General features: G+C 68.5%; 55 protein-coding genes and 1 riboswitch (1 of these 56 only partly in view). Of the genes, 21 read left to right on the top strand and 34 right to left on the bottom strand.

Features of this window, described 5'->3' with window-relative positions; genetic code table 11:
- Position 1: 1 nt before the first annotated feature.
- The gene (locus ACLHIH_RS13705; RefSeq protein ID WP_411317405.1) at positions 2-193 is read left to right on the top strand and encodes a hypothetical protein; all 192 of its coding nucleotides are present in this window, start codon (positions 2-4) and stop codon (positions 191-193) included.
- Between the two features lie 103 nt (positions 194-296).
- Positions 297-467 (top strand): CsbD family protein, encoded by a 171-nt coding sequence (locus ACLHIH_RS13700; RefSeq protein ID WP_411317404.1) that lies wholly within the window; start codon positions 297-299, stop codon positions 465-467.
- 117 nt (positions 468-584) lie between these two features.
- Here the strand turns inward: ACLHIH_RS13700 and ACLHIH_RS13695 are convergent, their stop codons facing one another.
- From ACLHIH_RS13695 to ACLHIH_RS13685, 3 genes are all read right to left on the bottom strand, one after another.
- Positions 585-761 carry a hypothetical protein gene (locus tag ACLHIH_RS13695; RefSeq protein WP_411317403.1) on the bottom strand — a complete coding sequence of 59 codons (177 nt, stop codon included), beginning with the start codon at positions 759-761 and terminating at the stop codon, positions 585-587.
- The gene (locus ACLHIH_RS13690; RefSeq protein ID WP_411317402.1) at positions 758-1,210 is read right to left on the bottom strand and encodes a pilus assembly protein CpaE; all 453 of its coding nucleotides are present in this window, start codon (positions 1,208-1,210) and stop codon (positions 758-760) included. Before ACLHIH_RS13690 ends, ACLHIH_RS13695 begins: the two co-directional genes overlap by 4 nt.
- A 95-nt stretch (positions 1,211-1,305) precedes the next feature.
- A complete protein-coding gene (locus ACLHIH_RS13685) occupies positions 1,306-2,421 on the bottom strand; it encodes a VIT1/CCC1 transporter family protein (RefSeq protein ID WP_411317401.1) in 1,116 nt (371 codons plus the stop codon).
- Between the two features lie 278 nt (positions 2,422-2,699).
- On the opposite strand from ACLHIH_RS13685, the gene galT reads away from it, so the two are divergent.
- Genes galT through ACLHIH_RS13670 form a run of 3 tightly spaced genes read left to right on the top strand, consistent with a single transcriptional unit; the run spans position 2,700 to position 5,775 of the window.
- Positions 2,700-3,803: a galactose-1-phosphate uridylyltransferase gene (galT, locus tag ACLHIH_RS13680; protein ID WP_411317400.1), complete on the top strand. Its 1,104-nt coding sequence runs from the start codon at positions 2,700-2,702 to the stop codon at positions 3,801-3,803.
- Positions 3,800-4,957 (top strand): galactokinase, encoded by a 1,158-nt coding sequence (galK, locus tag ACLHIH_RS13675; RefSeq protein ID WP_411317399.1) that lies wholly within the window; start codon positions 3,800-3,802, stop codon positions 4,955-4,957. Before galT ends, galK begins: the two co-directional genes overlap by 4 nt.
- A gap of 26 nt (positions 4,958-4,983) precedes the next feature.
- The gene (locus tag ACLHIH_RS13670) at positions 4,984-5,775 is read left to right on the top strand and encodes a hypothetical protein (RefSeq protein WP_411317398.1); all 792 of its coding nucleotides are present in this window, start codon (positions 4,984-4,986) and stop codon (positions 5,773-5,775) included.
- Between the two features lie 75 nt (positions 5,776-5,850).
- Here the strand turns inward: ACLHIH_RS13670 and ACLHIH_RS13665 are convergent, their stop codons facing one another.
- From ACLHIH_RS13665 to ACLHIH_RS13650, 4 genes are all read right to left on the bottom strand, one after another.
- A complete protein-coding gene (locus tag ACLHIH_RS13665; RefSeq protein ID WP_411317397.1) occupies positions 5,851-6,726 on the bottom strand; it encodes a bifunctional methylenetetrahydrofolate dehydrogenase/methenyltetrahydrofolate cyclohydrolase in 876 nt (291 codons plus the stop codon).
- Positions 6,720-8,006 carry a serine hydroxymethyltransferase gene (gene glyA / locus ACLHIH_RS13660; protein WP_411317396.1) on the bottom strand — a complete coding sequence of 429 codons (1,287 nt, stop codon included), beginning with the start codon at positions 8,004-8,006 and terminating at the stop codon, positions 6,720-6,722. The genes ACLHIH_RS13665 and glyA overlap by 7 nt, the downstream gene beginning before the upstream one ends.
- A 56-nt stretch (positions 8,007-8,062) precedes the next feature.
- Positions 8,063-8,146, bottom strand: a riboswitch (ZMP/ZTP riboswitch).
- A 2-nt stretch (positions 8,147-8,148) separates the two neighbouring features.
- The gene (locus tag ACLHIH_RS13655; protein ID WP_411317395.1) at positions 8,149-8,565 is read right to left on the bottom strand and encodes a hypothetical protein; all 417 of its coding nucleotides are present in this window, start codon (positions 8,563-8,565) and stop codon (positions 8,149-8,151) included.
- Position 8,566: 1 nt separating this feature from the next.
- Complete coding sequence (locus ACLHIH_RS13650; RefSeq protein ID WP_411317394.1) at positions 8,567-9,841, bottom strand: MFS transporter; 1,275 nt, start codon at positions 9,839-9,841, stop codon at positions 8,567-8,569.
- A 115-nt stretch (positions 9,842-9,956) separates the two neighbouring features.
- Between ACLHIH_RS13650 and purU the strand changes: the two genes are divergently transcribed.
- The 4 genes from purU (at position 9,957) to ACLHIH_RS13630 (ending at position 13,895) form a co-directional block, all read left to right on the top strand.
- Positions 9,957-10,811, top strand: coding sequence for a formyltetrahydrofolate deformylase (gene purU / locus ACLHIH_RS13645; protein ID WP_411317393.1), 855 nt, complete (start codon positions 9,957-9,959; stop codon positions 10,809-10,811).
- Between the two features lie 167 nt (positions 10,812-10,978).
- A complete protein-coding gene (locus tag ACLHIH_RS13640) occupies positions 10,979-11,413 on the top strand; it encodes a hypothetical protein (RefSeq protein ID WP_411317392.1) in 435 nt (144 codons plus the stop codon).
- A 47-nt stretch (positions 11,414-11,460) separates the two neighbouring features.
- Entirely contained in the window at positions 11,461-12,384 is a 924-nt protein-coding gene (locus ACLHIH_RS13635; RefSeq protein WP_411317391.1) for an FAD:protein FMN transferase, read from the top strand.
- A complete protein-coding gene (locus tag ACLHIH_RS13630) occupies positions 12,381-13,895 on the top strand; it encodes an oxidoreductase (RefSeq protein ID WP_411317390.1) in 1,515 nt (504 codons plus the stop codon). Before ACLHIH_RS13635 ends, ACLHIH_RS13630 begins: the two co-directional genes overlap by 4 nt.
- Before the next feature lie 105 nt (positions 13,896-14,000).
- Here ACLHIH_RS13630 and ACLHIH_RS13625 read toward each other — a convergent pair whose 3' ends face one another.
- The gene (locus ACLHIH_RS13625; RefSeq protein ID WP_411317389.1) at positions 14,001-15,215 is read right to left on the bottom strand and encodes an NADP-dependent isocitrate dehydrogenase; all 1,215 of its coding nucleotides are present in this window, start codon (positions 15,213-15,215) and stop codon (positions 14,001-14,003) included.
- 148 nt (positions 15,216-15,363) lie between these two features.
- Here ACLHIH_RS13625 and ACLHIH_RS13620 point away from each other — a divergent pair, with 148 nt between their 5' ends.
- From ACLHIH_RS13620 to ACLHIH_RS13610, 3 genes are all read left to right on the top strand, one after another.
- On the top strand, positions 15,364-15,819 hold the full coding sequence (locus tag ACLHIH_RS13620; protein ID WP_411317388.1) for a GNAT family N-acetyltransferase: 456 nt from the start codon (positions 15,364-15,366) through the stop codon (positions 15,817-15,819).
- Between the two features lie 9 nt (positions 15,820-15,828).
- Positions 15,829-16,140 (top strand): MGMT family protein, encoded by a 312-nt coding sequence (locus tag ACLHIH_RS13615; protein ID WP_411317387.1) that lies wholly within the window; start codon positions 15,829-15,831, stop codon positions 16,138-16,140.
- Positions 16,141-16,265: 125 nt separating this feature from the next.
- The gene (locus ACLHIH_RS13610) at positions 16,266-16,715 is read left to right on the top strand and encodes a hypothetical protein (RefSeq protein ID WP_411317386.1); all 450 of its coding nucleotides are present in this window, start codon (positions 16,266-16,268) and stop codon (positions 16,713-16,715) included.
- Between the two features lie 49 nt (positions 16,716-16,764).
- On the opposite strand, the gene ACLHIH_RS13605 is transcribed toward ACLHIH_RS13610, so the two are convergent.
- From ACLHIH_RS13605 to sucC, 8 genes are all read right to left on the bottom strand, one after another.
- On the bottom strand, positions 16,765-18,570 hold the full coding sequence (locus ACLHIH_RS13605; RefSeq protein WP_411317385.1) for an ABC transporter ATP-binding protein: 1,806 nt from the start codon (positions 18,568-18,570) through the stop codon (positions 16,765-16,767).
- Positions 18,567-20,336 carry an ABC transporter ATP-binding protein gene (locus ACLHIH_RS13600; RefSeq protein WP_411317485.1) on the bottom strand — a complete coding sequence of 590 codons (1,770 nt, stop codon included), beginning with the start codon at positions 20,334-20,336 and terminating at the stop codon, positions 18,567-18,569. Before ACLHIH_RS13600 ends, ACLHIH_RS13605 begins: the two co-directional genes overlap by 4 nt.
- Positions 20,337-20,649: 313 nt before the next feature.
- Positions 20,650-22,251 carry a bifunctional phosphoribosylaminoimidazolecarboxamide formyltransferase/IMP cyclohydrolase gene (gene purH / locus ACLHIH_RS13595; protein ID WP_411317384.1) on the bottom strand — a complete coding sequence of 534 codons (1,602 nt, stop codon included), beginning with the start codon at positions 22,249-22,251 and terminating at the stop codon, positions 20,650-20,652.
- Positions 22,248-22,841: a phosphoribosylglycinamide formyltransferase gene (purN, locus tag ACLHIH_RS13590; RefSeq protein ID WP_411317383.1), complete on the bottom strand. Its 594-nt coding sequence runs from the start codon at positions 22,839-22,841 to the stop codon at positions 22,248-22,250. The genes purH and purN overlap by 4 nt, the downstream gene beginning before the upstream one ends.
- Before the next feature lie 9 nt (positions 22,842-22,850).
- A complete protein-coding gene (locus tag ACLHIH_RS13585; RefSeq protein WP_411317382.1) occupies positions 22,851-24,317 on the bottom strand; it encodes a DUF6350 family protein in 1,467 nt (488 codons plus the stop codon).
- A gap of 97 nt (positions 24,318-24,414) precedes the next feature.
- A complete protein-coding gene (locus ACLHIH_RS13580) occupies positions 24,415-24,642 on the bottom strand; it encodes a hypothetical protein (RefSeq protein ID WP_411317381.1) in 228 nt (75 codons plus the stop codon).
- A 117-nt stretch (positions 24,643-24,759) separates the two neighbouring features.
- Complete coding sequence (gene sucD, locus ACLHIH_RS13575; RefSeq protein WP_411317380.1) at positions 24,760-25,647, bottom strand: succinate--CoA ligase subunit alpha; 888 nt, start codon at positions 25,645-25,647, stop codon at positions 24,760-24,762.
- 57 nt (positions 25,648-25,704) lie between these two features.
- Positions 25,705-26,868 (bottom strand): ADP-forming succinate--CoA ligase subunit beta, encoded by a 1,164-nt coding sequence (gene sucC / locus ACLHIH_RS13570; protein ID WP_411317379.1) that lies wholly within the window; start codon positions 26,866-26,868, stop codon positions 25,705-25,707.
- A 170-nt stretch (positions 26,869-27,038) separates the two neighbouring features.
- Between sucC and ACLHIH_RS13565 the strand changes: the two genes are divergently transcribed.
- Complete coding sequence (locus ACLHIH_RS13565; RefSeq protein WP_411317378.1) at positions 27,039-27,872, top strand: oxygenase MpaB family protein; 834 nt, start codon at positions 27,039-27,041, stop codon at positions 27,870-27,872.
- Between the two features lie 20 nt (positions 27,873-27,892).
- Here the strand turns inward: ACLHIH_RS13565 and ACLHIH_RS13560 are convergent, their stop codons facing one another.
- The 6 genes from ACLHIH_RS13560 to ACLHIH_RS13535 all read right to left on the bottom strand — a co-directional run bounded on the left by ACLHIH_RS13560 (position 27,893) and on the right by ACLHIH_RS13535 (position 35,315).
- Positions 27,893-28,297 (bottom strand): response regulator, encoded by a 405-nt coding sequence (locus ACLHIH_RS13560; protein WP_411317377.1) that lies wholly within the window; start codon positions 28,295-28,297, stop codon positions 27,893-27,895.
- Positions 28,298-28,377: 80 nt separating this feature from the next.
- Positions 28,378-30,147 carry an ATP-binding protein gene (locus ACLHIH_RS13555; RefSeq protein WP_411317376.1) on the bottom strand — a complete coding sequence of 590 codons (1,770 nt, stop codon included), beginning with the start codon at positions 30,145-30,147 and terminating at the stop codon, positions 28,378-28,380.
- An 8-nt stretch (positions 30,148-30,155) separates the two neighbouring features.
- Positions 30,156-30,569 (bottom strand): response regulator, encoded by a 414-nt coding sequence (locus ACLHIH_RS13550; RefSeq protein ID WP_411317375.1) that lies wholly within the window; start codon positions 30,567-30,569, stop codon positions 30,156-30,158.
- Positions 30,559-31,581 carry a response regulator gene (locus ACLHIH_RS13545; protein ID WP_411317374.1) on the bottom strand — a complete coding sequence of 341 codons (1,023 nt, stop codon included), beginning with the start codon at positions 31,579-31,581 and terminating at the stop codon, positions 30,559-30,561. Before ACLHIH_RS13545 ends, ACLHIH_RS13550 begins: the two co-directional genes overlap by 11 nt.
- 227 nt (positions 31,582-31,808) lie before the next feature.
- Positions 31,809-34,244, bottom strand: coding sequence for an ATP-dependent helicase (locus ACLHIH_RS13540; RefSeq protein ID WP_411317373.1), 2,436 nt, complete (start codon positions 34,242-34,244; stop codon positions 31,809-31,811).
- Between the two features lie 33 nt (positions 34,245-34,277).
- A complete protein-coding gene (locus ACLHIH_RS13535; RefSeq protein WP_411317372.1) occupies positions 34,278-35,315 on the bottom strand; it encodes a glycerophosphodiester phosphodiesterase family protein in 1,038 nt (345 codons plus the stop codon).
- A 76-nt stretch (positions 35,316-35,391) separates the two neighbouring features.
- Between ACLHIH_RS13535 and ACLHIH_RS13530 the strand changes: the two genes are divergently transcribed.
- Genes ACLHIH_RS13530 through ACLHIH_RS13520 form a run of 3 tightly spaced genes read left to right on the top strand, consistent with a single transcriptional unit; the run spans position 35,392 to position 37,193 of the window.
- Complete coding sequence (locus tag ACLHIH_RS13530) at positions 35,392-35,751, top strand: zinc ribbon domain-containing protein (RefSeq protein WP_411317371.1); 360 nt, start codon at positions 35,392-35,394, stop codon at positions 35,749-35,751.
- Between the two features lie 43 nt (positions 35,752-35,794).
- Positions 35,795-36,346, top strand: a complete 552-nt coding sequence (locus ACLHIH_RS13525; protein WP_411317370.1) for a hypothetical protein — start codon at positions 35,795-35,797, stop codon at positions 36,344-36,346.
- 49 nt (positions 36,347-36,395) lie between these two features.
- Positions 36,396-37,193 carry a Bax inhibitor-1/YccA family protein gene (locus tag ACLHIH_RS13520; protein ID WP_411317369.1) on the top strand — a complete coding sequence of 266 codons (798 nt, stop codon included), beginning with the start codon at positions 36,396-36,398 and terminating at the stop codon, positions 37,191-37,193.
- 146 nt (positions 37,194-37,339) lie between these two features.
- Here the strand turns inward: ACLHIH_RS13520 and guaA are convergent, their stop codons facing one another.
- From guaA to guaB, 6 genes are all read right to left on the bottom strand, one after another.
- Positions 37,340-38,914 (bottom strand): glutamine-hydrolyzing GMP synthase, encoded by a 1,575-nt coding sequence (guaA, locus tag ACLHIH_RS13515; protein WP_411317368.1) that lies wholly within the window; start codon positions 38,912-38,914, stop codon positions 37,340-37,342.
- The gene (locus ACLHIH_RS13510) at positions 38,907-39,350 is read right to left on the bottom strand and encodes a DUF3817 domain-containing protein (protein ID WP_411317367.1); all 444 of its coding nucleotides are present in this window, start codon (positions 39,348-39,350) and stop codon (positions 38,907-38,909) included. The genes guaA and ACLHIH_RS13510 overlap by 8 nt, the downstream gene beginning before the upstream one ends.
- Before the next feature lie 4 nt (positions 39,351-39,354).
- A complete protein-coding gene (locus ACLHIH_RS13505) occupies positions 39,355-40,146 on the bottom strand; it encodes an SURF1 family protein (protein WP_411317366.1) in 792 nt (263 codons plus the stop codon).
- A gap of 165 nt (positions 40,147-40,311) precedes the next feature.
- Positions 40,312-42,042: a glycerol-3-phosphate dehydrogenase/oxidase gene (locus tag ACLHIH_RS13500; RefSeq protein WP_411317365.1), complete on the bottom strand. Its 1,731-nt coding sequence runs from the start codon at positions 42,040-42,042 to the stop codon at positions 40,312-40,314.
- A gap of 52 nt (positions 42,043-42,094) precedes the next feature.
- Complete coding sequence (locus tag ACLHIH_RS13495; RefSeq protein WP_411317364.1) at positions 42,095-43,216, bottom strand: GuaB3 family IMP dehydrogenase-related protein; 1,122 nt, start codon at positions 43,214-43,216, stop codon at positions 42,095-42,097.
- Positions 43,217-43,275: 59 nt separating this feature from the next.
- The gene (gene guaB / locus ACLHIH_RS13490; protein WP_411317363.1) at positions 43,276-44,778 is read right to left on the bottom strand and encodes an IMP dehydrogenase; all 1,503 of its coding nucleotides are present in this window, start codon (positions 44,776-44,778) and stop codon (positions 43,276-43,278) included.
- A 273-nt stretch (positions 44,779-45,051) separates the two neighbouring features.
- On the opposite strand from guaB, the gene ACLHIH_RS13485 reads away from it, so the two are divergent.
- From ACLHIH_RS13485 to ACLHIH_RS13470, 4 genes are read left to right on the top strand one after another with little or no spacing between them, the layout of a single operon-like run.
- Positions 45,052-46,341, top strand: a complete 1,290-nt coding sequence (locus ACLHIH_RS13485) for a branched-chain amino acid ABC transporter permease (RefSeq protein ID WP_411317362.1) — start codon at positions 45,052-45,054, stop codon at positions 46,339-46,341.
- Between the two features lie 9 nt (positions 46,342-46,350).
- Positions 46,351-47,331: a branched-chain amino acid ABC transporter permease gene (locus ACLHIH_RS13480; protein WP_411317361.1), complete on the top strand. Its 981-nt coding sequence runs from the start codon at positions 46,351-46,353 to the stop codon at positions 47,329-47,331.
- Positions 47,324-48,241 (top strand): ABC transporter ATP-binding protein, encoded by a 918-nt coding sequence (locus ACLHIH_RS13475; protein ID WP_411317360.1) that lies wholly within the window; start codon positions 47,324-47,326, stop codon positions 48,239-48,241. The genes ACLHIH_RS13480 and ACLHIH_RS13475 overlap by 8 nt, the downstream gene beginning before the upstream one ends.
- Positions 48,241-49,041: an ABC transporter ATP-binding protein gene (locus ACLHIH_RS13470; protein ID WP_411317359.1), complete on the top strand. Its 801-nt coding sequence runs from the start codon at positions 48,241-48,243 to the stop codon at positions 49,039-49,041. Before ACLHIH_RS13475 ends, ACLHIH_RS13470 begins: the two co-directional genes overlap by 1 nt.
- A gap of 172 nt (positions 49,042-49,213) precedes the next feature.
- Here the strand turns inward: ACLHIH_RS13470 and ACLHIH_RS13465 are convergent, their stop codons facing one another.
- The 4 genes from ACLHIH_RS13465 to groES form a co-directional block, all read right to left on the bottom strand.
- Positions 49,214-50,512 (bottom strand): ABC transporter substrate-binding protein, encoded by a 1,299-nt coding sequence (locus tag ACLHIH_RS13465; RefSeq protein ID WP_411317358.1) that lies wholly within the window; start codon positions 50,510-50,512, stop codon positions 49,214-49,216.
- Positions 50,513-50,750: 238 nt separating this feature from the next.
- Positions 50,751-51,593: an ABC transporter substrate-binding protein gene (locus tag ACLHIH_RS13460; RefSeq protein WP_411317357.1), complete on the bottom strand. Its 843-nt coding sequence runs from the start codon at positions 51,591-51,593 to the stop codon at positions 50,751-50,753.
- Between the two features lie 53 nt (positions 51,594-51,646).
- Positions 51,647-52,615, bottom strand: a complete 969-nt coding sequence (gene rarD / locus ACLHIH_RS13455; protein WP_411317356.1) for an EamA family transporter RarD — start codon at positions 52,613-52,615, stop codon at positions 51,647-51,649.
- A 103-nt stretch (positions 52,616-52,718) separates the two neighbouring features.
- Positions 52,719-53,015, bottom strand: a complete 297-nt coding sequence (gene groES / locus ACLHIH_RS13450; protein WP_100388242.1) for a co-chaperone GroES — start codon at positions 53,013-53,015, stop codon at positions 52,719-52,721.
- A 165-nt stretch (positions 53,016-53,180) separates the two neighbouring features.
- Here groES and ACLHIH_RS13445 point away from each other — a divergent pair, with 165 nt between their 5' ends.
- Entirely contained in the window at positions 53,181-54,386 is a 1,206-nt protein-coding gene (locus ACLHIH_RS13445) for a THUMP-like domain-containing protein (protein WP_411317355.1), read from the top strand.
- Here ACLHIH_RS13445 and ACLHIH_RS13440 read toward each other — a convergent pair.
- Together ACLHIH_RS13440 and tsaD are read right to left on the bottom strand one after the other, a co-directional pair.
- Entirely contained in the window at positions 54,383-55,036 is a 654-nt protein-coding gene (locus ACLHIH_RS13440; RefSeq protein WP_411317354.1) for a hypothetical protein, read from the bottom strand. The two genes, ACLHIH_RS13445 and ACLHIH_RS13440, sit on opposite strands and share 4 nt — an antisense overlap.
- 78 nt (positions 55,037-55,114) lie before the next feature.
- Positions 55,115-55,834 carry the 3' portion of a tRNA (adenosine(37)-N6)-threonylcarbamoyltransferase complex transferase subunit TsaD gene (gene tsaD, locus ACLHIH_RS13435; RefSeq protein ID WP_411317353.1) on the bottom strand. It continues 342 nt past the right edge of the window, so only the last 720 of its 1,062 coding nucleotides appear in the window; its start codon lies beyond the right edge, outside the window; the stop codon is at positions 55,115-55,117.

Raw genomic sequence — 55,834 nt, 5'->3', positions numbered from 1 at the left:
CATGAGTCGAGAATCCGCGCGCCCGAAATACCGCGGACTCCTCCTCGGCATCCTCTTCGGGGTCGGCCTCGGCATTTCGGTCGGGCTCATCCTCGACGACGTGGCTCTCGGGATCATCGCGGGGCTCGGAACCGGTGTGATCATCGGGGCCGTCGTCGACATGGCGAAGCGCGGCGAGACCAAGCGGCACTGACTGCCCGCAGGACCGCCGATCGAGCATCGGGGAATCCTCAGACCCTCTCGGTACGATCGCCCCCGGTGATCACATCACCCGACGGAAAGAAAGAGGTGTAGCAATGGCAACTGAAGACAAAGCAGAAAACCATGGACAGAACCTTGCCGGTAAAGGCAAGGAAGCTCTCGGAAAGGTCACCGGCAACGAGTCCCTCGAAGCCGAAGGCAAGGCCGATCAGACCGGGGCGAACCTCAAGAACGCCGGCGAGAACGTGAAAGACGCGTTCAAGTAAAACGTCGAATCACGAAAGGCCCGGACCATCTTGCGATGATCCGGGCCTTTCGTCGGTTTCAGTGAGGCGGAGGCGACATCGTCGTCGCGACCCGCGTCGCGTCGGCTGGCGGTTTCGTCAGCTGCCGGCCTCGTCGTCCCCGTGGTCGACGGGGCTCACGTAGTCGCCTTTACCTTCGGTGGTGGCGGATGTCTCATCCGCCCCCTTCCCGTGGTCCACGGGATGCACGAAATCAGCCGCCTCGTCGTCGAGGCCGCCGTCGTGGTCGGTGTTGGTTCCGTCATGGTGTGTCATGGCGACCACGGTACGCCGTCGGGTTCGTCTTCGACAGTGCCGCCGTGCGACCGGTCCAGCAGATCGAGCAGCGCTCGACCGTAGGCGTCGGCCGCGTCGACCCCGACGAACGTCAGCGCCTCACCATCGATGACGACGTTGACCTCGAAGCGGCCGTTGGCCGCGGCGACGAGCGACCGGAACGTTCGAGCGAGCAGGAACCGCAACTGACCCTCGTGCGGAAGCCACAGGGTGTCGTCGAGCTCTATCGAATCGAGCGCCCACTCCGTCGTGCCGTTGAATCCCAGCACCGTTCCCGTCGGATAGTGGTGGGCCTCGACCGTCATCTCGCTCAACACGAAGACGTCACCGTCGGCTTCGGGCCTGTCGATGCGAAACGCGTCACCCGGCTCGGGGTGCCACGTCAGACCCGAATCCCGCAGGGCTCTGGCAAGCTCGGTCGCGATCATCCGCCATTATGCACACAGCACTCTGGAGGAGCATCCGGAGAGTCGGGGCATCTCGCAGAACACCCCAAGGCGCTTCCGGCGACGCGCCGGGCGAATCAGAGAACGGTCGCGCCGAAGAGCAGGCCGAGAACGTAGGTCGCTCCCGCCGCGCCGATGCCGATCGCGAGCTGACGCAGAGCTCGCGGGAGCGGAGCGGCACCCGAGAGCACTCCGACGACGGCTCCCGTGAGGAGGAGCGCGGCACCGACGAGCACCGCGGCGACGATCAGAGCCGCGATCCCCTCCACTCCGAAGAAGAAGGGGATGAGGGGGATGATCGCACCCGACGCGAAGAAGCAGAAGCTCGACGCCGCGGCGGACAATCCCGTGCCGACCTCCTCGTACGCCTGATCGCCCGAGTCGGCGTCGCGGAGGGAGTGGTCGGCGAGCATCGCGGCGGCGCGCGCCGCGGCAGCCTCAGGATTCATCCCCCTCGCGCGGTAGACGAGGGTCAGCTCGTTCGCGTCGACGTCGAGGTCGCGCACGGCCGACCCGGCTCCGGGATTCGGCACCGACGCCTCGAGGAGCTCGCGTTGCGATCGCACCGACACGTACTCCCCCGCCCCCATCGAGAGCGCACCGGCGAGAAGCCCCGAGATGCCCGTGAGCAGCACGGTCGCCGCGGGGAGTCCCGTCGCCGCGACACCTGCGACGAGGGCGAGATTGCTGACGAGTCCGTCGTTCGCCCCGAAGACTGCGGCACGGAAGGTTCCCGAGATGCGGCTCCGCCCACGAGCCGCGAGCCCGCGGACGACCTCCTCGTGGATGCGCTCGTCGGCGACCATGGCGGCCGTCGCGTCGCTGTCGTTGGCGTACGGCGAGCGCGCCTCCGCGCGCTGCGCGAGCGCGAGAACGAAGACCGACCCGAACCGCTTCGCGAAGAACCCGAGAACGCGCGTGCGCACATCACCACGGCGAGGCCTGCCGAGACGGTCGCCGAGGAGTTCGACCCAGTGCGCCTCGTGGCGCCCCTCCGCCTCGGCGAGCTCGAGCAGGATCGCGCGTTCCTCGCCCGAGCGACGACTCGCGAGATCGCGATAGACCGCGGCCTCCGCTCGCTCGTCGGCGAGGTATTTGCGCCAGCGCCTCACATCCGCTGCCTTGACGTCGGTTCGCGGCGGCTGCCCGCCGACCTCGCTCGCGCGAGGGGCGTTGCTGATCGGTTCAGACATGAAACCTCCGGCGAGAACTCGGTCGGGCGCGGATGCGGACGACTGTCCAGAATATCGAATGCGGCGAGACCGCGGCGGCTGCGACGGGCGGTCCCGGGAGGTGCCACGACATCGGGAGCGACCGCCCCGGCGCGACATCGGTGCGTCTGGCTGCTCCGATATGCTTGCGCGAGATCACCGATTGCCGCTCAGTCGAGAGCGGCAGCCGTAGCCCGTCCGGCGCTCGAGAGCCCCGAGAGAGCGCGACGGGGTCGGCCATGCGACAGAGGACAAAGGTCATGCCTCCCATCACGAAACGCGAATACCTGCTGGCGGACGGACGGGAGCTGATCTACTTCGACGACAGCGACACGACGCTCTCGCCGGACCGCAAACCCGACGAGCGCGTGCTCGACGCTCGACCGGCCACCGCCGTCATGCGCCAAGACGTGCTCACGGGCGAGTGGATCTCCATCGCCGCAGCGCGCCAGAACCGCGCCTTCCTCCCCCCGGCCCATCTCGACCCTCTCGCGCCGTCGACGCCGGCCAACCCCTCGGAGATCCCCGACACCTACGATGTCGCGGTCTTCGAGAACAAGTCCCCGTCGTTCGGGCCCGGGCTCGAGACGGATGTCGACGGCGGAGCGCCGTTCGACGCGACGTCGATCGGGTTCGAGCGCACGCATCCGTCGATCGGGCGGTGCGAGGTCGTGTGCTTCAGCCCCGAGCACGAGGGATCGTTCGGGAGCCTGAGCGAGTCGCGCGCCCGCACCGTCATCGAGGCGTGGGCCGACCGCACGGCAGCGCTCTCCGCACTCCCCGGCGTGTCGCAGGTGTTCCCGTTCGAGAACCGCGGCGAGGCGATCGGTGTGACCCTCCACCACCCGCACGGCCAGATCTACGCCTACCCCTACGTCACCCCGCGCACGCGCCGCGTGATCGAGTCGCTCGACGCCGTCGGCCCCGACCTCTTCGAGAGGATCCTCGAGACGGAGCGCGCCTCCGAGCGGGTCGTGCTGAGCGGCGAACACTGGACGGCGTTCGTGCCGTTCGCCGCACGCTGGCCCATCGAGGTGCACATGCTCCCGCACCGCCACATCCCGGACTTCGCCGCGACGAACGAGGCCGAACGCGACGAGCTCGCAACCCTCTACTTGCGCCTGCTGCGGGGTCTCGACGCGCTCTACGACACCCCGACCCCCTACATCGCCGCGTGGCACCAGGCTCCCGTCGTGGAGCGTCGCGACGACATCCGCCTCATGCTCCAGGTCACGTCTCCGCGCCGAGCCGAGAGCAAACTCAAGTTCCTCGCGGGGTCGGAAGCGGCGATGGGCGCGTGGATCGGCGACGTCGCCCCCGAACAGGCAGCAGCATTCATCAAAGAAGGGATCGCGCGCGTATGAGCGACATCCGAGACGACGTCACCGCGGGTTTCACCGAGATCTACGGCTACGAGCCCGTCGGCCTCTGGTCGGCGCCCGGCCGTGTGAACCTCATCGGCGAGCACACCGACTACAACGACGGCTTCGTGCTGCCGTTCGCGATCGATCGACGCACCATCCTCGCTCTCGGCGTGCGTGACGACCGGATCGTGCGCGTCGCGAGCGACTTCGCCGACGAGCAGGTGGAGATCGACCTCGCAGAGCTCACGACCGACAACCTGCGCGACTGGTCGGCCTACCCCCTCGGCGTCGCGTGGGCGCTCGGAGAGAACGGCGCCGATCTCGCCGCCGTCCCCGGCGTCGACATCTACATCGAGTCGGACGTTCCCGTCGGGGCGGGACTCTCGTCGTCGGCGGCGATCGAGAGCGCCGTCGCCCTCGCGCTCAACGACGTCTGGCAGCTCGGCCTCGACCGCCGCACCCTCGCGCGCGTCGGCCAGCGCGCCGAGAACGTCGCGGTCGGCGCCCCCACGGGCATCATGGACCAGTCGGCGTCGCTCCTCGGTGAGGTCGATTCCGCCGTCTTCCTCGACTGCCGCACCCTCGACGCCGAGATCGTCGACCTCGGTTTCGCCGCGGCAGGGCTCGAGCTCGTCATCATCGACACCAAGGTGAGCCACTCCCACGCGACGGGCGGATACGGCGATCGGCGGGCCTCGTGCGAACTCGGCGCGAAGACGCTCGGCGTCGACTCGCTGCGGGATGTCTCGGTCGACGACCTCGAGCGAGCCCGCACCGTGCTCGACGACGTGACCTTCCGTCGCGTACGCCACGTCGTGACCGAGAACCGCCGTGTTCTAGACACCGTGCGCACCATCCGCGAGCAGGGTCCGCGGGCGATCGGGGAGCTCCTCGACGCCTCGCACGAGTCGATGCGCGACGATTTCGAGATCTCGGTGCCCGAACTCGACCTCGCGGTCGAGACGGCCCAGATGAACGGTGCCATCGGCGCGAGGATGACGGGCGGCGGTTTCGGCGGCGCGGCGATCGCCCTCGTGCCGAGCGAAGCCGTGTCGCGCGTGCAGGTCGCGATCGATGGCGCCTTCGCCGAACACGCCTTCAGCCAGCCTGATATTTTCGTCGTGCGCGCCTCGAAGGGCGCGAGTCGGGACTGACCCGACCGAGAGAGGGGAGGGCGGACGTGACACGTCGTCGCCTCGCGCCGCGGACCGCGACGATCGGTTCCGCGCTCGTGATCTTGAGCGCAGGTCTGCTCACCGGGTGCACGCCGCCGTCTGCGACGGCCGACCCCCCGCCCTCGGCGCCCGCCGCCCCCGAGGTGACGCCGACGCCGTCACCCTCGATCGTCGAACCCGACACGACCCTCTTCACCGTCTCGGCCAAGGTGCGGGCGATCGACAACACGACCGTCGACATCAGTCTCACCGGGTTCGAGCCCGTGCCCTCGACCGACCCGCGAGCCGCCGACCTCGTGGAGATGCTCGTCGACGGATGCCGCGCCATGGACGCCGCGAGCGTCTCCGACGTCACCGCCCCCGTCTCGGCGGCGAGCCTCGCCGAGTACGGCAGCAGCCTCATGCGCCTGGACTACACGGCGACCCCCGAGGGACACACGTTCTTCGCACCCGTCGACCTCCAGGTGGGTAGCCCCTACTTCGGCCGCATCGTGTCGGGCGAGAACGTCGCCGAGGTCGTGACCAACACGACGTGCACGGGCCGCTACCAGTTGACGGGGTCGGGCGAGGCGACGGCCGTGAGCAACTATGAGAGCGGTCGATCGGTGCCCGATGACGACCAGTGGATCTACGGCCACTACGGGTTCACGGTGCCGTTCGAGTCGGGCGCGACGATCGAGGCGTGCTCGGTCGAGGTCAGCGACCTCGCCGCCGAGAGCGTCGGCGACGTTCCAGGATGGGAACCGGGGTCGGATCGCACCGCGATCTCGTGCGGCATCGGGTGGCTCGGAGACTGAGCCTCCGACACCTGGGCCTCCGACACCTGAGGCGCCGTCACCCGGGCCGCCCACCGAGGAGCGCGCGACCTCGACCTAGAGTCGTTCGGCCGCCTGCACGACGTTCTCGAGGAGCATCGCGCGGGTCATCGGTCCCACTCCCCCGGGCACGGGCGACACGAAGGCCGCGACATCCGTCACTCGCGGGTCGACGTCGCCTCGCAGCTTGGCCTTGCCGGTCTCGGGGTCGACGACGCGCGTGATGCCGACGTCGAGCACCGTGGCCCCGGGCTTGACCCACTCCGGTTGCACGAGCGAGGGAGAGCCGACCGCGGCGACGACGATGTCTGCCCGACGCACGTGCTCCGCGAGGTTCGCGGTGCGGGAGTGCGTGAGCGTCACCGTCGCGTCGAGTCCCTTGCGAGTGAGGAGGAGGCCAAGAGGCCGGCCGACCGTGAGTCCGCGCCCGATCACGACGACCTCGGCCCCGGCGATCGGCACGTCGTGGCGCTCGAGCATCTCCACGATGCCCGCGGGAGTGCACGGGAGCGGCGAATCGAGCTCGCCCGCGACACCGAGCACGAGTCGCCCGAGGTTGGTGGGGTGCAGTCCGTCGGCGTCTTTCGCCGGATCCATGAGCTCGAGCATCGCGTTCTCGTCGATGCCCGCGGGGAGCGGGAGCTGGATGATGTACCCCGTGACGGCGGGATCGGCGTTGAGACCGGCGATCGCGTCCCGCACCTCGCGCTCGGTCGCCGACGCGGGGAGGTCGACCCTGATCGACTCGATTCCCACCTCGGCGCAATCACGGTGCTTGCCCGCGACGTAGGAGAGCGAGCCGGGGTCGTCACCGACGAGCAGCGTGCCGAGACCGGGCGTGATGCCTCGCTCGCGCAGTACCGCGATGCGGCCGGCGAGGTCGTTCTTCACCGCGGTCGCCGTTGCGACGCCGTCCAAGCGAACGGCTACCACTGCTCGAGGCCGTCGTAGAGCGGGAACCGGTCGGCGAGAGCCGTCACTCGACTCGAGAGCGACTCGAGGTCGGCACCCGGGAGAAGAGTCGACGCGATGATGTCGGAGACCTCGGTGAACTCGGCGTCGCCGAAACCGCGCGTCGCGAGCGCGGGCGTGCCGATGCGGAGCCCCGACGTGACCATCGGCGGGCGAGGGTCGAAGGGCACAGAGTTGCGGTTGACCGTGATGCCGACCGTGTGGAGCGCGTCTTCCGCTTGCTTGCCGTCGAGCGGCGAATTGCGCAGATCGGCGAGCACGAGGTGCACGTCGGTGCCCCCGGTGAGCACGTCGACGCCCGCCGACGCGGTGTCGGGCGCCATGAGACGCTCGGCGAGCAACTGGGCCCCCCGGATGGTGCGCTCCTGCCGGTCGCGGAACGCGGGCTCCATCGCGAGCTTGAACGCCGTCGCCTTCGCCGCGATCACGTGCATGAGCGGCCCGCCCTGCTGGCCGGGGAAGACGTTGCTGTTGAGCTTCTTCGCGAGCGCGGTGTCGCGGCTCAGAATGATTCCCGACCGCGGTCCGCCGAGGGTCTTGTGCACCGTCGACGACACGACGTCGGCGAACGGCACGGGAGAGGGGTGGAGGCCCGCAGCGACGAGCCCGGCGAAGTGGGCCATGTCGACCCACAGCGTCGCGCCGACCTCATCCGCGATTTCCCGGAAGGCGGCGAAGTCGAGCTGGCGGGGGTAGGCCGACCAGCCCGCGATGATCACGCGCGGTTTGTGCTCGCGCGCCTTGTCGCGCACGACATCCATGTCGATGAGGAAGGTGTCGGGGTCGACGCCGTAGGCCACCGCGTTGTAGAGCTTGCCCGAGAAGTTGAGCTTCATGCCGTGGGTCAGGTGACCGCCGTGGGCGAGCTCGAGGCCGAGGATCGTGTCGCCGGGGTCGGCGATCGCCGAGAGCACCGCGGCGTTGGCGGATGCCCCGGAGTGCGGTTGCACGTTGGCGAACTCGGCACCGAAGAGCTGCTTCGCTCGCGCGATCGCGAGCGACTCGGCGACGTCGACGAACTCGCACCCGCCGTAGTACCGGCGACCGGGGTATCCCTCGGCGTACTTGTTGGTGAGCACCGAACCCTGCGCTTGCAGCACGGCGCGAGGCACGAAGTTCTCGCTCGCGATCATCTCGAGGGTGCCGCGCTGGCGGCCGAGCTCGAGCTCGAGCACTTCGGCGATCTCGGGGTCGACGACCGAGAGGGGCTCGGTGAAGGCGGAGAAATGGGATTCGGACACTGGCAGCTCCTTGTCACGGGTCGAAGGCACGCTCGGCGCACACTCGACGTCTTGTGTGGAATGGCCCAGGCGTACGGCCACCAACCGTGTCAATCGCTCCCCGATGGGTGCCCATCTGAACGCCAGTCGCGACGCTGTCAGTCTACCCCCGCGGCGGTCTGCCGCGTCTGGCAGACCGCCTGCGGCGTCGTGCGGCACGTTCTCTCCGCGCCTTCTCGCGAGCCCGGGGTGGCACGAGAAAAGGGATCGCGGGATAGAGCACGCCTGCACCCACCCCGTGCAGCATGCCGATGGAGCACACCGTCACGACTCCGAATAGCAAGACGGCGACGAAGGCGGGGATGAGCGTGCCCAGGTCGAAGAAGCCGATCTCACCGAGGAAGTTCATGAGGAGCGCCACGCCGAGCAGCATGAGCGCTGGTGGCCAGAACGAGGGGTGAACGCGAAGAAGCACCCCGAAATTCTCCGCCCGACCGTCGGAGTGTCTCCAGCTGTAGAGGGAAAGCACCGGAAAAGCCACAGCGCCGACAGCACTCAGGATGGTCACGATGGTCGTCATGCTAGGTGGGGATCGTCGGGATCTCGGATGTCTGCGGCTCCACGCGAGCCCGCCGACGCCGGCTGATGACGCGATCGCTCGCGACGATGAGCACGACACCCGCCGCGACGATCGACGCCTCGAAGAACGGAAGGGTCTCGAGACCCACGGTGTCGTAGAGCTGCCCGCCGATGAAGGCGCCGCCCCCGATGCCCACGTTGAACGAGACCGTGAACCACGCCGAGGCCTGATCGCGCACGCGAACCGACGCGGTCTGCAGCATCCGGGTCTGCAGGAGGGCTGGGCCGCCACCGAACGCGATGCCCCACACGATGAGGGCGACGACGACGATGACGCGCTGCTCGGGAACGAGGCCGATCACCGTGACGGCGATCGCGACGATCGCGAAGGCCCCCGCGAGGCTCGCCCGCGGATAGCGCGCGCCGACGATACCGACGAGGATGAGACCGACCGCGCCCGCTCCCCCGTAGACGAAGAGCAGCACGCTCACGCTCGACTCCGCGAACCCGCTGACGCCCGTGTAGAACGGCACGATGTAGGTGTAGAAGAGGTTCTGGCCGATCATGATGACGGCCACGATGGCGCACAGGAGCACGACACCCGGGATGGACTTGTCTTTGCGCGCGGGGAGGGGGATCTCGCCCGTGCGCAGCTCGACCCCGTGCTTGACGGCGGGCAGGAAGAAGACGACGAGCACCGTGAGCACGACGATCGTCACGGCCATCACGACGAAGGCCATGCGCCAGCCGAGAGCCGTGCCGAGCGCTGTGCCGACCGGCACACCGAGAACGAACGCCGTCGTCGCCCCGGCGCTCGTGATCGCCACCGCACGGGCGAGCTGCTCGCGCGGCACGAGGTAGCCCGAGTACGCCCCGACGACGGCCCAGAACAGGCCGTGGGCGAGACCACCGAGCATGCGGGCGACGACGACCACGGCGAAGTTCGGTGCGAGAGCGACGAGCACGTTGGTGAGCGCGAACGTCGTGAGCACGACGATCACGAGGGTCTTGCGGTCGAAGCGTCTCGTGAGGGTCGTGAGGATGGGCGCGCTCACGACGACCGTGCCCGCGTAGACCGTGACGAGCAATCCGACCTGCGATTCGGTCACGGCGAGACCCTCGGCCAGTTGCGGCAGGAGACCGGTCGGCAGGAATTCACTCGTGACGCACACGAAGATCGCGCCCGAGAGGATGACGAGGCCGAACCACGGGAACGGCTTCGCTGCGGATGCGGAACCGCTCGGCGAGCGCGGGGATCGGTTGTGGGGCGCGTTCATAGGAGAAGGGCTTCCCTGGGAGAGTGTGGATCGTGTCGCCGTCCGCGGGATGCCTCCCGTTCGAGGCCATCGCGGCCAGACTATCGCAGGGCCTCCAGACCCGTACGCTGTCACGGTGACCGACTCCACCCACTGGGCCCTGACCATCGTGTGCGACGACCGACCCGGCATCGTGCATGCCGTGAGCGGAGTCGTCGTCGACACGGGGGGCAACATCACCGAGTCGCAGCAGTTCTCGAGTGACGACACCGGGCGGTTCTTCATGCGCCTGCAGGTCGAGTCGCCGCGAACGCGCGAGCAGTTCGAGACCGCACTCGAGCCGATCGCCGAGAGCTACGACATGACGTGGCGACTCGACGTCGTCGGCCGCCCTCTGCGCACCCTCGTGCTCGCGAGCACGGCGGCGCACTGCCTCAACGACATCCTCTTCCGCACGCGCGCCGGGCAGCTGCCGATCGAGGTGCCCCTCGTGCTGAGCAACCACGAGTCGCTCGCCGGACTCGCCGAGTTCTACTCCGTTCCCTTCGAGTCCCTCCCCGTGACGGATGCCGAGCAGAAGGCCGCGTTCGAAGCGCGCGTGCTCGAGGCGGTCGAGGCCCACGACATCGAACTCGTCGTGCTCGCCCGCTACATGCAGATCCTGTCGAGCGAACTATGCGCGAAGCTCGAGGGGAGGGTCATCAACATCCACCACTCGTTCCTCCCCGGGTTCAAGGGCGCGAACCCCTACAAGCAAGCCCACGCCCGCGGCGTGAAGCTCATCGGCGCGACCGCGCACTTCGTGACCCCCGACCTCGACGAGGGGCCCATCATCGAGCAGAACGTCGTGAGGGTCGACCACTCGAGGACACCCGCGCAGCTCGTCGCGATCGGTCAGGACGAGGAGTCGCGCACGCTCACCCAAGCGGTCAAGTGGTACGCCGAGAACCGCGTGCTCCTCGACGGCGATCGAACCATCATCTTCAAGTAGCGCGGCTCCCGACCCGCGTCGCGGGGAGCACCGACGCGAGTCTCGAGGGGCGACCAAGCTCTGCGACGCTTCGCAGCGAATACATAGCAGTGCCCCGCAACAATGAATTCGATCAGCACCGCCGTCGGCACCGCCACCGTGACGGCACCACACTTCGAGGAGATCCCGTGACCGCCGCCCGCCGCCGCACCGCCGCCCTCGTCTTCGGAGGCATCTCCGTCGCCACGGCCCTCGCTGGGTGCTCGACACCCGACGCCTCGACCGGGTCCGACTCGACGGGCGGGTCCGCGCCGACCACGTCGGGCGACTACGTCGACGGCAGCTACTCGGCCGCGGGCGACTACCAGAGCCCGGGCGGCACCGAGTCGATCGACGTCGAGTTGACCCTCGCCGACAACATCGTGACCGAGGTCTCCGTCACCGGGAACGCGACGTCCGGCAACGCCGAGCGCTACCAGAGCGAGTTCATCGACGGCATCGACGCCGAAGTCGTCGGGGTCGACATCGACGACCTCGCCGTCGACAAGGTCGCCGGGTCGTCGCTCACGAGCGACGGTTTCATGGCGGCCGTCGCACAGATCAAAGCGGATGCCGCGAGCTGAGGCCGCGCGATGACGCCGCCTGCGGCCGCACGCCCGGTTCTCCTGTGATGACCGACCTCGTGAGCCACCGTTTCGATGCGATCGGCACCCGCTGGTCGATCGACACTTCCCTGCCCCTCGACGCGTCTCTCGTCGAGGCCGTCGCGGATCGTGTCGAGCGGTTCGACCGCGACTGGTCGCGATTCCGGCCCGACTCCCTCGTCGCGCGCATCGCGAGCACCGCCGGCCGCACGATCCTGCCCGACGACGCTCCCGGGCTCCTCGACGTCTACCGTCGCCTCTACGCCGCGACCGACGGCGCTGTGAGCCCCCTCGTCGGGCGCACCCTCTCCGACTGGGGTTACGACGAGCACTACTCCCTCGTGCCCGCACCGCGCATCTCGTCCGTCCCCTCGTGGGACGACGCGATCTCGTGGCACGGCCGCTCGATCGAGACGTTCCGACCGGTGACCCTCGACGTCGGAGCGGCCGGCAAGGGATACCTCGCAGACATCCTGAGCGCGCTGCTGAGCCGCGCGGGAGTCGACGAGCACACGGTCGACGGCAGCGGCGACATCGTGCACCGCGCACCGCGCGCCCTGCGGGTCGCTCTCGAACACCCGCGCGACGCGACGAAAGCCATCGGGATCGTCGACCTCTCGACGGGGGCGATCGGCGCCTCGGCGTCGAATCGTCGGGTGTGGCGCGGCGCGCACCACATCCTCGACGCCGTGACGGGCCGCCCCGCGAGCGCGGTCATCGCGAGCTGGGCGATCGCGGCGACGGGCATCGAGGCGGACGGCCTCGCGACCGCGCTCATCGTGGGTGACCCCTCGCGCCTCGCCGAGCACTTCGACTTCGAGTGGGTGCGGATGCTCGCCGACGGAACGATCGAGCGGTCGGCCGGCTTCACCGGGCAGATCTTCGCGCACCAGACCGTGGCCGACCGGATCTCCGCGCACCGTGCCGCCGCGCACGAGGGGGCAGCATGATCTCGGCCCTCGCGACCCTCGACCGCACGCTCGGACGCGTGACGATGTACCGCCTCGTGACGCTCGTCCTCGCCGCGCTCGCCCTCATCTCGCTCGGGCTCTCCGCCCTCGGCATGCTGCCGTACGCTCCCCTCGACATCCTCGCGAGTGGGGCCGTCGCGATCGCGAGCACGCTCGTCGCATCGCGCGTGATGGCCCTCCTGTTCCGCACGCGGCCGCACGTCGAGTCCTCGCTCATCACCGCTCTCCTCGTGTTCTTTCTGTTCTGGCCATCGAGCGAACCGCGCGACCTCGCGGTCGTCGCCCTCGCGAGCGCGCTCGCGACCGCCTCGAAATACGTCGTCGCGTGGCGTCGACGTCACATTCTCAACCCCGCCGCCGCCGGGGCGATGATCGTCGCCCTCCTCGGGTTCGATTCCGCGGTCTGGTGGGTCGCGACGGCAGCGATGCTCCCCTTCGTCGTCGTCGGCGCGGCGCTCGTGCTCCACCGGGTGCGTCGATTCGCTCTCGCGGGGGTCTTCATCGTCGCGAGCGCGAGCATCCTCGTCGGTCGACTCGCCTGGTCGGGCTCGACGCTCCTCGACGCGACCGCGACGGCCTTCGTGTCCTACCCGATCGTGTTCTTCGCCGCGTTCATGCTGAGCGAGCCGCTCACCCTCCCGCCCCGGCGCTGGCAGCAGCTCGCCCTCGCGGCGCTCGTCGGGGCGCTCTTCGGCGTCGTCGGTCTCGTCTTTCTCGGACCGGTGTCGCTCTCGTTCGAAATGGCTCTCGTCATCGGCAACATCGCGGCGTTCGCCGCGGGCCAGCGTCGACGGGTCTCGCTCCGCTACGTCGGTCGCGACGACCTCACCCCGACAGCCGCGCGCTTCACGTTCGCCCCCGCCGCTCGCGTGCCATTCCGCGCCGGGCAGTACATCGAACTCACCCTTCCGCACGACCGCGCCGACGCACGCGGGTCGAGACGCGTGTTCACGCTCTCCTCCGCTCCCGGCGACGACACGGTGAGCGTGAGCCTGCGGATGAACGACCCCTCAAGCTCGTTCAAGCGCACCCTCGCCGCGCTGCGCCCCGGGGCGAGCGTATCGGCGACGCAGGTCGCCGGCGACTTCGTGCTCCCGAGAGACGAAGGGGTCCCCGTGCTGCTCGTCGCTCGCGGCATCGGGGTGACACCCTTCGTGAGCCAGCTCGCGGACGACCGCGGACGCGGTCGAGCCAGGGACTCGGTGCTCGTCTACGAGGTCGCCTCTCTGCGGGAGTTGGCCTTCTCCGACGAGCTCGCAGAGCACTCCGTCGTGCTCGTCTCGCCGAGTGAGCCGCAGAACCTCCCCGCGACGTGGCGCTGGGCGGGCGCGGGGCCCATCGACATCGACCTGTTGCGGCGCGAGGTGCCGGATGCGGCGTCCAGGCGGGCATTCGTCTCGGGAGCACCCGCGATGGTCACGGCGACGGCCGCGGCGCTTCGTCGCCTCGGCGCCTCGCGCGTCACGACCGACCACTTCGCCGGGTACTGAGCGGGCGATCGAGGCCCGACCCCGGCCCCACGCACGAATCGCGCCGCCCCGTCGCCCGGTGGGGCGTACGGCACGACGCGATTCGCGGGTGCGGTTCGGCGGTGATCAGCCCAGGCGTGCAGCGAGGTTCTTGTCGAGCGTGTCGAGGAACTCCTCGGTCGTCTGCCACTTCTGGTCGGGACCGACGAGGATCGCGAGGTCCTTCGTCATGGCGCCGGACTCGACGGTCGTGATGACGACGTCTTCGAGCGTCGACGCGAAGTCGATGAGGGCCTGGTTGTCGTCGAGCAGGCCGCGGTGCGCGAGACCGCGCGTCCAGGCGTAGATCGACGCGATCGGGTTCGTCGAGGTCGGCTTGCCGGCCTGGTGCTGGCGGTAGTGACGCGTGACCGTGCCGTGCGCGGCTTCCGCCTCGACGACCTTGCCGTCGGGGGTCGCGAGAACCGAGGTCATGAGCCCGAGCGAGCCGAAGCCCTGGGCGACGGTGTCGCTCTGCACGTCTCCGTCGTAGTTCTTGCAGGCCCAGACGTAGCCGCCCTCCCACTTCATGGCCGACGCGACCATGTCGTCGATGAGGCGGTGCTCATAGGTGAGACCGGCAGCGTCGAAACGCTCTTTGAACTCGGTCTGGAAGATCTCCTCGAAGATGTCCTTGAACCGACCGTCGTAGGCCTTGAGGATCGTGTTCTTGGTCGACAGGTAGACCGGGTAGTTGCGGCTCAGACCGTAGTTGAGGCTCGCCCGGGCGAAGTCGATGATCGAGTCGTCGAGGTTGTACTGCACCTGGGCGATGCCGTCACCGGGAGACTGGAAGACCTCGAACTGCTGGGGCTCGGAGCCGTCTTTTGGGGTGAAGCTCACCGAGAGCGTGCCCTCGCCCGCGAAGCGGAAGTCGGTCGCGCGGTACTGGTCGCCGAAGGCGTGACGACCGATGATGATGGGCTTGTTCCAGCCGGGCACGAGGCGGGGGATGTTCGAGATGATGATCGGCTCGCGGAAGATCACGCCGCCGAGGATGTTGCGGATGGTTCCGTTCGGCGAGCGCCACATCTTCTTGAGACCGAACTCTTCGACGCGGGCCTCGTCGGGGGTGATCGTCGCGCACTTGACGCCGACGCCGTGCTTCTGGATGGCGTGAGCCGCGTCGATCGTGACCTGGTCGTCGGTCGCGTCGCGGTGCTCGATTCCGAGGTCGTAGTACTCGAGGTCGATGTCGAGGTAGGGGTGGATGAGCGTGTCTTTGATCGACTGCCAGATGATGCGCGTCATCTCGTCGCCGTCGAGTTCGACGACGGTTCCTTCTACCTTGATCTTCGACACTGGTGATCTCCTCGGTTCGTTCGGTGGGCCGCCAAACAGCCTACACTTCGGGCCAACTATCTCGACATCGAGATACTTCTCGGGGGAGAACCACGCCAGGCGAGCCGCGGCCTACCTCGCGTCCGCCGCCTCAAGCTAGCCTGGAGACATGGCTGACCTGAGACTCGAAGAACTGTCGGCGAAGAACGCCGTCGCGGCGAACAACCTCACGCTCAAACCGGGTCAGGAGCAGTTCATCGCTCCCGTCTCCTACGCGATGGCGAGCCCGTTCCTCGATCCGAGCACGAGCTGGTCGCGCGTCGTGCTCGACGACGACGACGAGGTCGTCGCGTTCATCATGGCGAACTTCGATCCCGAGGCGCACGAGCCCGAATTCCAGAGCTGCATCTGGCGCATGAACGTCGCCGCCGAGGCCCAGGGCCGCGGCGTCGGTCGCTACGTCGTGATGTCCGTCGCCGACGAGGCGCGCAAGCGCGGCTTCACGCGGCTCACCGTCATCTGGGAGCCGGGAGACGACGGCCCCGAGGAGTTCTTCATCAGGGTCGGATTCGCCGTCGTCGACCAGACGCAGTACGGCGAGAACATCGGGGCGATGGACCTCTGAGTCACGAGTGTGACCGACGCTGCGGATGACTTCGTCTCGCGAGTGCTCGCGGTCGTCGACTCCATACCGGCGGGACGCGTCATGACCTACGGCGACGTCGCCGCCGCCATAGGAATACGGGCGGCACGCGCCGTCGGCACCGTGCTCGCGAGATACGGGTCGACCGTCGCGTGGTGGCGCGTGGTGCGAGCCGACGGCAGACCCGCCGCCGGTCACGAGGCCCGAGCGCTCGAGCACTACCTCGACGAGCAGACACCGCTCACCTCGGCGGGCGAGTTCCCGCGGATCGCGCTCGCGAGAGCGCGGTTCTCTCCCGACTGAACGCGGGAGTCATCCTCGCGACGGATGACCGAGCGACCGAGGGGTGACGGCGTCGCGACGCGGGGGTGACGACATCCGCTCGCCGACGCGGTCGACTGGGGGTACACCAACCGAAGGACCCCCACATGACACCCCGCTCGCTCCCCTCCCGCTCGGCCGCACGCCGATCCCTCACCGTCGTCGCCACCGCGACGGTCGCCGTGCTCGGCGCGACGACCCTCAGCGGGTGCACGGTCCTCGAGGCCTTCGCGACGACCTCGGAAGCGCGATACGTCGACTATGCGGACTTCTCCGAGAACGCGGAGCTCGTCTTCCGCTCGGCCGACTGGGTGCCCGACGATTCGACCGACCTCGCGGTGCGCTTCATCGTCCGGGAACCGGGGAACATGCTGCGGTTCACGAGCGAGAGCGGCGTCGATCCCGACGAGTGCGTGGAGGGCGCCCTCTCGGGCGAACCTCCCCTCGAGGCCGGATGGTGGCCCTCGAGCGAGCCGGACGAGGGGCTCGTGTGCGCAACCGACTGGCAGGTCTTCGAGCACTCGGGCTCGTGGTTCGCCTGGACGAACGCCGCGTGACCTCGCGGCCTCACCGGCCGAGCGGGCCTCGCGTCACCCTCGAGGCCCGCTAGACGAGCGAGTCCCGCCACGCCGCATGCAATTGTGCGAACTTGCCCGTGCCGGCGATGAGGTCAGCGGGTGTGCCGTCTTCGACGATGCGGCCGTGTTCCATGACGAGCACGCGATCGGCGATCGCGACGGTCGAGAGCCGGTGGGCGATGATGATGGCCGTGCGCTCGGCGAGAAGCGTCGTGAGCCCCTCCTGCACGAGTCGCTCGCTCGGGATGTCGAGCGACGCCGTCGCCTCGTCGAGGATGAGCACGACGGGATCGGCGAGGAACGCGCGCGCGAACGAGATGAGCTGGCGCTGCCCGGCCGACACGCGTCCCCCGCGCTTGTTGACGTCGGTGTCGTAGCCGCCGGGCAGCCCCTCAATGAACTCGTGCGCCCCGACAGCTCGAGCCGCCTCGACGATCTGCTCGCGCGTCGCGTCGGGTTTGCCGAGAGCGATGTTGTCGGCGACCGACCCCGAGAAGAGATAGGCCTCTTGCGTGACCATGACGATGGCGCGGCGCAGGTCCTTGGGGTGGAGCGAGGTGAGGTCGACGCCGTCGAGGGACACCGTGCCCTTGCTCGGGTCGTAGAACCTCGAGATGAGTTTGGCGAGCGTGGACTTTCCGGCGCCCGTCGAGCCGACGAGCGCGATCACCTGGCCCGCGGGGATATCGAGATCGAATTCGGGGAGGATCACGGTGTCGCGCTTGTAGGCGAACTCGACCCCCGAGAACGAGACCGCGCCATCCGCTTTCCACAGGTCGACGGGAGTGACGGGATCGGGCACGCTCGGTGTCTCCTCGAGCACTCCCGAGATCTTCTCGAGCGCGGCAGCGGCCGACTGGTAGGAGTTGTAGAACATCGCGATCTCTTGCGCGGGCGCGAAGAACTGCCTCGTGTAGAGGAGTGCCGCGAGGAGGACACCGATCGCGAGCGAGCCGTCGGCGACCCTCAGGCCGCCCACGAGCAGCACGACGGCGAGCGCGACGTTCCCGATGAGCACGAGGCCCGGATCGAAGATGCCGAAGAGGCGGATGACCCGGCTGTTCGAGTCGCGATAGGCCTCGACGTAGCCCGCGAAGTCGTCGGCGTTGCGCTTCTCCTTGCGGAAGGCTTTGACGGCACGGATGCCCGTCATCGTCTCGACGAAGTGCACGATGAGGCGCGCCGACGCGACCCGCGTCTCGCGGAACACGCGCTGCGATCGCACCTGGAACCAGCGCGTGAGAAGCGCGAGCGGAATGAGGAACGCCGCGAGCACGAGCCCGCTCGTGGGGTCGATCAAGACGAGCGCCCCCGCGATGAAGACCATGTAGAGCACGCCCTGCACGAGCTGGTTGATGCCCGAGTCGAGCAGCTCGCGAATCGAGTCGAGGTCGCTCGTCTGGCGGGCGATGATGCGGCCCGACGTGTAGCTCTCGTGGAACTCGAGACTCAGGCGCTGCGTGTGCAGGAAGACGCGCTTGCGCAAGTCGATGAGGATCGCCTGACTCACCCGAGCGGCGAGCACGGTGTACCACGCGATGAGCAGGGCGCCGATGACCCCCGTGCCGAGGTAGGCACCCACCGCGAACCCGAGCGGCATCCATTCGCCGTCGATGATGCCGGGGAGCCCGGCGTCGATCCCGTAGGCGATGAGAGCGGGGCCGGCCACCTGGGCGGCCGAGCTGACCGAGACCACGAGCATCGTGAGCACGACGCGCGCCGTGAGCGGACGGAGTAGCGACCCGAGCAGGCGAAGGGATCGCCTCCGGATCTGGCGGCTCTCGGCCTTCGTGAAGTCGTCGCGCTCTTCACCCTCGACACCCCGCACACTCATGAGAGCGCCCCTCTCGTGTTGGGTGCGGCGGTGTCGTGCAGAACATCGGGCAGGGGGCCGGGCACGGTGTCGGGCCCGGGGTCTGGCATCGCCGCGGCTGCTTCCTCGTCGAGGCTCGAGATGACGAACCGGTAGTGATCGTTGGTCGCGAGCAAGTGCGAGTGCGTGCCGACCGCCGTGACCCTGCCCCTCTCGAGCAGGGCGACGCGATCGGCGAGCATGACCGTCGAGGGGCGGTGGGCCACGATGAGGCCCGTCGTCGAGGCGAGCACGCGGCGCAGCGCCGCTTCGACGAGGGCTTCGGTGTCGACGTCGAGAGCCGAGAGGGGGTCGTCGAGCACGAGCACCTCGGGTCGGGCCGCGACAGCGCGCGCGAGGGCGAGACGCTGGCGCTGCCCTCCCGAGAGGCTCAGCCCCTCCTCGCCGACGAGGGTCTCGACACCGTGGGGGAGGTCGTGCACGAAGGCCGCCTGCGCGATGTCGAGCGCTTCGGCGAGATCGGCGTCGCTCGCCTCGGGCCGACCGAGGAGCACGTTGTCTCTCACCGAGGCCGAGAAGAGGATGGCGTCTTCGAACGCCATGGCGATGTGCCTGCGCAGATCGTGGCGCGTGAGATGCCGGATGTCGACCCCGTCGAGGGTGATGCGCCCCGCCGTCACGTCGTAGAGCCGTGTCGAGAGTGCCGTGAGCGTCGACTTGCCCGAGCCCGTGAGCCCGACGAGAGCCATCGTCTCTCCGGGTTCGAGAGCGAGATCGATGCCGTCGAGGAGGTCGGGAAACTGCGCGGGCGAATCCTGGTAGCGGAAGTGCACGCCCTCGAACACGAGTCGGCCCTCAGGGTCGTCGATGACCACGGGAGACTCGGGGTCGGTGATGGTGTTCTCCTGATCCATGACCTCGAAGAAGCGATCGGCCGCGGTGCGTGCGTCGAACGTCATCGCGAGCAGGTAGCCGATCGACTCGACGGGAAAGCGCAAGACCGTGGCCGTCGCGAAGAAGGCGACGAGCTCACCGACGCTCAGCTGGCCGTCCGCGGCGAGGAGCACCCCGCCGAAGAGCGAGAGCGCGAACGTCACGTCGGGAACGAGGAGCAGCCACAGCCAGATGCCCGCGACGGCGCGGGCCTTCTCGATCTCGGTGCCGCGGAGGTCCTCCGCCTGGTTCACGAAGTTGCGCAGCGCGTGACCGCCGCGCCCGAACGCCTTGAGCACCCGGATTCCGTGCACCGACTCCTCGACGGATGTCGCGAGATCCCCCGCCTGGTCTTGGCTCCGTCGAGACACGACCGAGTACTTCTTCTCGAACACGTAGCCGTAGATCCACATCGGCACGGAGCACACCATAAAGAGCACGCCGAGCATCCAGTTGATCGAGATCAGGAACACGAATCCGACGACGATCGTCGCGATGTTGACGACGAGCAGCACGAGCCCGAACGACATCCAGCGGCGGATGATGTTGAGGTCGCTCACCGCTCGCGAGAGCAGTTGCCCGCTCGCCCACCGATCGTGGAACGACACGGGGAGGTCTTGGAGTTTCTCATAGAACGCGTTGCGCATCCCCGCCTCGACCCTCGTCCCGGGCTGCAGCACGAACCACCGGCGCAGCCAGATCATCACGGCCTCGATGACGCCGAGCGCGAGAACGACGAGCACGGGAACCCAGATCTCACTCGAATCGCCGTCTTGCAGGGGACCGTCGACGAGAGACCTCAGCACCTGCGGGATCGCGAGGGCGACGAGCGCGGCGAGGAGCGCGGAGACCATTCCGAGGTAGATGCGCGGGAGGGCCGACTTCGCGTAGGGGTAGAGACGGAGGATCGAAGCGAACGTGCTGGGTTTCTTGACTGGCGTAGACACGGTGTTCCTTGGTCGCGCATCGCTGCGGCGCGAGACGGTGTCGAGGGGGTTGTCGGGGCGGAGGACGAGAGCCACGGTCTCGGCTCGACGGAGCCTTCCAGATTATGCCGTCACACAGAGCGAAGGCAAGAGAAAGCTCATGTTCGTTCGAGGGCGCAGTCGAGGCGCCGGGCCGGGTCGATCCCGCGGGCTCGGGATCGGTCTCGTGGCGCGGCGCGGCCTAGTGGTAGAAGTGACGCTCGCCGGTGAAGTACATCGCGACTCCCGCTCGGGTCGCCGCCTCGATGACCTCCTCGTCGCGCACGGAGCCTCCCGGCTGCACGACCGCCGTGACCCCCGCCGCGAGCAGGATCTCGAGGCCGTCGGCGAAGGGGAAGAAGGCGTCGGATGCCGCGACCGAACCGGATGCGCGGTCTCCGGCACGATCGACCGCGAGGCGGCACGAGTCGACGCGGTTGACCTGCCCCATGCCGACTCCGACCGATGCTCCCGCGTGCGCGAGCAGGATCGCGTTGGACTTGACCGATCGCACCGCTCGCCACGCGAACTCGAGGTCGGCGAGCGTCGACTCGTCGACGGACGACCCGGCGACGAGCGACCACCCGTTGCTCGAGAAGTCGTCGAACGTGTCGGGTTCCTGCACGAGTAGCCCGCCGGAGATCTGGCGGAACTCGCGTGCGTCGCGCGCGTAGCCCTCCGGCAGGGTCAACAGTCGGATGTTCTTCTTGGAGCGGAGGACGTCGAGAGCCTCGGGCTCGAAACCCGGAGCGATGACGACCTCGGTGAAGATGTCCTTGACCTGCTCGGCCATCGCGAGCGTGACCGGACGGTTGGCCGCGATGACCCCGCCGAACGCCGAGACGGGGTCGCACTCGTGGGCACGCATGTGCGCCGAAGCGATCGCATCGCCCGCGCCGTGGCTGACCGCGATACCGCACGGTTGGGCATGTTTGATGATCGCGACCGCGGGCTCGTCGAAGTCGTAGGCCGCGCGCACGGCGCCGTCGGCATCGACGTAGTTGTTGTACGACATCTCCTTGCCGTGCAGTTGCTCGGCACGAGCGACACCGGGCAGGTCTCTCGTGTAGAGCGCCGCCCGCTGGTGCGAGTTCTCGCCGTACCTCAGCACGCTCGAGAGCTCGTAGGTCGCCGCCACGGTGTCGGGGAAGATCGCGGGTTCGGCGACGTCCGCGACGATCTGGTCGGCGAAGAAGCGCGCGACCGCCCGGTCGTACTGCGCCGTGTGGGCGAATGCCTCGGCCGCGAGCATGCGACGCAGCGCGAGGTCGGTTCCCCCGGCGCGCAGCGCGGCGACGACGGCGGGGTAGCGCGAGGGCGAGACGACGATCGCGACGTTCGCGTGGTTCTTCGCCGAGGCCCGCACCATCGCGGGGCCACCGATGTCGATCTGCTCGACGGCGGCGTCGCCCGTGATGCCCGCCTCGATCGTCTCGACGAACGGGTAGAGGTTGACGATGACGAGCTCGAACGGCGAGATCCCCAGTTCGGCGAGCTGCTGCTCGTGGGCGGAGAGCCGGAGGTCCGCGAGGATGCCCGCGTGGATCGCCGGGTGCAGGGTCTTGACGCGACCGTCGAGCGCCTCGGCGAAACCGGTGACGTCGCTCACTTGCGTGACGGGGTGCCCCGCGGCCGCGATCGTGCTCGCGGTGGAACCCGTCGACACGATCTCGACGCCCGCATCGACGAGGGCGGCGGCGAGTTCGAGGAGCCCCGACTTGTCGCTCACCGAGACGAGGGCACGTCGTGCCGTGACGGTGTCGCGCTCGCGATAATCGGCGGGATCGTGTGTGGCTGCGCTCATGACTGAGATCGCTCCTCGAGGTCGATGGTTCCGTTGGCGATGTCGAGCACGACCGAGACGAGCAATCGACGCTCGACGATCTTGATGCGGTCGTGCAGAGTTGATTCGGTGTCGCCGTCGAGCACGTCGACGCGCTCGCGGGCGAGGATCGGGCCGCTGTCGACACCGCGATCGACGATGATCACACTCGCGCCGGTTCGGTCGACCCCGGCGGCGAGGGCATCCCGCACGCCGTGAGCTCCGGGGAACTCGGGGAGGTATGCCGGGTGCGTGTTGATGAGCTTCGGCGCGAGGGAGTCGACCACGCGCTCGGGCAGGAGCCTCATGAACCCGCTCAGAATGACGAGGTCGGGGTTCCACACCGAGAGGTTCTCAAGGAGGGCGTCGCCCCACTCGTCGCGACTGTCGTAGTTCGAGAAGGGAACGGTGAAGGTCGGGATGCCGAACGACTCACCGTGGGCGAGGCCCTCGGCGTCGCGGTCCGCCCCGATGGCGACGACTCGCGCCGGGTATTCCGCGTCATGGGTCGCCTCGAGGAGAGAGCGGAGGTTGGAGCCGGCACCCGAGATCAAGACGACGAGTGAGAGCACCGGTGAAGCCTATCGCGCGCCCGGTCGCGGCTCGCGCTCGGGCTCGGGCTCGTGCTCGGCGCCCGCCGCGCTGTCGGCACCCGCCGCGCTGTCGGCACCCGCCGCGCTGTCGACGCCCGCCTCCCGGCCACCGCGCTCGGCGACCGCGTCGGTCACACGGTCTGTCACGCGGTCGGAGAGCGCGCGCACATCCACTCCTCCGATGACGAGCGCGAGTATCGCGGGAACAGCGATCTCGAGGGCTCCCCACCCCCCGACGGTGAGCCAGTGCGGCCCCACCTCGACGAGGCGGCCGGGGCCCGCCGATCCGGATGCGAGACCCGAGAGCAGCGCGAGGATGACGCCGCCGATCGCTCCGATCGCCGCGCCCGCGGCCGCGAGCACCCATCGGGACTCGGACAGCACGGAGACGAGCCTGCGTCGCGCGAGGGCCGCGGCGACGAACGCCGCGACGACGGGGACGAGGAGTCCGACGAACGAGAACTCCCCCGCCGACTCCGGCACCGCACCGAGCATGGGGATCGCGGGTACGGGCCCCAGGGCGGTCGCGAGGGGGCTCACCGTCGAACCGCTGCCGATCGCGAACCCGGGACCGATGAACCAGCTCGCCGCCCAGACCACGAGGTTGGGAAGCGCGGCGAGCTGACCGATCGTGAGTGCTGCCCCGCCGAGGTACCCCGACTGCACGGCCTCGTAGAGCCCGATGATCTGGCCGTAGCTCGTCGCGAGGAGCACCGCGACCGCGACCGCGGAGACGGCCAGGATGCTCGCGACGACGACGACGGCCACCGCGGCGAGACTGCCCACCGCCCGCCTGAGCCGGAGGGGGATCATCGAATCGAGCCAGGTGCGGATGTCTGCGCCCATCGCCGCAGTGCGGGCGGCCATGAGCGACGCGGCAGGCGCAGCGCCGGCAGGAGCAGCGCCGGTAGACACAGACGCGGCCGATGCAGACCCGGCAGGAGCGGGCGCGGGCATCGCGCGCGTCGAACCGATCACGGTGCCGACGACGAACACGAGCGCGGGCAACAGGATGCCCTGCCACAGCACGGGCACCGCCGCGGAGGTCGTCGCCGAGAGGGTCGCCGCGGCGGAGAGCACAGCGACCGTCGTGACCGAGACGATGTGTCCGGTGAGCCGGTGCGGCGTCTCACCGATGCGACGGCCCGCCCGAACGGCGAGGAGGAGGGTGACGAGCGCGAATCCGAGGAGGGCCACCGTGACGGTGAACCCGTCTGCGGCACCCGGGAGCCCCGAGGCCGCGGCGACAGCGGGATCGAGAGCGAACGCGACGTCGACACCGTGGCCGATGAGCCACACATCGACCGCGGCACGCCAGAACACGATCCAGTCGACCTGGAGCCCGTATTCGAACGCCCACATGAGCGTGAGCGGCGCGAGGGTGATGCCGATGCCGACACCGACGACGAGGAGCGCCTCGAGGGCGGCGAAGAGGGCGGTGAGCGGACGATTCATACGCGAAGGACACTACCCGCGGGAGCGGCCGCCGGAGTCGCGCCTCGCGCAGTGCGGGGCAACCCCGGACGATCGATCCGCGGGGGCGGAGCCACTCCTACTCGTCGGGGCTGAAGTTGTAGCTCCACGCCGACTTGCCGCCGCCGTGGCTGCCGCCTCCCGTGCTCACGTAGCGCGCCCTCACCTCGTCGACCTCGAATTCGATCGAGGCGTTGAGGCCCCCCTCCGACACGACCGTGCCGGTTTTGCCGTCGAGGGGGCCTCCGAAGAGGCAGACGCGATACTTCTCCCCCGCGGCGGGCAGTTCTGGTCGAGATCCGGTCATGACTTCATCTCCCTATTCGAGTGTGCACCCCGCGGGGCGCTCTCGCTATACCTACTGCGCTTGCCGTGCCGGGAGCGGAGTCACCCGGACTCCGCCCCCGTTGCTACCGTGTCGGGCTCAGAGGCTCGCGAAGAGCTCCCGCATGAGTGAGGCGGTCTCGGACGGCGTCTTGCCGACCTTGACCCCCGCTGCCTCGAGCGCCTCTTTCTTGCCCTGTGCTGTGCCTGCGCCGTCGGAGACGATCGCGCCCGCGTGACCCATGGTCTTACCCTCGGGTGCCGTGAAACCGGCGACGTAGGCGACGACCGGCTTCGTGACGTTGGCCTGGATGAATTCGGCCGCGCGCTCCTCGGCATCGCCACCGATCTCACCGATCATGACGATCGCTTTGGTGTCGGGGTCGGCCTCGAACGCCGCGAGCGCGTCGATGTGCGTCGTGCCGATGATGGGGTCTCCACCGATGCCGATCGCCGTCGAGAAACCGAGGTCGCGGAGCTCGAACATCATCTGGTACGTGAGGGTTCCCGACTTCGACACGAGTCCGATCGGGCCGGCGTCGGTGATCGTCGCGGGGATGATGCCCGCATTCGACTTGCCCGGGCTGATGACTCCGGGGCAGTTCGGGCCGATGATGCGCGTCGTGTTGCCCTTCGCCTTGGCGTGGGCCCAGAACTGCGCCGAGTCGTGGATCGGGATGCCCTCGGTGATGACGATCGCGAGAGCGATCTCGGCGTCGACCGCTTCGATGACGGCGCCCTTGGCGAACGCCGGAGGCACGAAGATGACTGAGACGTTCGCGCCGGTCTCGGCCATCGCGTCGGCGACCGAGCCGAAGATCGGGAGGGTGTGACCCTCGATCTCGACGGTCGTGCCGGCCTTGCGCGGGTTCACGCCACCGACGATGTTCGAGCCGGATGCGAGCATCCGCCCCGCGTGCTTCGTGCCCTCGGACCCGGTGAGGCCCTGGACGATGATCTTGGAGTTCTCGTCGAGGAAGATCGACATGTCTAATCCTTTCCGGTCGCGCGTGCGACCGACTTCGAGGCGCTCGCGCGCGGGGGGTTACGCGTGGGCGAGCTCGGCGGCCTTGTCGGCCGCTTCGTCCATGGTGTCGACGACGGTCACGAGGGGGTGCGCGGCATCCGCGAGGATGCGGCGGCCCTCGACGACGTTGTTGCCGTCGAGTCGCACGACGAGGGGCTTCGTCGCGCTGTCACCGAGAGTGGCGAGGGCGCCGACGATGCCGTTCGCGACGGCGTCGCACGCCGTGATGCCGCCGAAGACGTTGACGAACACGCTCTTGACCTGGGGGTCGCCGAGGATGACGTCGAGGCCCGCGGCCATGACCTCGGCCGATGCTCCGCCGCCGATGTCGAGGAAGTTCGCCGGCTTCACGTTGCCGTGCTTCTCACCCGCATAGCTCACGACGTCGAGGGTCGACATGACGAGCCCCGCGCCGTTGCCGATGATGCCGACCTCGCCGTCGAGCTTGACGTAGTTGAGGTTCGACGCCTTGGCCTTGGCCTCGAGGGGGTCCTCCGCATCGGTGTCGACGAGGGCAGCGTGGTTCTCGTGACGGAACTCGGCGTTCTCGTCGAGGGTCACCTTGCCGTCGAGGGCGACGATGTCGCCCGCGCCCGTGAGCACGAGCGGGTTGACCTCGACGAGGGTCGCGTCCTCGCCGACGAAGACGTCGTAGAGCTTCACGATGACGGGGGCGATCTTCGGCACGAGTTCCTCGGGGAACTTCGCGGCGACGGCGATCTCGGTCGCCGTGTCGAGGTCGATGCCCGCGGACGGGTCGACCTCGATGCGCGCGAGCGCCTCGGGGCGTTCGACGGCGAGGATCTCGATCTCGACGCCACCCTCGTAGCTCGCGAGGGAGAGGAACGAGCGGTTCGCCCGGTCGAGGAGCACCGAGAAGTAGAACTCCTGCGTGATGTCGGCGCCCGCCGCGACCATGACGCGCTTGACGACGTGGCCCTTGATGTCGAGACCGAAGATGGCCTTCGATACCTCGGCCGCGTCGTCGGGGGTGTGGGCGACCTTCACGCCCCCCGCCTTGCCGCGGCCACCGATCTTCACCTGGGCCTTGACGACGACGGTGCCACCGAGCTTCTCTGCCGCGGCACGCACCTCCTCGGGGCTGTCGGCGATGATGCCGGCGAGAACGGGAACGCCGTAGGACTCGAATACGTCCCTGGCCTGGTACTCGAAAAGATCCACGCTGTTTGTCCAATCCGCGGGTCGGTTGTGGGGGATGCGACCCCGATCTCGGTCGAGATATCTCGACGTCGAGAGAAACGGGCCATCAATCACTCTACCCCTCCCCCGTGTCGAGCCAGCGGGCGTCGGGCCTCGGGCACGGACGGATGCGCGCGGGCTAGCGTGGATGCATGGTCAGATCGTCAGCCCCCCGGCGCCTCGTCGACATCGGGGCCGAAGGAGCGCTGCTCGCGGGCGGCGGGCGGGCCGTTCTCCTCCAACTGGCGCACCCGGCGATCGGTGCCGCGATCGCCGACCACAGTGATTTCGCCTCTCGGCCGACCCACCGCCTCGAGCAGACCCTCACGTTCGTCTACGCGCTCGTCTACGGCACAGACGATCAGGCGGCGGCGGTCACGCGACTCGTGAACGGCAGACACGCTGGCGTGGTCTCGGCCCCCGACAGTTCGACCGCCGATGGCGCGGGCAGCGGCGCATCCGTTCGCTACGACGCCAACGATCCGCACCTGCAGCTCTGGGTCGCCGCGACCCTCTACGACACGGCCGTGCTCGTGCACGACCGCCTCATCGGCAGGCTCGACGACACCGAACGCGACGCCATCTACGCCGACTACGCGATCGTGGGGACCGCGCTCCGGGTTCCCGCGGGCTTCTGGCCGGCCGACCGAGCCGCGTTCGCCGACTACTGGCAGCGGGTATCGAGCGGGCTCAGCGTCGACGACCGCGTTCGCGAGGTCGCCCACACCCTGCTTCATCCGCCGACGGGTCCGTTGTGGCTCCGCCTGGGAATGCCGCTCGCGAGACTCGTGACCGCGGGCCTGCTCGACGATCACCTCCGCAGAGAGTTCGCGCTCCCCTGGTCGGAGCGACGGCGGAGACGGTTCGACGTCGCGATGCGGGTGTTGGGCGCCCTCCAGCGCGTTCTGCCCCGCCGCGTGCGCGAGTGGCCTCGAGACCTCCTGCTGTCACGCCTCGATCGCACCGCGCGCGGCGGGGCGCACTGACCGGGTCGGGTCGGCTCGACTCAGGGCGTCTGCCACCGGTCGACGCACCGCTCGAGCACGTCCCGCACCCGGGCGCGCGACACGGGTTTGACGAGCGACGCTTCCGCACACGGATACTGCTCGGGGTCGAGCACCGACGTGATGGCCACGGGACACCCCGGGAGGTCGGCCCGGATGCGGGCCGTGAGATCCCACCCGGTCATGCCCGGGAGCAGGAGATCGACGACGGCGAGATCGACGCCGGCCCCGACCGTCGAATAGAGCTCGATGGCCGCTTCGGCCGACTCCGCGTCGATGACCCGACACCCGTGCCTCTCGAAGAGACGCCGCAGCAGAAGGCGCTGATCGTCGCTGTCCTCGACGACGAGAACGGTCACGGGCTCGCGAGAGACCTCGTCGGTCGCGATCGTCGTGCCCTGCGACATCCGAGCCCCCCGGCCTAGTAGACGGCTAACCCTACGCACTCCTCGACGACCGGATCACACCAGGGCACCCCCAGTGCGGGTCAGACGGCGAGGTGCTGACGCTCGTCCGCGCGCACAGACTCGGTGACGGGGAGCGAGAGGGTGAAGGTCGTCCCCTCGCCGACGACGCTCGAGACACCGACGGAGCCCCCGTGCGCGGTCGCGATCGCCCGAGTGATCACGAGACCGAGGCCGACGCCGGGCACGGCGTTCTTCGTCGCGGTCGACGCCCGGAAGAACGGGGTGAAGAGCCTGTCGAGTTCGGCCGGAGGGATGCCGATGCCCGAATCGGTCACGGTCACCGCGGCGGCACCGTCTGCCGCGATCGCGAGGCCCGCTGTGACGGTCCCCCCGCGGGGCGTGAACTTGATGGCGTTCGACAGGAGGTTGTCGAATGCCTGACCGAGCCTGCCCGAGTCGCCGTCGACGAGAGGGGCGGACGCCGCGTCGGAGATCGATTCGGTGAGTGTCACACCCGCGGCCGCCGCTGCGGGCGTGGCGGATTCGATCGACGCCCGCACGATCGGCGCGAGACTCTCCACCGCGCGATTCAGGGCGAACGAGCCCGATTCGACTTGAGCGGTGAACAGCAGATCGCCGACAAGCGACAGGAGCCGGTGCGCGTTCCGCTCGGCGACACCGAGGTATTGCAGCTGGGTCGGCGTGAGCTCGGTGCCCTCGTCGTCGTCGCGCAAGAGCTCGAGGTAGCCGAGGATCGAGCTCAGCGGCGTTCTCAACTCGTGCGAGATGAGGCCGACGAACTTGTCCTTGAGTTTCGCGACCTCGCGTTCCCTCGTCATGTCGGCGGCGACGAAGAGGTAACCGACCGTCTCCCCGTCGGAGTTCATCCTGCGCGTGACGCTCAACGCGACGGGGATGGTCGAACCGTCGGGGCGCACGTATGTCCAGTCGCGCGTGTCGGCGCTTCCCGTGCGCGCGAGCTCGACGAGAGCGGTGAAGCCCGAATCGACGCCTGCGACCCCGACGGGATGCTCGAGCGTGCGAGCCCGCTCCTGAAGCTCGGTGAGCACGTGGAACTCGACCACGTGCCGGCGGTCGACCACCTTGGCGGCGCGCACTCCCAGCATCCGCTCCGATCCGCTGTTGAGCATCTCGATGGTGCCGCGCGTGTCGGTGCCGATGATCGATTGCTCGGTCACGGCGTCCCAGACGCCCCGGAGCACGCGCTCCGCCTCGAGCACGTCGGCGTGCGCCCGTTCGATCGTCGCGACCTGGCCGACCGCGGCATCGAGCAACTGCTCGCGCTCGTTCGCGAGAGCGCGGAGCTGCGTGAGTTGCGATCGGTTCTGCAGGGTGAGCTCGTTGATGACGACGGCCGCGATCGCGAGGATGAACGGAGCGGCAACGGCACCCGCGGGAATGCTGCCGTTTGGCGCCTGGATCTGTTCGATCATCGGGGGGATGAGCAGAGCGATCGCCGACCCGATCGCCGCGTAGACGACGTTGCGGCGGCCGGCCTCGGCCGCGAACCAGATGAGCGGCAGAACCGCGAGCGAGGCGAAGATCGCGGATCGCTCCTCCGACGCGTATCTCAGTGCTCCGAGCGCCACGAAGTCGCACGCGGGAACGAGAAGGGCCCAGTTGCGTCGACGCGGCTTCGCCGTGAACACGCCGGCGAGAATCGTCGCGACGACGATCATCACGAGGCCGAAGGTCTTGCTGCCCGGGTGCATGACCTCCCAGTTCGGCAGGTACAGGCTGAACGAGCTGATGAAGAGGAACAGAACGGTGATGGGAACCTGGCGCACGATCGGAGACGCGTCGAGGAACGAGGGGAGCCACCTCCTCAATCGAGCCTTCACGACACCAGCCCCGACGGCGCGGCCACGGCGACCAGTTTCTCGATGAGCACGCGCGGGCTGAACGGCTTGATGAGGTAGTCGTCGGCCCCGGCGGCCCACCCCTCGGCGTGGGACTCACTGTCGACCCCCGCCGAGATGAGCACGATGTGCACGGGCGCGAGGGAGAGGTCCGCGCGGATGCGCCGAGACACCTCGAGGCCCGTCATCCCCGGCATCGCGACGTCGAGGAGCACGATGTCGGGGCGGTGCTCGACGACAGCCGACCACGCGGATTCCCCGTCGGCGACCGCCGCCACGAGTTCGAGACCCGCTCGGGCCACGGTGATCGAGACGAGGTCGCGCAGGTCGTCGTCGTCATCCGCGATGATCACGCGCATCGCACCCGCTCCGGTCGCGGCACTACCCGACATCGACGGAGTCCCGCACGATCTCGAGAGGTTCGCACGCGCCGCCCGCCCCGAACCGCGACCAGTACCGCGCCGTCGCGATCACGAGGTCGGGGTCGAGGGAGGCGGGGCGCTCCCCGCTCGCGGCGAAACACGCGAGCATCGACAGTTTTGCCTCGGTGACGTCGTCGATCGACACGAAGCGGTTGGGACGGAAGTCCACGGTCGCCGTGGGGCTCTGATAGCACGCGACCGTGCGCGCAGCACCGGTATCGACGGAGGATGTCGCACTGCGCGCCGCCTCGGAGACCGCGCGGCGATCGCCGTCGCGATCGTTCGCGCTCGGGAGGTACACGATGGTCGGCGTCACGTCGGCGAGCACTCGCGAGATGATCGCGGCGTTGTGCTCGACACTCGCAACCTCGGAGTCGCGCTGGTCCTCGAGGATGAGCACGGCTCCGATCGTCGCGGCGGCAGCCGAGCCCTCCGCCCACGCGGTCGCGATGCCCCCCTCTCGACGCCCGCCCGAGAGCGTCAGCACGGTGACATGATCTCCGGCCGCGCGGTGAGCCGCGAGGATGCCCCCGACACCGATCCCCACGTCGTCGGGGTGGGCTCCGATCGCGAGAACGGTCTCGGGTGCCCGGGCGGCGGCGGCGGCTCGGGACTCCTCGGCGAGGCGCGTGACGATCGACACGAGGTCGGCCGACGACACGGGCTTGTTCACGAACTCGTCGACTCTGTTGCGGAGGGCCGTCACCGCGTAGTCGACCGACACGTGCGCGGTCATGACGACGATCGGGGTGCCCGGTTGCTCGTCTCTGATGTGTTCGACGAGGTCGAGGCCCGACATCCCGGGCATCTCGATGTCGGTGATGACGACGTCCGGTCGCAGCTCGCGCACGGCGGCGCGCGCCTCGCGCGGATCGGTGACGGCGATGACGGTGCAGCCGAGTCGCTTCTCGAGCACCGTGGCGGTGTAGTTCGCCACGTCGACGTCGTCTTCGATGACGACGACACGATAATTCTCCGCCATTGTGCCCCCCGGCCGACCAGTGGCCACAGACAGCCGCAGAGGCCCACCCTACCGAGCGGGCGGTCGCCCCCGGCCTATCTCGGCGCCCCCAGTGCGGGTGACGACGCCAGCGCGCTAGAGCTTCTCGATGGCATGTCGCGCAGCGAGATGAGACAGGTGGACGAAGCTCGCTAGAGCTTCTCGAGCGGCATCTCGCGCAGCGAGATGAGACCGGTGGGCGAAGCTCGCTAGAGCTTCTCGATCGGGCTTATTTTGATGAGCAACCGCTTGCGACCCGCGGTGTCGAACTGCACTTCGGCGACGCTCTTGGTGCCGCTTCCCGACACGGAACTCACGCGCCCGTCGCCGAAGTCGACGTGCCGGATGCGATCGCCGGGGGCGAGCGTGAGGTCGCCGTTGTCGCGCACGGTGTTGGTGACTCCGCTCGTCCACTCGGTCTTCGGTTTGCCGGCGTTGCGTGCCGCGCGCGCGAGGGCCGTCGCGCTCGGTCCGCCCGAGGAGATCGAGTAGTCGGATGCTCCACCGAGGCTCGCGCGCCCGGCCGAGCCTCGGTTGGCGTTGAGGGCGCGGGACTGCGTGCCGCCGCGGCTCGTCGCCATCCCGGGCGACTGTCGCCAGTCGATGAGTTCGACGGGGATCTCCTGCAGGTAGCGGCTCGGCATGGCGACGCTCACCTCGCCGAACTGGGCTCGCGTCATCGCGAGCGAGAGGTAGAGGCGCCGGCGCGCGCGGGTGATCCCCACGTAGAAGAGGCGCCGCTCCTCGGCGGGGCCGCCGGGCTCGCCCGCCGACATCCGGTGCGGCAAAAGGTCTTCTTCCACGCCCGCGAGGAAGACCGCCTCGTATTCGAGCCCCTTGGCGGTGTGCAGGGTCATGAGCGAGACCGTTCCGCTCGAGTCGTCGAGGTCGTCGGCCGCGGCGACGAGCGAGGTCTCGGTGAGGAAGTCGATGAGGGTGCCGTCGGGGTTGTTCTTGTTGAACTCCTTGGTCACGGCGACGAGTTCTTCGACGTTCTCGGCACGCGCCTCGTCTTGCGGGTCGCGGCTCGCGCGCAGTGCTTCGACGAAACCTGTCTTGGTGAGCAGGGCGGTGAGGATGTCGGCGACCGGCGCCGGGCGGCCCGCACCCTCGGGCGGATCGACCGTCGCGCCGACCTCGTCGAGCACGGCGCTGAGGGCGAGGATCGCGTTCGTGACCTTGGGCCCGAGGCCGAGTTGGGCCGCCGACCTCATGGCGTCGCGCAGCGTGACACCGTTCTTGTCGGCGTGGCTCTGCAGAGCGGCTTCGGTCGCAGGCCCGATGCCGCGCCTGGGCGTGTTCATGATGCGGCGGAGCGCGAGAGGGTCGGCGGGGTTGGCCACGGCGATGAGGTAGCCGAAAGCGTCTTTGATCTCCGCGCGCTCGTAGAACTTGGTGCCGCCGAGCACCCGGTATGGCAGCGCCGAGCGGATGAACACCTCTTCGAGCGCTCGCGTCTGCGCGTTGGTGCGGTAGAACACCGCGATGTCCCGATACTCGACGCCCTGGGTGTGCAGCTCGGTGATCTCGTCGGCGATGAACTGCGCTTCGTCGTGCTGGCTGTAGCCCGTGAAACCGACGATCTTCTCGCCGTCTCCGACCGTCGTGAAGAGCTTCTTGTCTTTGCGATCGAAGTTGTTCGAGATCACGGCGTTGGCCGCGCTCAAGATAATCTGCGTCGAGCGGTAGTTCTGCTCGAGCAACACGACCTTCGCCCCGGGATAGTCGCGTTCGAACTCGACAATGTTGCGGATGTCCGCCCCGCGGAACGCGTAGATCGACTGATCCGAGTCGCCCACGACCGTGAGCGACGCCGGCGGCAGTTCTTTCGTCGGATCACGCAGGAGCGCGCCGTCGAAGCCGACCGCGTTCTCGAGGAGGTCGGTGCGCGGCGGCCGGGTGAGCTCGCGGATGAGGGCGTACTGCGCGTGGTTCGTGTCTTGGTACTCGTCGACGAGGATGTGCCGGAAGCGACGCTGATAGAGCGCGGCCACGTGGGGGAAGGCGCGGAACAGGTAGACGGTCTGACCGATGAGGTCGTCGAAGTCGAACGCGTTCGCGCTCGAGAGGCTGCGGGTGTACTGCCGGAAGATCTCGAGGAACATGCGCTCGGCGGGGTCGTCGATGTTGACTCCGCGCGAGTAGGTCTCGACGTCTTGCAGTTCGTTCTTGAGCTTCGAGATGCGGCCGGACGCCGAACTCACGGTGATGCCGAACGTGTCGGCGTCGAGGTCTTTGATGATCCGCTTGAGCAGCGCACGGCTGTCAGCGGAGTCGTAGATCGTGAAGTTCTTCGAGAAACCGAAGTGTTCGGCCTCGCGCCGCAGGATGCGCACGCACGCGGAGTGGAACGTCGAGATCCACATGCCTTCGGCGGCCCCGCCGACGAGGTGCTGCACGCGCTCGCGCATCTCGGCCGCGGCCTTGTTCGTGAAGGTGATCGCGAGGATCTGGCTCGGCCACGCTTCGCGGGATTCGAGGAGCCCCGCGACCCGGCGCGTGAGAACGCTCGTCTTGCCCGACCCCGCCCCCGCGACGATGAGGAGCGCTTCGCCCCGGTATTCGACGGCTTCGCGCTGCTGCGGGTTGAGCCCCTCGACGAGAGGGGACGACGAGGGCTCGGCGGGATCGAGGATGAAGGTCATTTCCCCCGATTCTAAACGCGGCGACCGACCTTGCTACGCCGTCGGGAGCCCGTCGGTGCGCTGCCGCCTCGCCGTCCTCGCGGCGAGCGCGAGGTCGGGGTGGTCGGCGAAGACCCCGTCGACCCCCGTGCCCAGCACGGCGTCGAACTCGCGCTCCCACTCGCCGGTGTCGTGGGGGTCACCCCCGGGCCGACGATTCGCCGGGGCGAGAAACCGGTTCTCGATGCGCAGGGTCCACGTGTAGACGGCGAGACCGACGGCGTGTGCGCGCGCCACGATGTCCGCCCCGACCGTTCGCCCCGACTCATCCGTTCTCAGGAGCACGCGCTTGTCGACGCTCACGCCGTCTGCCCACGTCGCGAGTTCGCGGAGACCGTCGTCCGTGAGCGCGTCGGCGTAGGTCGACGTCGGGCGGTCGACCGGAGACCCCGTCGCCTCGACCAGAAAGACGAGGCGCACACCCGCCGATCGCATCGGCTCGCGCTCGAGCACGCTCGCCTCGAAGCTCTCGACCGTGATGGCCGCACGATCCGCGGGGGTGGCGGCGGCGAGGGCCGCGACGAAGAGCGCCCCGAGATCGAACCCGAGATCGGCGAAGTGGCTCGCGTGCTTCAGTTCGGCGACGAGGGCGACCCCCGTGCCGTCGAGGATGTCGAACACCTCCTCGAGTCGCAGAATCGGCTCGCGGTCGTTCCACACGACGTTCGCGGGCCGCAGCGCGGGGAGACGCTCACGAGCGCGGAGGGTCGTGAGCTCCGCCCACGTGAAGTCTTCGGTGAACCACCCCGTGACCTCGACACCGTCGATGGTCGTGGTGCGGTGGCGACTCGCGAACTCCGGATGCTCCGCGACATCCGTCGTTCCCGAGATCTCGTTCTCGTGGCGGACGACGAGCACACCGTCGCGACTGACCACGAGGTCCGGTTCGACCGCGTCGCAGCCCTGCGCGATCGCGAGCTCGAACGCGCTCCGCGTGTGTTCGGGGCGGTATCCGCTCGCCCCGCGATGCGCGATGACGAGCGGGCTGCCCGGTGAGGGGCGCGGCGAGGCGGGCGGCGGGAGCGACGTCACACCGCAACGGTACGCGAGGGGTCGCACGGGAGGGCACCGCGAGGGAAGGCACCTGGCGAATTGGTACCCTGCAGCCATGACCACGTGCACGAATTGCGCCGCGGAGCTCTCCCCGCGGTGGAAATTCTGCATCCACTGCGGAACGCCGGTCGTGCGCTCCGAGGCAGCAGCGCCCCCGGCCACCCCGCTTCCGGTGACCCCACCCCCCGTGATCCCGCCCGCGGTGCGCCCGGCCGATCTCGCCGCGCCGCCGAGCACCGACCACCCCGCGGTGGACCACCGATTCGACGACCCTCTCGACGAGGATCCCGAGGCCGATGCGACCGCGCCGACCGAGCGCCGCATCGATGTGCTCATCGCACTCAGCGCCCTGCTCGCCCTCGGCGGCATCGCCCTCGTCGTCACGATGGTGATCGTCCTCGGCGGTCGCGAGTGAGCAGGGTCCACATCTCCCGCCCACGCACGAGGCGGTTTCGCGAGTGAGCGACGCCGTGCGACGGAACGAAACCTGGACCGAGCCCACCCGCAACCTCCCGCTGCGGTTCGGCTCCCACCCCGGGCGACTCGCCGTGACAGTGGCCCTGCTGATCACGGGAGGCATCGCCCTGCAGTTCGCGTCGGCGTACACCCTCGGTCTGCTCTTCTGGGGGGTCGTCGGAAGCGCCGCGGCATGGATCGTTGTTCCCGCCCGAGGGTGGCGCCGTGCGGTCGCTCTCGGCCCCGGTGTCTTCGGAGTCGCCTCGCTTCTCGCGGGAGCCGCATCCGGGGCCCTCATCGGCCTCACCCTCGCCGCGTGGCTCCTCGTGCGCGAGCGTCGGGCCGTCACCTACGTTCTCGTCAGCGTGCCCGTCGCCGTCGCGGTGACCCTCGCGCAGTTCTTCCCCGACTACGGGTGGGGTTTCGTGGTCGCACCGATCCTCGGGGCGACCGTCGTCGGCTGCGCGTGGGCGGCCCGTTCGCTCACAGCGGCGGCGGCGCGGCGCGATTCGGCGTTCGCCCAGCCCGACGCGAGCCGTTCTCCCCTAAAATAGAGCGACGAGGGCTCTTCATCGGGCTCTCCCCACAGCGAAAGAGGAATCGATGGCTTCGTCCAACCCAGCTTTCACCAACTCCCCGGCGTTCTCCAACAAACCGGGAACGTCCGCCCAGCTCTTCCAGCCCCAGGCCGCAGCGACGCTGTCGGCGGGTCAGCTCGACGACCTGTACAACCGCCCGTCGGCCGGCCCCAGCGAGACCGACCGGATGACCTACGAAGACACGATCGTCAAGACCGTCGTGTCGTTCGGCATCCTGCTCGTCGGCGCAGCGATCGGGTGGATCTTCCCGGTCCTCGCGATCCCCGCGGCGATCGCCGGATTCGTGCTCGCGCTCGTCAACATCTTCAAGAAGAAGCCGTCGCCCGCGCTCATCCTCACCTATGCCGCAGCGCAGGGAGTCTTCGTCGGAGGCATCTCGAACATCTTCGAGACGGCCTACAACGGCGTCGTGCCGCAGGCGATCCTCGGAACCCTCGTGGTCGTCGGTGTCGTTCTCGCGCTCTTCACGAGCGGAAAGATCCGCGCCTCGAAGAAAGCCACGAAGGTCTTCATCGTCGCGATGGTCGGCTACCTCGTGTTCTCGCTCCTCAACCTCGGTCTCACCGCGTTCGGTGTGCTCGACGGTTTCGGTCTGCGTGAGGGACCGTTCGGCGTGATCATCGGCATCTTCGTGATCCTCCTCGCGTCGTACTCGCTCGTGCTCGACTTCGACACCGTCAAGACCGGCGTCGAGCGTGGCGCGCCCCGCGTCTTCGGATGGTCGGCCGCCTTCGGCATCATGGTCACCGTCGTGTGGCTCTACGTCGAGATCCTCCGACTGCTCGCGATCTTCCGCGAGTAATCCCCCTCGTCAGGACCACGAGCGAAGGCCGCCCCTCGGGGCGGCCTTCGTCGTACACCGCCCCCGCCCCCGAAAGAACGCAATTTCCGCGAGGGTACGCCGGATCCGGCATCCGCTCGCGGAAATTACCTACAGTCGGTGGGGGGCTATTCCCACTCGATGGTTCCCGGGGGCTTCGACGTGACGTCGAGCACGACGCGGTTCACGCCGGGCACCTCGTTGGTGATGCGGTTCGAGATCGTCGCGAGCACGTCGTAGGGCAACCTCGTCCAGTCGGCCGTCATGGCGTCCTCCGACGACACGGGGCGCAACACGATCGGGTGACCGTAGGTGCGACCGTCACCCTGCACTCCGACCGAGCGCACGTCGGCGAGAAGAACCACGGGGCACTGCCAGATCTCCTGGTCGAGGCCCGCGGCGCTGAGCTCGGCACGGGCGATCGCGTCCGCCTTGCGGAGCAACTCGAGGCGATCACGCGTGACCTCCCCGACGATGCGGATGCCGAGGCCCGGCCCGGGGAACGGCTGGCGCGAGACGATGACCTCGGGCAGGCCGAGCTCGCGCCCGATGGCCCGCACCTCGTCTTTGAAGAGCGCGCGAAGCGGCTCGACGAGCTCGAACTTGAGGTCTTCGGGCAAGCCACCGACGTTGTGGTGGCTCTTGATGTTGGCGGTCCCGCTGCCGCCCCCGCTCTCCACGACATCCGGATACAGGGTGCCCTGCACGAGGTACTTGATGCTCTCGCCCTCGGCCTTCGCCTCGAGCACGAGCGCCTCCGCCGCGTTCTCAAACGTGCGGATGAACTCGCGCCCGATGATCTTGCGCTTCTGCTCGGGGTCACTCACTCCCGCGAGCGCATCGAGGAACTGGTCGACGGCGTCGACGGTCACGAGACGCACGCCCGTCGAGGCGACGTAGTCCTCCTCGACCTGGCGCCGTTCGTCCTGACGCAGGAGGCCGTGGTCCACGAAGATGCACACGAGCTGGTCGCCGACCGCCTCGTGCACGATCGCCGCGGCGACCGCGGAGTCGACGCCCCCGGAGAGGCCGCAGATGACCCTGCCGGTTCCGACCTGCTCGCGGATGCGGGCCACCTGCTCGGCGATGACGTTGCCGCTGTTCCAATCGGCGGGGATGCCCGCGGCACGGTGCAGGAAGTTCTCGAGCACGTTCTGGCCGTGGGTCGAGTGCTTGACCTCGGGGTGCCACTGCACTCCGTATAGCCGACGCTCGTCGCTCGCGAACGCCGCGACGGGAGTGGATGCACTCGATGCGAGCACCTCGAACCCCTCGGGTGCTTTCGCGACCGAGTCACCGTGGCTCATCCACGTGGTCTGGTCGGCGGGCTGCCCGCCGAGCAGGCTGCTGTCGCCGCCCGTGAGTGTCACCGCGGTCGACCCGTATTCGCGCAGCCCCGTGTTGGCGACCTCGCCACCGAGCTGCTGCGCCATGACCTGGAATCCGTAGCAGATGCCCAGCACCGGGATGCCGAGCTCGAGGATGCCGGGGTCGAGGGTCGGCGACCCGGGCTCGTAGACGCTCGACGGCCCCCCGCTCAAGACGATCCCGGCGGGGGCCATCGCCGCGACCTCTGCCGAGGTGATGGTGTGGGGCACGATCTCCGAGTAGACGTTCGCCTCGCGCACGCGTCTCGCGATGAGCTGAGCGTATTGTGCGCCGAAGTCGACGACGAGCACGGGTTTCTGTTCGGTCTCACTCAACGGGGGCCTCCACTCGGCTCGCGGCCTGTTCGATCTCGTCGAGCTGCGCGGTCGCGCGCCTCGTGATGAAGTGTTCGACGATGAACGACAGCAGGGGCACGACGCCGCCGAGGGCGATCGTGATGAAGTAACTGAACGGCCACCTCATGAGACTCCACAGGCGGAAGTCGGCGAAGAGGTAGACGACATACATCCACCCGTGGGCGATGAGGATGGCGCTCGAGAGGTTGAACGCGGTCACCGTGTCGACGGGCACGAGGGCGAAGAACCCGCCGGGCCCACCGAGCTCCATCTCGAGCTGCAGGGGCGTGTACTTGAAGATCATCTCGAAGATGAGCAGGAGGAGGAAGAAGCCCGTGATGTAGGCGGTGACCCGGTAGAACTTCAGGGCCTTCCGTATCCGGGGAACGTCGGACGCTTTGGGCTTCAAGGGCATGCGGTCAGTTTACCGGCGCACGCTGGGCCGACGGTGCGACGTCGAGGTCGGCCTCCTCCTCGGCGGCGAGTTCCTGCTCCCGCTCGTGGGCGTCGCGCACGAGGCGGTACCACATGAAGACCGCGAACCCCGCGAAGATGACCCACTCGGCCGCGTAGAACACGTTGAGCCAGTTGATCTGCACGTCGCTCGAGGGCGGCGGCGCGTCGATGGCCTCGAGCCCCGCGGGTGGGTCGAACGTGACGACGTAGCCGCTGTAGGTGCCGCCGGCCGCGACATCCCACAGGTTCACGAATGCCGAGGGTGCCATCGTCGACGTGAGTCCGCTCGTGAGGTCGCCGTCTTGGGGCCCCTCCCCGGGGAGATATCGCCCGACCACGGTTCCCGCCGAGGGGGCTGATCGCACGACCGCCTCCGCGTCGTCGAGAGTCGCCGCCCAGCCGAGTGCGACCGACACCGACGCTCTGCTCGATTCTGAACCGTCCGTGACGAGATGGCCGACGACCCAGTATCCGAGTTCGCCGTCGTTGACACGGTTGTCGAGAACGAGGAAGTCCGACTCGACGAACTCGCCGTCGACCGAGACCTGCTGACCGTCGACGTCATCGCGGAATCCGGTCTGCGGCTGGGCGACCTCGGCGAGTGGCCGGACGTTCTCGGATGCCTGCTCCGCATCCCCCTCGGATGCCACACTCTGGGCGAACTGCCACTGCCCGAGCGCGGCGAAGGCCGACGCGATCGCGAGGGCGAGCACGAGGAGCGCGATCCAGCGGGGACGACGAGCGACGCTCCACACGGCGGAACTCCCGTTCTCGGCTCACGCCGTTCTACCTGTCACCCCTCGCGGGCACTCGTGATCATTGTCGCGCACGACACTGAGGGAGTGCTCCAGTCGAGCCGGCCCGACGCGCAGGCCGACGACGCAGGCCCGACGGCTCCGACCCGTGCAGCCCCGCTTCGATCAGCGCGAGGCGATGATGTCGGGAGCCGCGAGCCTCACGCGGTCGGCCGACTCGTCGTCGGGCTGAGTCTGGCTCTCGATCTCGGCCGAAACCCTCTTGAGGTAGTTGCCGACCTCGTTCTCGATGCGTTCGGCGTCCCAACCGTGAACCCGTGCCATGAGCTCGGCCGCGACGGGAGCTGCGGAGACACCGCGATCCCACGCCTCGATCGAGATGCGTGTGCGTCTGGCGAGCACATCCTCGAGGTGCAGGGCGCCCTCGTGCGACGCGGCGTAGACCACTTCGGCACCGATGTAGTCGTCGGCTCCCGGCAGAGCCTCCCCGAGGGAGGGGTCCTCGCGGATGATGTCGAGCAGCTCGTCGGTCAGCGTTCCGTAGCGGTTGAGCAAGTGCTCGATGCGCACCTTGTGCACGCCGAAGGCCCTCGCGATCTTCGCGCGTTTGTTCCACGCGGCGTGATAGCCCTCGGCCCCGAGGAGCGCGATGTCTTCGGTCGTCGATGCGGGCACGTTCGCGTCGAGCGCGGCGACCGCCTCGTCGATGGCGTCTTGCGCCATGATGCGGTAGGTCGTCCACTTGCCGCCGGCGACGACGACGAGCCCGGGCACGGTGTGCGCGACGAGGTGCTCGCGCGAGAGCTTCGAGGTCTGGTCGGACTCCCCCGCGAGGAGCGGGCGGAGGCCGGCGTAGACACCCTCGACGTCGTCGCGCGTGAGTGGCACCGCGAGCACCGAGTTGACGTGCTCGAGGATGTAGTCGATGTCTGCCGCGGTCGCCGCGGGGTGGGCCTTGTCGAGATTCCAGTCGGTGTCGGTCGTTCCGATGAGCCAGTGGCGACCCCACGGGATGACGAAGAGCACGCTCTTCTCGGTGCGCAGCAGCAGACCGAGCTTCGACTGGAAGCGGTCGCGCGGCACGACGAGGTGCACGCCCTTCGACGCGCGCACCTTGAACTGGCCCCGCTCCCCCACCATCGACTGCGTGTCGTCGGTCCACACTCCCGTGGCGTTGACCACTTGCTTCGCGCGGATCTCGAACTTCTCGCCCGTCTCGAGGTCGTGCGCATGCACTCCCACGACGCGCTGGCCGACCTTGACGAACCCTTCGACCCGCACGCGGGAGGCGACGTGGGCGCCGTAGAACGACGCCGTGCGCGCGAGGGTCGACACGTAGCGCGCGTCGTCGACCTGGGCGTCGTAGTAGGTGATGCCGCCGACGAGAGCGTCATTGGCGATGCTCGGCGAGAGCCTCTGCACTTGACGCTTCGTGAGGTGGCGGTGGTGCGGAACACCGGGAGGGCGGCCGCCGCTGTAGCTCAGGATGTCGTAGAGGAGCATTCCGGCGCCGATGTAGCAGCGCTCGATGACGCGCTTCTTGAGCGGGTAGAGAAAGCGCACGGGCTTGACGAGGTGCGGGGCGAGCCGCTGCAGGAGCAGGCCGCGCTCCTTGAGGGCTTCGCGCACGAGACGGAAGTCGAGCTGCTCGAGGTAGCGGATGCCCCCGTGCACGAGTTTCGACGACCGGCTCGATGTTCCGCTCGACCAGTCCCTCGCCTCGACCATACCGACGCGCAGACCGCGAGTGACCGCGTCGAGGGCGGCCCCGGTGCCGACGATGCCGCCACCGACCACGAGGATGTCGAGCTCTTTGGTCTTGAGGGCCGCGATCGCGGCATCCCGCTCGTCCGGTCCGAGCTTCGACGACCGAGTCACTGTCTTGAGCGTGGCCATTATTGCCTCCCGGTTCTCGAGGTCGGCCACCGTGGCCGGCCCTCAGTCAACGCTAACCGGCGCTGTACGGAGCGACAACAACCTCGACCCGCTGGAACTCCTTGATGTCGGAGTAGCCGGTCGTCGCCATCGATCTCTTGAGTGCGCCGACGAGGTTCACTGTGCCATCGGCGACTGTGGATGGGCCGAACAGCACGCTCTCGAGCGGCGCCGCCTGGCCGACCGCGACACGGTGGCCGCGGGGCAGTTCGCCGTGGTGGGATTCGGCTCCCCAGTGCCAGCCTCCGCCGGGGGCGTCGGTCGCGCGGGCGAGGGTCGATCCGAGCATGACCGCGTCGGCCCCCATCGAGAACGCCTTCGCGATGTCGCCGGATGTTCCGAGGCCGCCGTCGGCGATGACGTGAACGTAGCGGCCGCCCGACTCGTCCATGTAGTCGCGACGGGCGCCCGCGACATCCGCGAGCGCCGTGGCCATGGGAGCGTGGATGCCGAGAGACTTGCGCGTCGTCGACGCCGCACCTCCCCCGAACCCGACGAGCACGCCCGCGGCGCCCGTGCGCATGAGGTGGAGGGCGGGCGTGTAGCCTGCCGCGCCACCGACGATCACGGGGACGTCGAGCTCGTAGATGAACTTCTTGAGGTTGAGCGGCTCCTGGTTCTTGGAGACGTGCTCGGCACTCACGGTGGTGCCTCGGATGACGAAGAGGTCGACACCCGCCGCGACGACGGTCTCGTAGAGCTCCTGGGTGCGCTGCGGGGAGAGCGCCCCCGCGACCGTCACTCCGGCCGCACGGATCTCGGCGAGGCGAGCCGTCACGAGCTCGGGCTTGATCGGCTCCGAGTAGATGGCCTGCATGCGCTTCGTCGCCTCGGCGCTGTCGAGGGAGCGGATCTCCTCGAGCACGGGCTCCGGGTTCTCGTACCGGGTCCAGACGCCCTCGAGGTCGAGCACGCCGAGACCGCCGTGGCGACCCATCGCGATGGCTGTCGCGGGCGAGACGACCGAGTCCATCGGGGCGGCGAGGAAGGGGATGTCGAACTGGTAGGCGTCGATCGACCACGAGACCGAGACGTCTTGAGGGTCGCGGGTCCGGCGACTCGGGACGATGGCGATGTCGTCGAATGCGTAGGCCCTGCGGGCGCGCTTTGCGCGGCCGATCTCGATGTCACTCACCCCGCCAGCCTACCGGGCGACCCTTTCGCCGAGAGGTCGCCCGGCCGCGGAGCGCGCGGCTACCGGCGGTAGTTCGGCGCCTCGACGACCATCTGCAGGTCGTGAGGGTGGCTCTCTTTGAGTCCCGCCGCAGTGATGCGCACGAACTTGCCCTTGTTCTTGAGTTCCTCGATCGTGCGAGCGCCCGTGTAGAACATCGACTGCCGGAGGCCCCCGATGAGCTGGTACGCGACCGCCGCGAGGGGGCCGCGATAGGGCACCTGCCCCTCGACACCCTCGGCGATGAGTTGCTCGTCGCTCGGGACATCCGCCTGGAAGTAGCGGTCTCGCGAGTACGACGTCTTCTTTCCGCGAGTCTGCAACGCGCCGAGCGAGCCCATTCCGCGGTAGTTCTTGTACTGCTTGCCTCCGACAAACACGAGGTCTCCCGGGCTCTCGTCGCACCCGGCGAGGAGCGAACCGAGCATGACCGTGTCGGCGCCGGCGACGAGCGCCTTCGCGATGTCGCCCGAGTACTGCAGGCCGCCGTCGGCGATCACGGGCACGTCGTGCTCGCGCGCCGCGAGGGATGCCTCGTAGACCGCGGTCACCTGGGGAACACCGACTCCCGCTACCACCCGCGTGGTGCAGATCGAGCCGGGCCCGACCCCGACCTTGATGGCGTCGGCTCCCGCATCGACCAGGGCCTGGGCGCCGGACCTCGTCGCGACGTTGCCGCCGACGATGTCGACGTGGGCGAACGTCGGGTCGGACTTCAACCGGCGGATGATGTCGAGCACCCCTGCGGAGTCGCCGTTGGCGGTGTCGACGACGATCATGTCGACCCCGGCATCGGCGAGCGCTCCCGCGCGATCCCACGCGTCTCCGAAGAAGCCGATCGCGGCGCCGACGCGCAGTCGCCCCTCGAGGTCTTTCGTGGCGTTGGGATACTTCTCGCTCTTGTCGAAGTCCTTCACGGTGATGAGTCCGCGGAGGCGCCCCTGACCGTCGATGAGGGGGAGCTTCTCGATCTTGTGCTGGGCGAAGATCGCGATGGCCGAGTCGGGGTCGACCCCCTCGGGGGCGGTGATGAGCGGACCCTTGGTCATGACGTCACGCACGAGAGTCGTCGACTTCTCGAACGGCGAGACGAAGCGCATGTCGCGATTGGTGATGATGCCCACGAGGGTGCCGTCGGCCTCGACGACGGGGAGACCCGAGACGCGGAACTGGCCGCAGAGCTCGTCGACCTCCTGCACGGTCGCGTCGGGCGACGTCGTCACAGGGTTCGTGATCATGCCCGACTCGGAGCGCTTGACCTTGTCGACGAGCGTCGCCTGGTCGTCGATCGACAGGTTGCGGTGCAGCACGCCGAGGCCCCCGTGGCGAGCCATCGCGATCGCCATGCGCGACTCGGTCACGGTGTCCATCGCCGACGAGAGGAGGGGGGAGTTGACCGTGATCCGCCGGGTGAGCCTCGACGAGGTGTCCGCTTCGCTCGGGATGACATCGGTGTGCCCGGGCAGAAGCATGACGTCGTCGTACGTGAGTCCGATGAAACCGAACGGATCGGGCTGGGACATGTGTCTCCCTGTTGGATCGAGGGGGGAAAGAGTCTCCGGGTGCTGCGTCGAATCCGGTATTCAATGTTAACGGTTTAGGGATCGCCTCATTCCCCCGCATAATAAGGGCCTACTCGTGAGTCGACCCGAAACACGAGGGACACAAATGATCGGTAACGTCATCGTCGACGACCAGCCTTGAAGGCGAGACCACTCCCGTGCTCTTGCTGGCTCGCCCCTGGAGGTTCAGTGCCACTCATCCTGCGACGCGCTTCGCCGCTCGTGAACGTATCCGTGACCCTTCTGGGGACCCTCCTCGTGGGGCTCTTCCTCGCACTCGCCGTCGGGCTCTCGCCCGCGTCGGCGGAGTCGAGCCCGAGCCCCTCGCCGTCGCCCTCGAGCGACTTCACCGACACCTATACGGTCGGCGGACTCATCCGCGACGGTGACGAGCCCATCGCGGGCGTCGAGGTCGAGGTCGAGGGCTCCGGCTTCAGCGAGATCGGCGTCACGGGTGACGACGGTCGCTGGACGGTCACGGTTCCCGGCCAGGGCGCCTATACCGCCACCCTCCTCCCCGACACCCTCCCCGAGGGCGTCGTGCCTCGCGACCCCGACAACCTCACGCGCGACGTCAACCTCGCGCAGACCAACACGGTCAACGTGCTCTTCCCCACGGGTGAAGGCACGTCGGTGAGCTCGAGCATCCTCGACACGATCCTCACGCGCGCCGTCTACGGCGTGAACTTCGGGCTGCTCCTCGCGCTCGCCGCGATCGGCATCTCGCTCATCTACGGCACGACGAAGCTCAACAACTTCGCCCACGGTGAGATGGTGACCTTCGGCGCGGTGATGTTCCTGCTCTTCGGAACCGTGCTCGACCTGCCGATCATCGTCGCCGTGGCGATCACCCTCGTGCTGAGCGCCTTCACCGGATACGCGCAAGACGCGTGGCTCCACAGACCCCTGAGGCGACGCGGGGTCGGTCTCGTGCAAGCGATGATCGTCACGATCGGTCTCTCGATCCTCGCGCGATACGTCATCCTGTTCTTCCTCGGCGGAAACATCGAGACACTCGACACGGGCCTCACGCAGACGGTCACCGTCGGCCCCGTGACCATCACGCTCGCGTCCCTCGTGAGCATGGGCATCAGCATCGTCATGCTCGCCCTCGTCGCGTTCTTCCTCACCCGCACCCGCATCGGCAAGGCCACGCGAGCCGTGAGCGACAACGCGTCGCTCGCCGCCGCCTCGGGCATCAACGTCGACCGCATCATCCGCATCGTCTGGATCATGGCCGCGACACTCACGGGGCTCAGCGGAATCCTCTACGGGGTGTTCCGCCAGGTGAACTGGAACATGGGCTTCCAGATCCTTCTCCTGCTGTTCGCCGCGGTCACCCTCGGCGGGCTCGGAAGCGCGTTCGGAGCCCTCGTCGGCTCGCTCGTCATCGGAATCGTCACCGAGGTGTCGACCGTCTGGATTCCCAACGACCTGCGCTACGCGGTCGCACTTCTCATCCTCATCCTCGTGCTCCTCGTGAGACCACAAGGTGTCTTGGGGCGCAAGGAACGGGTCGGCTAGGAGGCCATCATGGACTGGGGACAGATTCTCAACAGTGCCGCGGGCGAGCTGCTCAGCCCGGTCACGGCGGCGTACGCTCTCGCGGCGATCGGGCTCAGTGTGCACTTCGGCTATGCCGGACTGCTCAACTTCGGTCAAGCGGGCTTCATGGCGATCGGCGCATACGCCTTCGTCGTGCCGACCCTCCTCTTCGACTTCCCGCTGTGGGCGGGGTTCCTCTCGACGATCCTCGCGAGCGTGCTCTTCGCCTTCCTGCTCGGCATACCGACGCTGCGGCTGCGAGCCGACTACCTCGCGATCGTCACGATCGCGAGCGCCGAGATCGTGCGGTTCACGGTGTCGACCACGGCACTCACCGACGTCACGGGTGGTGCGGCCGGGCTCTCAGGGTTCAACAGCGGCTTCATCGCGCTCAACCCCTTCGCCGACGGCAGCTACGGCTTCGGCCCGTGGACCTACACGGCCAACCAGCTGTGGATCCGCGTGTTCGGTTGGGGCCTCGTGATCCTCGCGACGATCCTCGTGTTCCTGCTCATGCGGAGCCCGTGGGGCCGCGTCGTCAAGGGCATCCGCGAAGACGAGGATGCCGTGCGCAGCCTCGGCAAGAACGTCTACGCCTACAAGATGCAGGCCCTCATCCTCGGTGGTGTCTTCGGATCTCTCGCCGGCGTCATCTTCGTGCTGCCGCGAGCCGTGCAGCCCGGTAACTACGCGACGACGCTGACGTTCTTCATCTGGACGATGCTGCTCCTCGGCGGGGCGGCGACGCTCCTCGGTCCGATCGTGGGAGCCATGCTCTTCGCAGCACTCCTCACCCTGAGCGACAGCATCCTCCGCGGCCTCATCTCGGCTGACATCATCACCTTCATCAGCAGCACCCAGGCCGGGCAGATACGTTTCATCATCATCGGCGCCGTGCTCATGCTCCTCGTCATATTCAGACCCCAGGGCATCTTCGGCAACAAGAAGGAGCTGTCGTTCAATGTCTGACACCGCGCTCACCCACCCCCTCGTCGTCGGCGAGGTCGGCCCCGGCTGCAAGAAGGTCGACCCGATCGTCGTCGCCGACGGCGTCACCCGCACCTTCGGTGGCCTGACCGCCGTCGACGTCGCCCACGTGGAGATCCCCCGCGGGAGCATCACGGCTCTCATCGGGCCCAACGGTGCGGGCAAGACGACGTTCTTCAACCTGCTCACGGGGTTCGACAAGCCCAACACGGGCGATTGGAGCTTCGAGGGAGACAGCCTCGCGCGCGTCCCCGCGTTCCGTGTCGCCCGCAAGGGAATGGTGCGCACCTTCCAGCTCACGAAGTCGCTCGGCCGTCTGAGCGTGCTGCAGAACATGCTCCTGGGAGCCACCAAGCAACCGGGCGAGAACATCTTCACGGCGCTCATCAAGCCGCTCTGGAAGAAGCGCGAGACCGACATCACGGCGAAAGCCGAAGAGCTGCTCGCCCGCTTCAAGCTCGACGCCAAGAAGGACGACTACGCGGCCTCGCTCTCGGGCGGCCAGCGCAAGCTCCTCGAGATGGCTCGCGCCCTCATGAGCGACCCCGTGCTCGTGATGCTCGACGAGCCCATGGCCGGGGTCAACCCGGCGCTCACCCAGTCGCTCCTCGGCCACATCAAGCAGCTCAAGTCCGAGGGCATGTCGGTGCTCTTCGTCGAGCACGACATGCACATGGTCAGGCACATCTCCGACTGGGTCATCGTCATGGCCGAGGGCAAGGTCGTGGCAGAGGGCCCGCCAGACAGCGTGATGAACGACCCCGCCGTCATCGATGCCTACCTCGGTGCGCATCACGACACCGACCTCGGCGACATGACCGGCACGACCAACCCCGTGGTCGAGGCCAAGCAGGCCGCCGAAGCCCACGCAGCAGAGCGAGAGGCGCACTGATGAGCGAGACAGTCGGACCCACGTCGACCCCGACGACCACCGCGACCGTCGATCCCGTGCTCTACAGCACCGACCTCGTCGCGGGATACATCCCCGGTGTCAACATCCTCAACGGATGCAACATCACGGCCTACCCCGGTGAGCTCATCGGCATCATCGGCCCCAACGGCGCGGGCAAGTCGACCTTCCTCAAGGCCGTGTTCGGGCAGGTGAAGATCCGCGAGGGCACGATCCACCTCAAGGGCGAGGACATCACCGGGCTCAAGGCCGACAAGCTCGTGAGCAAGGGCGTGGGCATGGTCCCGCAGAACAACAACGTGTTCCCGACCCTCACGATCGAGGAGAACCTCGAGATGGGGCTCTTCCAGCGCCCGAAGGTCTTCGACGAGCGCTTCGAGTTCGTGACGACGATCTTCCCCGAGCTCGGGACCCGCCGCAAGCAGCGTGCGGGCTCGCTCTCGGGCGGTGAGCGACAGATGGTCGCCATGGGCCGCGCGCTCATGATGGACCCCTCCGTACTGCTCCTCGATGAGCCGTCCGCAGGGCTGTCGCCGGTGCGTCAAGATGAGACCTTCCTCCGCGTGCACCAGATCAACCGCGCCGGCGTCTCGGTCATCATGGTCGAGCAGAACGCCCGCCGCTGCCTGCAGATCTGCGACCGCGCCTACGTTCTCGACCAGGGCCGCGACGCCTACACAGGCACGGGCCGGGAGCTGCTGAAGGACCCCAAGGTCACCGAGCTCTACCTCGGCACCCTCGCGGCCGACGTCGACGCCGACACGAAGGCTCGCGGCGTCTGAGCGGCACTCACGACGACGAAGGCCCCGGGCACTCGCCTGGGGCCTTTCTCATGCCGTGACGGCTGCGTGTGCGCCTCGACGGCCGTGTCGACCAGACACGCGCGCCGTGAGCAGGCGCGAAGAAGGGCCCGGCCGTGGCGGCCGGGCCCTTCAGTGTCGTGCAGTCGAACGATTACTCGTTGAGGCTGCCGAACTCCGCGTTGAGCGGCTCGTACTGGTTGTCGGCACCGTACTGGTAGATACCGATGTACGCCTCGGTCGGGTCACCGTTCGCATCGAACGTGATCGGTCCCGAGGGGCCGTCGTAGTCGATGTCTTCACCCTCGGAGATGAGCGCGAGGCAGTCGGCGAACGTCTCGCACGTCTCGCCGTCCTTCGAGACCGACTCGAGGTTGTCGCGAATCGTGGTCGGGTCGTCGCTGCCACCCTGAGCGGCCGCGAGGGCCGACAGGATCACGGCGTCGTAAGACTCGGCCGAGTAGCTGAAGTCCTCGAGGTCGGGGTCGACCTCGAGCAGGCGGTCACGGAAGTCCGACGAGGCGAAGTTACCCGGCAGGGTTCCCTTCGCTCCCTCGAGCGTGCCCTCTTCGAACTCGTAGCTGTTCGAGAGGTTTCCGTCGGTGAAGTACACGCCCGCACCGTCGAAGCCCTGGGTGTTGACGAGCTCGGGGATGATCGACGAGGTCTCCGCGAAGGCGACGACGGCGATGGCATCCGGGTCTCCGGCGAGCGCCTCGTCGACGATCGCGGTGAACTGCGTGTCTCCCGGGTTGAACGCGACGGACGCCGAGACGGTTCCGCCCGCATCCTCGACGGCGGTCGTCGCGTTCTCGACGAGACCGGTTCCGTAGGGGTCGTTGATGTAGATGAACGCGACGTTCTCTGCACCGTCGCCGACCATGAGGTTTCCGAGCACGCGACCCTGGAGCACGTCGCTCGGCGCGGTACGCCAGTACCAGCCGTCGTCCTCGTATTCGGTGAAGTCGGGGGAGGTGTTCGCGGGCGAGAACTGCACGATGCCCGCGTCGACGAGACGGTCGATGAACGTGAAGGAGACTCCCGAGGATGCCGCACCCACGACGACGTCGGTCGGGAGGTCGACGAGCTCGGTCGCGGACTGCGTCGCGATGTCGGTCTCGAGGTCACCCGAGTCACGGTGCTCGACGGTGACGTCGAACTCGAAGTCCGAGTCGGCGATCTCTTCGGCGGCGAGGTCGACGCCGGCGAACTCGGGCGGGCCAAGGAAGGCGAGGCTACCGGTCTGCGGAAGGATCGTGCCGATCGAGAGAACCCCGTCTGCCTCGCGTGACGACGCGGGGAAGTCGGTGGTGGCTTCGTCGGTGTCTTCTTCGGCAGGACCGCTGGCGCACGAGGCCAGCAGCAGGATGCCCGCGGTGGCCGCGACAACCTTGATTCCCGCCGAGAAGGCGTGCGAGCGGGAAGGTGTTGAGCCCTTCAGGAATGCGCTCATTGTGCTCCTCTGGTGTAGGTGAGTTTTCCGGCACGGAAGAACCGCGCGGTTGGTTCACGGTATAGACGGAATGACCCCCACACAATACGAGGCTGTTACAGCCGTGTAACGCGACGGAATCGTTACATTGACGGGGCAGAACCGGGCAAGCACTCCGTGCGGTGTGCCCGGCACGACGGAACCCGCATGATGCCGCGGGTATCGAAGCTCCTGGTCACGGATGACCGCGGCCCCGCATCTAGCGGAACGAGCGGGCGCCGCTCATTCCGGTGAACGCGATTGTGACACCGTCGTCGAGCGCCGCGATGCACTCCCCGACGACGCTGCACGAGACGCTCCCCGTCGTGACCGATGCCACGGCAGCGGCGATGGAGGGCCCCCCGTCGTCGGCGACCGCGATCGCCGCGAGGGCGACGAGGGTCGCCGCGTCGAACGCCTCCGCCGCGTAGGCGACGTCGGCCACTCCGGGGTCGGTCGTCCGCACGAGCGCCGTGAAGTCGTCGTCGGCCGTCGTAGGGTCGCGCATGCTGTCGGGGGCCGTGCTGTCGTGAGCCGTGCTGTCGTGAGCGTCGTCGTCGAGCCCCGCGAGCACGAGGGCGAGCGGCTCGTCCACGGCGAGCGGGCCCGCGGTCGGCGAAACCACGGCGACGTCGTCGTCGGCCAGGGCCTCGGCGACCCTCGCGACGGCATCCGCGGTTCCGGGCCCGATGATGACGTCCACACCGAGGTCGGCGAGTTCCCGTGCGGCCGACACGAGGCCGTCGCCCGACGCGTCGCGGTGGGTGACGACGGCGGGGGTGCCGCCGACACCTCCGGCCTCGTTGAGGGCGCGCACCGCGGCATCCACTCCCGCGACCTGCGCGGCCCCGATGTCGGCGAGATCGCCCGTGAGTTCGAAGAGGGTGCCGATCGACAGCTCGCCGTCACCACTCGGAGCGACCTCGCTCGGGCTCGGAGTGGCGCTCGCGCTCGGGACGGGCATCGAATCGGTCGTCCCGCTCGACGCGCACGCGACGAGCGACACGGCCAGGGCGGCGGCGACAGCACTCGTCGCGAGCGCGCACAAGGGACCCTGGGCCATCGATCAACTCCTTCCGTGTCCGCGTCTCCGCGGCGCACGAGGGAACCCTAGTGTCAGGTCAGCGGGCGTACGACGCGGCGTGCCGACCTGCCCGAAACGACCATGTCCACCGTGAGCACGATGAGGGCGACCCAGACGAGCCCGAACCCGACCCAGCGCTCGGGGGGCATCGCCTCGCGCAACACGAAGGCTCCGAACGCGAACTGCAGGAGGGGCGCCAGATACTGCACGAGACCGAGGGTGATGAGCGGCAACCGACGCGCGGCTCCTGCGAACAAAAGGAGGGGAACCGCCGTGATGACCCCCGACCCGATCACGAGGAGCGTGTGCCCGACGCTCACGGAGCCGAACAGGATTCCCGTCGACGAGCCGACGACGGCCAGCTGGATGACGGCGACGGGGGTGAGCCACGCGGTCTCGAGCGAGAGTCCGCTCACCGCATCGACCCGCGGCCCCACGCGCTTCTTGATGAGCCCGTAGAGCCCGAACGAGAAGGCGAGCGCGAGCGATATCCACGGGAACGTGCCGTAGCCGATCGCGAGCACGAGCACGGCGACGAAGCTGATCGCCACCGCGACCCACTGGGCGGGCCGCAACCGTTCGCGGAGGATGAGCACACCGAGCAAGACCGTGACGATCGGGTTGATGAAGTAACCGAGCGCGCCCTCGAGCACCCGGTCGGTGAGCACCGCGAAGATGTACACCTGCCAGTTGACGTAGATGAACACTCCCGCGAGCCCGACGGTGAGCAGGAGTCGCGGCGAGCGCACGATCGCGACGACGGCCCCCCAGCTGCGCGTGACGGTGAGCAGGAGCGCGCAGAACACGAGCGAGAACAGGATGCGGAACGCGACGATCTCGAACGGACCCGACGGCGCGAGCACGAGGAAGTAGACGGGGAGGAAACCCCAGAGACCGTAGGCACCGATGGCCTGGATGAACCCGGACCTCACGCCCGGTGCGGAGGGGCGGGGAGAGGGCGACGGGGAGCCGCTCGGGGAGGGCGATGAGGCGTCGGGCACTGTCCCGATGCTACTCCCGGGATCGGGCCGACTCTCGCCGTCGCCGCACACGACGAAGGCCCGCCCGGATGACCGGGCGGGCCTTCGAACTGGCGGGTCGTGACTAGCGGACGACGACCGCGAGCACGTCGCGAGCCGACAGCACGAGGAGGTCTTCTCCGCCGTACTTCACCTCGGTTCCGCCGTACTTGGAGTAGATGACCTTGTCGCCGACGGCGATGTCGAGGGGCACGCGGTTGCCGTTGTCATCGATGCGACCTGGACCCACGGCGACGACCTCGCCCTCCTGGGGCTTCTCCTTCGCGGTGTCAGGAATGACGAGACCGGAGGCAGTGGTCTGCTCGGCGTCGACCTGCTTGATGACAATGCGATCCTCGAGCGGCTTGATGGAGACCGACACGGTTGACCTCTTCTTTCTCAGTGCTAACGAAACTTGGGGTTGGCACACTCTCGGTGAGAGTGCCAGAAGTAGCTTACGGGGTCGATTAGCACTCACGCAATCGGAGTGCCAGCCGCGCCTCTCCCCGCGGCGCCGACACGGTCGCCCGTGAGCGACAATGGGGCCATGGAGACCGGCGACCTACTCGAAGTGCTTTCGGCCGACGGGCTCCGGTTGCTCGACTCCCTCCCGCCCTTCGATCCCTCGGCGGACATCGTGCGCACGGTGCGCGAGCTGCGCGCCGCGGGGCACTCCCCCGAACTCGTCGCCGCGGTGCTGAGCCAGTCGAAGCTGCGGGCCCGCGCTCGCGCCAAATTCGGCGAGTTCGCCGACCGCATGCTCTTCACGACCGCGGGCCTCGAACAGGCCACTCGCTTGAGCGTGGCCGCCCACCACGCCGGGCGGTTCACGGCGGCGGGAGCGCGCAGGGTCGCCGACCTCGGCTGCGGCATCGGGGCGGACTCCCTCGCGTTCGCCGCCCTCGGCCTCGACGTGCTCGCGGTCGAGAGAGACGACGTGACCGCGGCGATCGCGACCTACAACCTCGCCCCGTGGGAGGGCGCAACCGTCGTCTCCGCAGATGCCGCGACCGTCGACCTCGCCGACGTCGACGCCGTCTACGTCGACCCGGCGAGACGCACGCGAGGCCACGACAACACGACGCGCGTGCACGACCCGGACCAGTGGAGCCCGCCCCTCGACTTCGCGTTCGGCCTCGCCGCCGATCGGCCCGTCGGGGTCAAGCTCGGGCCGGGTGTCGACCGCGACCTCATCCCCGCAGACGCCGAGGCGCAGTGGATCTCGGTCGATCGGGAGGTCGTCGAGGCGGGCGTCTGGTTCGGTGCGGCGGCACGGGACGGCATCACGCGTTCCGCTCTCGTGATGGGCGCACACGGCACCGCGGAAATGACCTCCCACGGAGACAGCGACGATGTCGCGACGGGCGCCCTCGGGGGTGTCGTCTACGAACCCGACGGTGCGGTCATCCGCGCCCGCTTGATCGGCGACCTCGCGAGGTCGCTCGACGCGCGCATGGTGAGCGACTCGATCGCCTACCTGACTTCGGACGAGGTCGTCGAGACGCCCTTCGCGGTGCCGTTCCGTGTCATCGCGACCCTGCCCTTCGACGAGCGCACCCTCAAGAGAGAACTCGCCGCTCGCGGCATCGGTCGCCTCGAGATCAAGAAGCGCGGCGTCGACGTCGACCCGGCGAAGCTGAGGTCGCGACTGTCACTCAAGGGCACCGGCTCGGCGACGCTCATCGTGACGCGCGTCGCCGGCCGGCACTCGGCTCTCCTCGTCGAGCGAGTGGAGCCCGCGGTCGGTGCCTAGTACCCGCCGGAGTAGGGGTCGCTGCCGATGACGGCGAAGAACGCGATCCACCCGACGAGAGCGATGAGGGCGAGCCCGATACTGACGAAACCGGTGATGAGCGCCGTGAGCCACAGCCCCCGCGCCGGCGCACCCTCGCGCGACTTTCCGAGGAACCCGAGCACGATCGCGGCGGCCGGGAAGAACAGGCCCAGGACGGCCCCCGCAATCGGAATGAAGAGGACCCACAGACCGAGGACGCTGACGATCCCCGCGATCATTCCGAGGAGGCTCAGCGTCTTCGGCGGAGCGGGCGGGGCCGGGGTGTACCCCGCCGAACCGTATCCGCTCGTCTGCTGGTAGCCACCGGGCTGCTGGTACCCGTTGCTCTGCTGGTAGCCGTTGCTCTGCTGGTAACCGCTGGGCGGCTGATATCCGCCGGGCTGCGCGTAGTCGGCGGGAGCACCGTACGCATTCGAGGTCGCCTCGGGCTGCGGCGGGGCGTATCGGCCCGGTGTCGTGTATTCGCCAGGCGCGGTGTATGCGCCCTGACCCTCGGGAGCGGTCGGTTCCGGCGGCGACGGCTGCGCGGCGACGGAGTGGTCGTCTGCCTGCTGGTCGGACGGCGCAGGCGGAACGGGTGGCACAGAGTCGTCTTTGGGGTCGGACATAGGAGCTCCTAGCGGAATGGCTGAGGTGACACGGTTCGGCTCAGCCTGACATCGCGCCGGAGGGGTGTCAAACGAGCGTCACGCCTGGATGGAGGTGACGGGCAGGGTCGAGTCCGCAGAGAAATGCAGGGTCGACGGCGGGGCCCCCGCGGCGATCAGGCGGGCGGCGAGAGCCGCGATCATCGCCCCGTTGTCGGTGCACAGCGAGAGCGGCGGGATGCGCAACTCGATCCCCTCCGCGGCGCAACGCTCCGTCGCGAGTTCGCGCACGCGCGCGTTGGCGACGACCCCTCCGCCGAGCAGCAGGCGGGGGACTCCGAGATCCCGACACGCCGCGACGGCCTTCGTGATGAGAACGTCGGCGACCGCCTCGCGGAAGCTCGCCGCGACATCCGCGATCGGAACCTCCTCGCCGCGATCCCGCACGGCCTCGACCCAGCGGGCCACGGCCGTCTTGAGGCCCGAGAAGGAGAAGTCGTAGCGGTGCGCGTCGAGGTCGCGGGGACGGGTGAGGCCGCGGGGAAAACGGATGGCGCGCGGGTCGCCCCCGACCGCGGCCCGGTCGATCTCCGGGCCGCCCGGGTAGGGCAGGCCGAGCAACCGCGCGACCTTGTCGAAGGCCTCGCCCGCGGCGTCATCGATCGTCTCGCCGAGCAACTCGACGTCGGAGGTCAGGTCGTGCACGAGGAGGAGGGATGTGTGACCTCCCGACACGAGGAGCGCGACCGTCGGTGTCTCGAGGGGCTCCGCCGACTCGCTCACGAGGTCGGCCCCGACGTGACCGACGAGGTGATTGAC

This window comes from Marisediminicola sp. LYQ134, assembly GCF_046599635.1.
Lineage (GTDB): Bacteria > Actinomycetota > Actinomycetes > Actinomycetales > Microbacteriaceae > Marisediminicola.
Note: the sequence above shows the minus strand (reverse complement) of the source record. Positions and strands in the feature narration are given on the sequence as shown.

Coding starts and splice junctions, on each gene's coding strand:
- ACLHIH_RS13600 (WP_411317485.1), bottom strand. CDS start 20,336: ATGGTCTCCGCGCTCCTCGCCGCGCTCGTCGCCCTCGCGATCCCGCAG.
- ACLHIH_RS13690 (WP_411317402.1), bottom strand. CDS start 1,210: ATGATCGCGACCGAGCTTGCCAGAGCCCTGCGGGATTCGGGTCTGACG.
- ACLHIH_RS13655 (WP_411317395.1), bottom strand. CDS start 8,565: ATGACGACCATCGTGACCATCCTGAGTGCTGTCGGCGCTGTGGCTTTT.
- ACLHIH_RS13550 (WP_411317375.1), bottom strand. CDS start 30,569: ATGTCGGGTAGTGCCGCGACCGGAGCGGGTGCGATGCGCGTGATCATC.
- ACLHIH_RS13510 (WP_411317367.1), bottom strand. CDS start 39,350: ATGCCCTTGAAGCCCAAAGCGTCCGACGTTCCCCGGATACGGAAGGCC.
- ACLHIH_RS13475 (WP_411317360.1), top strand. CDS start 47,324: ATGTCTGACACCGCGCTCACCCACCCCCTCGTCGTCGGCGAGGTCGGC.
- galK (WP_411317399.1), top strand. CDS start 3,800: ATGAGCGACATCCGAGACGACGTCACCGCGGGTTTCACCGAGATCTAC.
- ACLHIH_RS13470 (WP_411317359.1), top strand. CDS start 48,241: ATGAGCGAGACAGTCGGACCCACGTCGACCCCGACGACCACCGCGACC.
- ACLHIH_RS13480 (WP_411317361.1), top strand. CDS start 46,351: ATGGACTGGGGACAGATTCTCAACAGTGCCGCGGGCGAGCTGCTCAGC.
- purH (WP_411317384.1), bottom strand. CDS start 22,251: ATGAGCGCAGCCACACACGATCCCGCCGATTATCGCGAGCGCGACACC.
- ACLHIH_RS13545 (WP_411317374.1), bottom strand. CDS start 31,581: ATGGCGGAGAATTATCGTGTCGTCGTCATCGAAGACGACGTCGACGTG.
- ACLHIH_RS13635 (WP_411317391.1), top strand. CDS start 11,461: ATGACCGACCTCGTGAGCCACCGTTTCGATGCGATCGGCACCCGCTGG.
- ACLHIH_RS13605 (WP_411317385.1), bottom strand. CDS start 18,570: ATGAGTGTGCGGGGTGTCGAGGGTGAAGAGCGCGACGACTTCACGAAG.
- ACLHIH_RS13585 (WP_411317382.1), bottom strand. CDS start 24,317: ATGAATCGTCCGCTCACCGCCCTCTTCGCCGCCCTCGAGGCGCTCCTC.
- sucD (WP_411317380.1), bottom strand. CDS start 25,647: ATGTCGATCTTCCTCGACGAGAACTCCAAGATCATCGTCCAGGGCCTC.
- ACLHIH_RS13540 (WP_411317373.1), bottom strand. CDS start 34,244: ATGACCTTCATCCTCGATCCCGCCGAGCCCTCGTCGTCCCCTCTCGTC.
- ACLHIH_RS13445 (WP_411317355.1), top strand. CDS start 53,181: ATGGAGACCGGCGACCTACTCGAAGTGCTTTCGGCCGACGGGCTCCGG.
- ACLHIH_RS13705 (WP_411317405.1), top strand. CDS start 2: ATGAGTCGAGAATCCGCGCGCCCGAAATACCGCGGACTCCTCCTCGGC.
- ACLHIH_RS13565 (WP_411317378.1), top strand. CDS start 27,039: ATGGTCAGATCGTCAGCCCCCCGGCGCCTCGTCGACATCGGGGCCGAA.
- ACLHIH_RS13530 (WP_411317371.1), top strand. CDS start 35,392: ATGACCACGTGCACGAATTGCGCCGCGGAGCTCTCCCCGCGGTGGAAA.
- galT (WP_411317400.1), top strand. CDS start 2,700: ATGCCTCCCATCACGAAACGCGAATACCTGCTGGCGGACGGACGGGAG.
- ACLHIH_RS13685 (WP_411317401.1), bottom strand. CDS start 2,421: ATGTCTGAACCGATCAGCAACGCCCCTCGCGCGAGCGAGGTCGGCGGG.
- guaB (WP_411317363.1), bottom strand. CDS start 44,778: ATGTCCCAGCCCGATCCGTTCGGTTTCATCGGACTCACGTACGACGAC.
- ACLHIH_RS13695 (WP_411317403.1), bottom strand. CDS start 761: ATGACACACCATGACGGAACCAACACCGACCACGACGGCGGCCTCGAC.
- ACLHIH_RS13560 (WP_411317377.1), bottom strand. CDS start 28,297: ATGTCGCAGGGCACGACGATCGCGACCGACGAGGTCTCTCGCGAGCCC.
- ACLHIH_RS13520 (WP_411317369.1), top strand. CDS start 36,396: ATGGCTTCGTCCAACCCAGCTTTCACCAACTCCCCGGCGTTCTCCAAC.
- ACLHIH_RS13650 (WP_411317394.1), bottom strand. CDS start 9,841: ATGAACGCGCCCCACAACCGATCCCCGCGCTCGCCGAGCGGTTCCGCA.
- ACLHIH_RS13630 (WP_411317390.1), top strand. CDS start 12,381: ATGATCTCGGCCCTCGCGACCCTCGACCGCACGCTCGGACGCGTGACG.
- ACLHIH_RS13700 (WP_411317404.1), top strand. CDS start 297: ATGGCAACTGAAGACAAAGCAGAAAACCATGGACAGAACCTTGCCGGT.
- ACLHIH_RS13440 (WP_411317354.1), bottom strand. CDS start 55,036: ATGTCCGACCCCAAAGACGACTCTGTGCCACCCGTTCCGCCTGCGCCG.
- ACLHIH_RS13620 (WP_411317388.1), top strand. CDS start 15,364: ATGGCTGACCTGAGACTCGAAGAACTGTCGGCGAAGAACGCCGTCGCG.
- ACLHIH_RS13500 (WP_411317365.1), bottom strand. CDS start 42,042: ATGGCCACGCTCAAGACAGTGACTCGGTCGTCGAAGCTCGGACCGGAC.
- ACLHIH_RS13460 (WP_411317357.1), bottom strand. CDS start 51,593: ATGGCCCAGGGTCCCTTGTGCGCGCTCGCGACGAGTGCTGTCGCCGCC.
- ACLHIH_RS13610 (WP_411317386.1), top strand. CDS start 16,266: ATGACACCCCGCTCGCTCCCCTCCCGCTCGGCCGCACGCCGATCCCTC.
- ACLHIH_RS13465 (WP_411317358.1), bottom strand. CDS start 50,512: ATGAGCGCATTCCTGAAGGGCTCAACACCTTCCCGCTCGCACGCCTTC.
- ACLHIH_RS13580 (WP_411317381.1), bottom strand. CDS start 24,642: ATGACCGGATCTCGACCAGAACTGCCCGCCGCGGGGGAGAAGTATCGC.